Origin of the sequence: Alkalihalobacillus sp. CinArs1 (assembly GCF_947387515.1) — a bacterium.
Taxonomy (GTDB): Bacteria; Bacillota; Bacilli; order Bacillales; family Guptibacillaceae; genus Guptibacillus.
Map to the genome: position 1 here is coordinate 114693 of NZ_CANDOB010000001.1, position 56557 is coordinate 171249.

Genomic DNA, 56557 nt, shown 5'->3' on the forward strand with positions numbered 1-56557 from the left:
CAGCGATTAAGCCTGAGAGAACTTGATCTACGACTTCATCAAAGGTATTTACTGTCGACACTTGCTGATGTGGCAAGTGATTATGAATCACTTTTTCAAACTGCGCAGTCAGACGATGATGTTCGTCTGTATACATCAATTCACGCATGATTTCTACTATGATAGATGTATCACAAAGTCCTGTACAGTAGTAAAAGTACACTTCTTTGTTTAATATTCTTATTTTCCGAACGCCTACGTCGAAACTCTTCCCAATACCAATCGACTTTTCCATGAACTTTTCATTTTCTTTTATCTTTTTAAAGATTTTTTGTTTATCCTTCGTTGTTGAACTCATCTATTCCACTCCTCTCTAGAAGAATTTGGACCGCTTTCCTCGTAATCGGTGACCCTTTTGACGGATCATCATAACCTGACATCTTACCAATATCACCGACTCCCACAACGATTGGAAGGTCCAATTTATCAAGGATAGATACCGTGTCTCCATCGATCCTCCCGATTTCCATATCAGGAAGCCCGTTTTTATCGACGCCAAAATGGGTAAGCTCCCCAAACCGGTCGATGGAAACATCCACTTTCGTCCATTCAGAAAAATGGGTTCTCGATGCCACAGCGATCGCTCCTAAAACCTCGATATTCGCATCAGAAGCTACATACTGCATCGCAAGTTCGCCGTACCCTTCACCTTGGTAGCCACTGTCATCAAACATGACAAACACTGGATCATGAGGGGTTTCAGAAATGAGTGATACGATTTCGTATCCAGCAAGCGGGGTAGGGTTACCAGCCGATTGACTGATACATCTTCCGCCAAGTTCTGAGGCTACTGTTTCAATAGCCTGTTGCGCATATAGATCACCGTCAGTAACAAAAATAACCCTCCGCTTTGTATTCATATCTTCACCCCTTTGGTTTAAACAGTATGGCAACGATAAAACCGAATACGATCGCTGACGAAATACCAGCTGAAGTTAATTGAAAAATCCCCATCCCAATGCCGATAAAGCCGTGTTCTTCACCTTTTTGCATGGCTCCATGGAGCAAAGAATGACCAAAGCTTGTGATCGGAACGGTTGCTCCTGCCCCCGCAAATTCGATCAGCTTATCATAAATTCCAAATCCGTCTAATATCGCACCGGAGACGACGAAGGACGACATAACGTGTGCAGGTGTTAATTTAAAAATGTCTAATAAAAGTTGACCTATCACACAGATAGCTCCTCCTACAGCAAATGCAAGGAAATATTCCATTATTGACCACTTCCTATTCTTTCAAAAACTACAGCATGTGCAATGGCTGGCATGCTTTCTTTCTGTTGAACCATCACGGGACTATGAAGGCACCCTGTTGCAACGACTAAAATCTTGTTGTAGCGCCCTTTTTTCAATAGATCCATAAGATGCCCATACGTTACAACAGCAGAACACGCACATCCACTGCCTCCTGCAAACACTTCTTCTTGATCTGGGCGATAGACCATCAATCCACAGTCATTGTGGTTATTGGTGATGTCATATCCATCTTCTAACAGCAGGTCTCTGACGATTGGTGACCCGACAGCTGATAAGTCACCAGTAGCGATCAAATCGTATTCAGTCGGCTCAATATCAAGATCTTTAAAGTGTGTAGCGATCGTATCGGCTGCAGCAGGCGCCATCGCAGATCCCATATCGAATGGGTCTTTCACCCCCCAATCCACCACTCTTCCAACTGTCGCTGCAGTAATTCTGATATCAGAAGCATCAGTACTGATTAAAACGGCACCTGCACCTGTTACTGTCGCGGTTGCAGTTCCTGGCTTTTGGCCTCCATATTCAGTAGGGTACCGAAACTGCCTTTCAGCAGTCGCATTATGACTACTAACCCCAGCTACAGCAGATGTCGCAAAACCTCCCTCTACTAAAGAGGATGCTACTGCAAGGGATTCCATTGAGGTCGAGCATGCTCCGAATACACCTAGGAAGGGAATTTGTAGTGCCCTTGCAGAATAGGTCGCACTTACGATCTGATTTAAAAGATCTCCAGACACATAAATGTCTACATCTTCTTTAGAAAAACCTTTTTTGCTTAAACAGTTTGTAATCGAGTCTTCCAGAAGCTTTCTTTCGGCTAACTCCCAATTCTCCTCATTACAATGAAGATTGTCATAGGTCACATCGAAACATTCACCTAAAGGGCCTTCAGCCTCCTTAGGACCAACTGCTGTGCCAACAGATTGTACATATACGTTAGAGAACTTCCACGTTTGTTTTCCAATTTTCATTCGACTCTCTCCTTACTTACAACAACGCTCTGAAAATTAGCCGGACAATTCCTACCAAATAAGCTGCAACAACCCCGAAAACGATGACAGACCCAGCGAGCTTAAACATGTTCGTTGCGACCCCTAAAACGATCCCTTCACTTTTATGTTCGAGAGCAGCACTTGTGATCGAATTCGCAAAACCTGTTACAGGAACAGCTGAACCGGCACCCGCAAACTGTCCTATCTTATCGTATACACCAAAACCAGTAAGTAAAGCTGAGATAAGGATAAGCGTAGCAACCGTTGGGTTTCCTGCATTTTTTTCAGAAAAATCGAATACACTCATGTAGAAATTCTGAATCCCTTGACCAAATGCACAAATTGCGCCTCCCACCAAAAAAGCTTTTAATGAATTCCAAACATAAGGTGTTTTAGGATGATAATTCTTAATATTTTTCGAATATTGTTCCTGGTCGTGTAACGACATTTAAAACCCTCCATCTACAAAGACTGTCCAATGAAATAGTGAACCGAAGATCTTTCCTAATACGATAGCCATCAATAACAAAAGGATTTTATCGATAAATCCAATCCGTTTCGTAAGAATTGGAAGCACGTTTAGGACTTCTGTTAGAGCTGCCGCAAGCATTCCTATAAAAATCCCTGCGAGAAGCCCAACCGGCACCATGAGGATCTTAGGTAACCCTAAGATTGGATTTCTTAATGATAGCCAGCTCGCTGTGACAGCCCCAACGATGATTGCCCACTCATAGAACTTGATCAGATGCCTTGTTTTTGTTATTTGAGTTAAACGAGGGATAATCCCTAGAACAGATAAAAATGCAACTAAACCAGCTCCTACAGCAATTCCTTCAGCAAAACCGATGATCATTACCAAAATGATCTGTGCATTCATCATTCGTTCTTTCCATTGTCTTCATTTTCATGAACGATGACATATCGATCGAGGTCTTGTTGATAATTGAACATCTCTACTTCAAGTGGACTAGGTTCTTCATTAAATCTTTTCTTAAACAAGTGGTTAAAGAATAGGATCATTCCAATCCCAAGCCCGAATGAATACGGAATCTGGAGGAGAAGAGGTTTAGGATTATCAATCCCAGTAACGATTTTGTAAATTTGTTGGTGTACTTCACGCATACTTACGTCTTCATGAAAGTTCATAATTGCTAGTGCAGCCCCAATAAATAGGAGAAGCCAAATGAACACAAAATAGACAGGTGCTAATTTTTTCTTTGAGATTTGCACTTCGATAATGGTTTGTGTCGGTCCGATAATTTGCACTTCAAGAGAGTTTGTACGTTGAATCGCTCTTATCACTTTCATCACATCGATTACAACGAGATTCTTATCTTCTTTCCTAATGCGATGAATGATGGTGGTCTCAAGTTTTCTACATATCTCGTCTTCTCCAATCAGCTGAGCGATATCACCGATCGTCAGATGTGCTCCGGGCCTCACTCTAATCTTTTGTTTCAATCGAAGGTAAATCATATCAGCTGTCACAGCTCTCCACCTCCTTATTCGAGAGGTACCTTATATAGGTAATAGTATGTTTCTGGTATATCGCTCTCATTCGAACTGCACCCATGTTCCATTAATTCCCTCGTAGAAAAACATGGTTCAAATTAAGAAAATATCCAACAAAAAAACAGCTGAACTATTTGTTCAGCTGCTCTTTTATTTCCTTTAATATTTTCTTTTCAAGCCTTGAGACCTGTACTTGGGAAATCCCTAACCGTTCAGCTACTTCTGATTGTGTTTGATCTTTGTAATACCTCAGATATACGATTAACCTTTCCCTTGAATCTAACTGCTGTAGAGCATCTTGTAAGGCAATCTTATCGAACCACGATGTATCTGAATGATCTGCAATTTGATCCAATAGCGTAATTGGATCACCGTCATTTTCGTAAACCGTTTCATGGATCGAACTCGGTGCCCGAACAGCTTCCTGAGCCATTACCACTTCTTCTGGAGTGACGTCGATAAGCTCAGCAATTTCATTGATGGTTGGTGTTCGACCTAACGTTTTTGACAACTCATCTCTTGCTTTACGCACTTTGTTTCCTGTTTCTTTAAGAGATCTGCTAACCTTTACCGTACCGTCATCTCGAATAAAGCGCTGGATTTCTCCGATAATCATTGGGACAGCGTAAGTGGAGAATTTAACATCATAACTTAAATCGAACTTGTCAACGGATTTTAACAGACCAATACACCCTATTTGGAATAAATCGTCGGCTTCATAGCCTCTATTAAGAAAGCGTTGTACCACAGACCAAACAAGTCTCATGTTTTTTTGTACAATTTGATCTCTTGCTTGCTGATCGCCATTTTGGCTCTGTTTGATTAATTCCTTGACTTCTTCATGCTTAAGCTGAGTATGTTTACCTTTTTTTACCTCCACGTCCATACGCAGGTCCCCTTAATTACATAACGCTTTATTTTTTGATAGGTACTTTACAACATGAATCGAAGTACCCTGGTTCTTAGCAGATTCAACCTTTACTTCATCCATAAAGTTCTCCATGATTGTAAAGCCCATCCCAGATCTTTCTAATTCTGGCTTCGTAGTAAACAGAGGTTGTCTAGCTTCATCCAAATCATCGATTCCGATTCCATTATCGCGAATAGTGAGGTGAACCGTATCATCGTTGAGCTCAACAGATATATAGACTTTTCCATCTCCATTCTGTTCGTACCCATGAATGATTGCATTTGTCACTGCTTCAGAGACAACTGTTTTAATTTCGGTTAGCTCATCGACTGTTGGGTCTAATTGCGCTATAAATGCTGCAACTGTAACTCGAGCAAAGGATTCATTCTGACTGAGAGCTGAAAATTCAATATCCATACGATTTCTCATTAAGCCACCCCCAGTGTCGCAAGAGCATGTTGCTCATCATCTTCGAGTCTCACGATCTTAAATAGACCTGACATCTCAAAAAGGCGTTTCACAGCTGGAGATATCGAGCATACAACCATCTCTCCACCAAAGCTTTTCACCTTGTTGTACCGGCCAAGAATCACACCAAGCCCAGAGCTATCCATAAATGACAGACCTTCCAAACTTAGAACGATATGCTCGATTTTTCTCTCCTCAAGAAGTTGATCGACTCTCTCCCGTAACTCTTCAGCGGTATGGTGATCTAGTTCGCCTTCTAAACGTATTAATAAAACTGGATGCTTAACTTCAAGGTTAATCGTAAGACTCACAACGCACTCCTCCTCATGGTTTGCTTGTGAGTTTTTTCTCTGTTTATTACCTTAATTCCTTCTTCGTGACAAAACTAGTGATTGTTCGATGAAAGGGTTGCTTACTTGACACCATCTGACGCTTTGGCGAATTGCCCTACCGTCCTCTTCATCAACTGCCACCATGATGCTTGATCGATCGATTGTGATGACAATACAGGAGACGTTGCTGTTACTTTGCCATCTACTTTAACAGTAAGAACACCTACAGGATCACCCTCTTTAATCGGGGTCTGAAGGTTTTCATTCATTTTGATCGAGGTCGTTATCTTCTCGTCTTTACTGCCTTTTTTCATGAGCACAGATACTTGCTCAGAAGTTACAACTTCCATCGTTGCTCGGTCACCTTTGTTAATTTCGACTTCTTTTACCACGTGATTTCTATCGAATAATTTGTTTGTCGTATATTGAGAGAAAGCATAATCGAATAGCTTCGTTACCTCAGCATTCCGCTTTTTGGGTGATGGTGCGCCCATTACAACTGCTACTACTCTCATATCATCTCGTTTCGCAGTAGCGGTTAGACAATATTTTGCTTCATTCGTAAAACCAGTCTTAAGCCCGTCTACACCTTGGTAAAATTTCACTAATTTATTCGTATTCACTAACCAGAATTTTTTATCAGTATCTTCTCTTAAGTAATCTTCGTACTTTCCTGTGTATTTCGTAATCAAGTCATATTTTAATAATTCTCTCGCCATCATAGCCATATCATGTGAAGTTGAATAGTGATCCTTCGCTGGAAGGCCCGTAGGATTCACGAAGTTCGTATCTTTTAGACCCATTTCTTTTGCTTTATCATTCATCATTTGAACAAAAGCTTTTTCTGAACCAGCAATCGCCTCTGCCATCGCAACCGATGCATCATTACCTGAAGCAATCGCGATACCCTTCAGCATATCGTCGGCCGTCATCTCTTCCCCTGCTTCTAGGAAGATTTGAGATCCTCCCATTGATGCTGCGTATTCACTCGTGCGGATTTTGTCATCAAGCTTCACTTTTCCACTTTCGATCGCTTCCATAATCAAAACCATCGTCATGATCTTTGTCATACTTGCTGGAGGAAGCTTTTTATCACTGTCTTTTTCATATAAAACTGCCCCTGTATCTCGTTCAATGAGTATTGCAGACGATGATTCTTCTACAATATCTGATTTTATTTCATTAGCGCTTGCAAATGTTGGAACGAATGTTGCTACTACGAGTAGCATGGCGAGTAAAGCTGCCGAAACTTTCATCTGGATCCCTCCATTCTTAGTAATAGAAGGATGCCCATCTTATTGGTAAAGTATACCTTTCTTTCATTACGATTGAACGAGAACGGATACCAATAAAAAAAGCCCCCAAAATGGGGGCTTTCGTTTATATTTAGTTGATCACATCATAAATAAGCTTGTGTTTACCTGGAGATTCCTCAGAAAGTGTGTATGCTTCATTGATCTTTTTGATTGAATCTTGTGGATTCTCATCATCACTATGAAGTGTAACCAATGCTTCGCCTTTCTTCACGGCATCGCCTACTTTTTTGTTTAACGTGATCCCTACACCGTGATTGATCTGATCATCTTTCGTTGCTCTACCCGCTCCAAGGTACATAGCAGCAACACCGACTGATTCTGCATCGATCGCTGTTACGTAACCATCTTGTTCAGCTGCTACTTCAATATGATACTTCGATTGTGGAAGTTTAGAAAGATCGTCGATTACGCTTACGTCTCCACCTTGAGCAGAAACAAGAGAACGGAACGCTTCAAACGCTTTACCGTTTTCAAGGTTTTCTTCAAGCGTTTTATATGCGGAATCAAAGTCATTAAATACTCCTGCAAGAACAGTCATATGTGAAGCTAATTCTAATGATAATAGACGAAGGTCTTCTACTTTTTTACCTTGAAGAACTTCACAAGCTTCACGTACTTCGTTCGCATTTCCAACTTCAAACCCTAGAGGTTGGTTCATATCACTGATTACTGCAACAGTGTTACGTCCAAGATTATTTCCGATGTTCACCATTTCTCTTGCTAGAGCTTTAGAATCTTCTAGATCTTTCATGAAAGCTCCAGTGCCCGTCTTAACATCAAGAACAATGCTGTCAGCACCAGATGCTAATTTCTTACTCATGATTGAGCCAGCAATCAAAGGAATGGAGTCAACAGTAGCCGTAACATCTCTAAGAGCATATAGCTTCTTATCAGCCGGAGCTAGATTTCCTGTTTGACCAGCCACTGCAAGCTTGTGAGTGTTTACGTTGTTGATGAACTTCTCTTTCGTCATCTCAATGTTAAAGCCTTCGATCGATTCAAGCTTATCTAGAGTTCCACCCGTATGCCCTAGTCCACGACCAGACATTTTTGCAACAGGAACTCCAACAGAAGCAACAAGAGGTCCAACGATGAACGTTGTTTTATCGCCGACTCCACCTGTAGAATGCTTATCAACTTTGTGCCCTTCAATAGCAGATAGGTCGATCGTTTCTCCTGAATCAACCATCGCTTGCGTTAGCATTGCTGTTTCGTTTGATTCCATTCCGTTAAAGTAAACAGCCATCATAAGTGCAGAAGCTTGATAGTCGGGGATATCACCTGCTGTGTAGCCATTAATAAAAAATTCTATTTCTTCTTTAGTTAACGTTTTACCGTTACGTTTCTTTTGAATAACATCGACCATTCTCATGTGATGAATCTCCCTTCCTACGCCATCTTCTCTACAATATTTTTAACTAAAAGCAAGAAGTTTGCTTTTACTTTTTCAGTTGTTTCGATTACCTCACCATGGTGAAGTGGCTGATCAAGGATTCCTGCAGCCATGTTTGAGATACAAGATATTCCTAGTACTTCCATTCCAGCGTGTCTTGCAACGATTACTTCAGGAACCGTTGACATGCCGACTGCATCTCCACCAACTGTACGTAGCATACGTACTTCTGCTGGTGTTTCATATGTTGGACCCGTGTTCCCTACATACACACCAGACTGAAGCTTCATGCCAAGTTCTGTTGCAGTATCATGAGCAAGCTTTTGTAAGTCTTGGCTATATGCCGTAGACATATCAGGGAAGCGCGGACCAAACTCTTCGCTATTCGGGCCGATTAACGGGTTTGCGCCAAAGTTATTGATGTGATCTGAGATCACCATCAAATCACCAGGTTCAAACTCCTCATTAACGCCTCCAGCAGCGTTTGTTACGATGATTTTTTCGATGCCTAGCTCTTTCATTACTCGTACTGGGAACGTTACCTTATCCATCTCATACCCTTCATAGTAATGAAAGCGACCTTGCATCGCTGCTACGTTCTTGCCGTTAAGCTTTCCAAATACGAATTGACCTGCATGGCCTGACACTGTTGAGACAGGAAAGTTAGGAATATCACTATATGCGATTTTCACAGGGTTTTCGATTTCTTCTGCTAGTACGCCAAGTCCAGATCCTAAGATAAGACCTATTTCAGGCTTCACTTCTCCAGCGTTTTCTGTAATGTATGATGCTGCATCTTGAATTTCTTGTTTGATTACTGTCATTATCTGTTCCTCCTCTTATCTTTAAAGCTTCTCAAGAAAGCTTGTTCCGTACTTAGGCAAGTTTACCTCAAAATTATCCGCTACAGTAGCACCAATATCTGCAAATGTTTTGCGGATTCCAAGGTCTTCACCTTTTTCAATTCCTTTATGATAAGCAAGCAACGGCACATACTCACGAGTGTGATCCGTTCCATGATGTACTGGGTCGTTACCATGGTCTGCAGTAATTAGGAGGAGATCATCCTCTTGCATACCTTCTAAGAATTCACTCAGACGTGCATCGTATTCCTCAAGGGCTTCTCCGTACCCTTGTGGATCTCTTCTGTGTCCAAAGAGTGCGTCGAAATCAACAAGATTCAGGAAGCTCAACCCTTCGAATTCCATTTTTTGGGTATCGATAAGCTTGTCCATACCATCCATGTTCGATTTCGTTCTTAGAGATTCTGTGACACCTTCTTCATCATAGATGTCGGAAATTTTCCCGATAGCGATGACATCTTTTCCATTATCCTGAAGCTCGTTCATCACGGTATGGCCGAATGGTTTTAAAGCGTAGTCGTGACGATTGGAAGTGCGTTTGAATTCGCCTTCTTTACCAACAAATGGTCGAGCGATAACTCTTCCTACCATGTACTCTTCTGCTTTCGTCATCTCTCTTGCGATTTCACAAATATGATATAGCTCATCGAGTGGTACTACTTCTTCATGAGCTGCAATTTGCAGTACGGAATCTGCAGATGTATAGACGATCAAAGCACCTGTTTCCACATGTTCTTGACCGAGCTCTTTAATGATCTCTGTTCCAGAAGCTGGCTTGTTACCGATGATTTTTCGACCTGTTCTTTCTTCTAATTCATTCAATAGCTTATCAGGAAATCCATCAGGGAATGTACGGAAAGGCTGTTCGATATGAAGGCCCATTATTTCCCAATGGCCAGTCATCGTATCTTTCCCATTTGATGCTTCCTGCATTTTTGTGAAGTGCGCCATCGGTTTCTCCACTTTGGAAATGCCTTTGACTTCTCTAATGTTACCGAGACCTAACTTTTCCATGTTTGGCATCTTTAGTCCACCCATGTGTTCAGCAATATGTCCAAGCGTATCTGCACCTTTATCATTAAATTGCTCAGCATCAGGAGCTTCACCGATACCAACAGAGTCCATTACTACTAAAAATACTCGTTTAAATTTATTTGACATTCCTAGTCCTCCTTGTATGAATAACACTCATATTTTACTATTCCCTTCAGAAAATATAAAAACACACTTATGTACAATCGGTCCAATAAAACAAAAAAGAAACCTGGTCAACGACCAGATTGATCTCTGGAAAAGCGAATTAAGCTCTTGGGTGGTATGTTGAGTAAATATCTTTCAACCTGGCCTTCGTTACATGTGTGTATATCTGTGTTGTCGAAATATCAGCATGACCTAACAATTCCTGAACCGCTCTTAAATCTGCTCCGTTTTCAAGTAGATGTGTAGCGAAAGAATGCCTTAGTGTATGCGGAGTAAGAGGCTTTACAATATTCGAATGCAGCGCAAGCTTTTTGAGGATTTTCCAGAATCCTTGCCTAGAAAGTCTCTCACCATGATGATTTAGGAAAAGCGCATCTGATTTTTTTCGTTTTAATAGCGCACTTCTTCCCTCATCTAAATAGAGCTGCAATGCATCACGTGCCATCTTACCTAAAGGAACGATCCTCTCCTTATTGCCTTTGCCTATCGTGCGTATAAATCCCATCGTTAAGTGGATATCCTCCAAGTTTAAATCCACTAACTCAGAAACACGAAGTCCTGTAGCGTAGAGTACTTCAAGCATCGCACGGTCCCGTTTACCGAACGGAGTTGAATGATCAGGTGCTTCAAGCAGCTGTTCGACTTCTGATGTAGAAAGGATTTTCGGTAATTTTCTTTCAGCTTTCGGCGTTTCAATATGTACGGAAGGATCTTGATCGGTCTCTTTTTCTCTTAAGAGAAATTGATGAAAGGATCGTATCGAAGCAATGTTACGCGCTATGGTCGTTGAGGCTCTACCGTTATCCTTTAATTCGTATAAGTAATTGACGATGTGCACACGCCTTACATCCTGCAATGAAGTAAGTGATTCTTGTTCTGTTAAGTGCTTTATATATTGAGCCAGATCTCGCCTATAAGCATCGAGAGTATTTTTTGATAGGCTCCGCTCAACGATTAAATAATGTAAAAAATCCTGTACCTGGTCCTCCATAAGCGAAAACTCCCTTATTCACCAGTTTGGAAAAACAAACCGAGCCTCTCAAGGAAAATCTGCTGAGGTACTGACTCCATCTGCACCACTTTGACTGCCTTTCCCTCTGGCTCATCATACCGGTGGTAATTTTGATACTCTTGATTTACCCAGAGAATTCCAAAGTAAAACAGCAGCGTGCAGCCTGTGAATAACAAGAATACCTTCATAGTATCTAAAACAAGCAATAGACCCCTAACCATCATATGCACCTCCATCTCTAGTAAAAGATATGCCAGATAAGGAGATTTTTATACATAGCATGTTTGATAAGGGGCTCTTTTGCGTTCATTATAATTGTTAGGAACGATTCGCTGTTTCCTCTTCAGGCTGCTCAGCTTGTTCTTGGCTTTGACAGCGGTAGCAAATCCCATGAAATGTTAAACGATGATCTTTGATTTTAAAGTTCCAATCTTTCTCGACAACTTCTTCTACGTCTCCAAGTAGATCTTCTTGTATTTCGTCTACTGCTCCACACTCAATACATACGAGGTGATGATGAAAATGGGCAGCGCCTTCTTGTCTTAGATCAAATCTGGATACGCCATCACCGAAATTAATTTTGTCAACGATTTTCAATTCCGCTAGTAACTCTAGCGTTCTGTATACTGTAGCCAGTCCAATTTCTGGAGACTTTTCTTTAACGAGAAGGTAAACGTCTTCAGCACTCAAATGATCTTCCTCATTCTCAAGAAGTACTCTAACGGTTGCTTCACGTTGAGGTGTCAGCTTATAGCTTTGAGAATGAAGCTGTTTCTTAATTCGATCGATTCTGCTTTCCATATCCCTTATTCCCTCCCTCGATCGATGCCAATTTCATTATAAGCAGTAGAAAAAAAGGTGTCAAACTAAAATAATTATCAATAGCACTTTATAATCATTATTATATAATAATTACTGAATATCAACTACAGCTTTAATTAATGAAGGGGATAAGTAAGCTTCAAACCATGATGCTAGAAAAAGCACGCACAGGGAACCAAGAACTAATAAAGAAAACCGAATGAATGGGGGAAAGATCAACTCTGTTTTCCGTTTCATGAACAGCTGTCTAACAAGTCGAAGAGAAAATGTTAGAGAAGCTGTTCCGATCACGATAAATACAGGAACTGCCAATACATTCTGAGGAAAAACAGATACAAACGCCAATAAAAAACCTTTCCAACTCATTTGATTCACTAGAAAGCCTACTGTGAAACCGACTACGATCCCCTTTAAAAACAACATTACTAAAATAATCGGTAGACCGATCACTGTCAATCCTAGTAGCCACATCAATCCGATATATTTCACATAATGTGTAAAGCTTTGCTGAAACATCTCTGAGGAAGTCGCAAACTGTCCCTCTGACACTTGTCCAAAAAATCGGCTTAAATAGAGAGCGAGGTCTTCTTTTTGGGTTAGACTTAAGCTGTTAACAATGACTGCCCCGAAAACGATCCCCATGAGAAATAACACAGCGATGAATGTATAAATCGAAAGATGGTCAGTAATATGTGACGAAATGATCTGCTTCAACTGTCGACTCCGATTCATAAGAACTCCCCCTCCAAACTGCTCTTGGTAAAGTCTATGAATCGAATACTAGGCGTATGACAGTTGCTAGATTGTCACTCTTCTGTTCTTACTTTGCCGTATTTTCCTCCCCCACCTTTTTCGATCGTGAGTTCTCCGTTTCTTGCAAGGTTAATAAGTCTCGCTATCTTAGAAGACACTACTGTCGCAAGTTCCTTTTCCTTAGCTCGGTGTAAAATATTCATTTCATTTCCGAAATGATCTAACAGTCGACTTAACGTCTTTGGTCCGATACCAGGTATATATTCAAGAGGAACATGATGGATATATTCTGGCCTCATGGGCTTAGTAGTTGTAGAACGTAATTCTTTAATTCGATTCGAGACACCCTTGATCAATTTCGTGCCCTTACAGGTTTGACATTCTCTCCCGTGAACGCTTGTTTCACACTTTGCACAAACTGTTTCGAAATACTTACCTAGTTCAGGGTCTAACCCATAGTTTCTAACAATGTGTCTCTCGTCCACGTTCATTAATGCTTTCTTCCATTCCTGAAAACTAGGAGTTTTCACCTTCAATTGCTGATACTCTCGTGCGATTTTTGGCGTCGAATGGGCATCAGAATTCGTAAGAAATGGTAAAGCATGGAGTTCTGCTATCTCATCTGCCATCATTGTGTTCGATGATAATCCCAATTCTACAGCATCGATTAAACTGATATCGAACACTTCTTTTAACGAGTATGAAACGCCTCTACCAAACAAACTTTTAAAAGGAGTAAAAATATGAGCGGGGATAAACAATCCGCCGAGTTCTTTAACTTTACGCTGCAACGTTTGTGCATCTTCATAAATTCGTTGCGAGCTCAAATGAATATTAGTCATCCGGCCTATCAACCACTCTGAAAAATGTTTCATAGTAATCAAATCAGGCAAATAAACTAATACGTGAATAGGACCTTTGCAATTTTCGTCATAGATCTCGATCTCACTACCTAGAATTAACGTAAGATCTCCAAACCTAATACCACCGTCATCCAATTCATAACCATTCCCTACTCTGACCTCATTTTCTAAATCAGCGATCACTTCAGGAACATGACAATCAATTATACCGATCATGTCCAATCCTTTACGATTTGAAGCTTCATCTAAGATCGAAGAAAGTGTTAGAGAGTCAGATGCAGTGATTTTCACCGGTTTATAAGAAGAAGTTCTTCCAATATGTATGTGAAAATCTGCATAACAATCAATCATAGCGCAACGTCACCTTTGGTTCATTTTCAAATAAAGCAAAGCATAAGCCGTTTTTGCATCATGCACTTCTTTTGTGTTGACCATTTCTTCTAATTCATCTAACGATAGATAAAGGACATCAAGGAACTCATCTTCATCGGCAGACTGTTCTCCCTTTTTCACTAGCCCCTCTGCAACATAAAGATGAACTAATTCGTTCGCAAATCCAGGGGAAGTATAAAATGATATTACTTCTTTTAACGATTGACATGTATAGCCCGTTTCTTCTTCAAGCTCTCTAACAGCAGTAATTTCAGGCTCTTCTCCAACTTCTAATTTTCCTGCTGGAATTTCAACGATCGATTTGCCTAGCGCCTTCCTATATTGCCTTACAGCAAGAATTTTATTATCAGGCGTTATTGCGATAACTGCAACAGCTCCAGGATGGTCGATGAGTTCTCGCTTACTCTTCTTTCCGTTCGGGAGTTCTACATCTTCAACTCTTAAATTAATTATTCGACCCTCATAGAGTGTTTCTGAACGAAGGGTCTTTTCATATAGATGATCCATGTCCTCTCATCTCCTGGTTCTAAGATTTCTATCCGATACATAAAGTCTATCACAACAGACAGATAATAGGGGCAGATCAGATGATTATGTATCGATCAAGTAGGAGGGTAAACGAGTGAAAATTTATATACAATCTAACGGAGTTACAATGGTAGGGAAACCGAAGCAGATCCAATTAATGATCAAGCACTATATGAAACACTACGACACGATTGAAGAGTGGATCCAAGCACCTCCATCAAAATCAAAATCACATTTAAAATTGATTCAATAAAAAGCTGCCCGATATGGGGCAGCTTCTTTAGTGGTTGTTTGAAATAAATAGCCATTGCGTCTAACGAGTTTATCAATCCCTTATTTCTGTATGAAAGATGGTTTTCATCTGTTCGAGAAAAACGTCATGATGATCTGTGAATGTGGCCATCGCACGTTTGTGTGCAACGGTTTTGAAGCCTCTTGCATAAGCGCCATAAGCGGTAAGAAAATCACATATGTCTGTACAAACACCTGTTAAATGAACAGTTTCTACTCCTTTTGACCGCAATAGCTCTTCGAGGTTCGTGTTGTAGAAAGCATCATATTCTGGCTTTGGTACATACTCTACACAACTATGGTCTTGATGCTCCTCATACCAGTCTTGGAGCTCTCCATACAATTCTTGTCCCCAAGATCCTATAACATTATGGACGGGCCATAAATCAAAATGTGAATCTTGTTCATGATGTGCGTCCATACAGATGATCACTTCATTCCCTTCTGCTATAAACGAGCTAGCAATCGAGAGGATATGAGGTACGATTTCTTGACCCTTTAATCCTACTGTTAAATTCCCTTTGTCGTGAATAAAATCATTACTCATATCGATTATTAACAGAGCTTCTTTCCCCATCAAAACGCCTCCTCAACCATTAACTATACCAGTCGATTTGACAAGTGACAAGACACTCATATCATTAGCGTTAAGTGCTCTTGTCACGATACACTAGTAGTAGTTATTTTAATGGGAGGTAGGTATAAGATGAAGAAGAATCAATTAGGCAAATCCAACCTTCAAGTGAGTGAAATCGGATTCGGCACGATGTCTATCGGCACGGATCGCGAAAAAGGGATCTCACTCATTCGTGAAGCGATTGATAACGGCGTTAACTTTATTGATACTGCCGATCTTTATGATTTTGGGTTGAACGAAGAAATTGTTGGGGAAGCACTTCAAGGCAGAAGAGAATCCGTCATCCTCTCGACAAAAGGTGGAAATCACTGGGAGGAAGGAAAAGAAGGTTGGTATTGGGACCCTTCAAAAGAACATATCAAAAATGCATGTAAGCAAAGTTTAAAACGGTTGAAGACCGACTATATCGATCTTTACCAACTGCATGGTGGTACGATTGACGACCCGATTGATGAGACGATCGAGGCTTTTGAAGAATTAAAACAAGAAGGTCTCATCCGTGAATATGGAATCTCGAGTATTCGCCCGAATGTGATTCGAGAGTATGTTAATCGCTCATCTATTGCATCCGTCATGATGCAGTACAGCATTCTTGATCGCCGCCCTGAAGAAGAAATACTAGATTTGCTACACAAAAATAACATCAGTGTGATTGCAAGAGGACCACTCGCTAAAGGCATGCTAACAGACCGATTCGAACATAAAGTAAAAGATGACGGATTTCTAACGCATTCTAAAGATGACGTACTTGAAATAGCGAGAAAACTATCCGATATGCAAGGAAACGAACGGAATATGACGCAAACTGCTTTACGATATACCCTTGCTCACCCAGCAGTAGCAACTGCAATACCTGGAGCAAGTAAGAGCGAACAGCTGCTTTCTAACCTCACAGCGCAAAATGCGCCTGAATTAACCCAAAATGAGATTAACGAGATACGATCGATCTCAACAGCCAATACTTATGATAAGCACCGGTAAGTAAAAACGCAGTCTCACGGAGACTGCGTTTCTCTATTAATATGCGTCCATTATGACGTCTTTCACAATAATTTCTGGCTCAGTAGAGGCTTTAATTTCATCAACAGTATATCCTTCAGCAACTTCCCTGAGGACCAACCCTTCATCGGCTACATCGAATACAGCTCGGTCTGTGATGATTCGATTGACCACACCTTTCCCAGTTAAAGGTAATGAACATTCATTTAGTATTTTCGGATCACCGCTCTTATTAACGTGATCCATGATCACGACGATACGTTTAGCACCATGTACTAAATCCATTGCACCGCCCATACCTTTAATCATCTTACCTGGAATCATCCAATTCGCAAGGTCACCATTCTTCGAAACTTCCATACCTCCAAGAATTGCAACATCTATATGACCTCCACGAATCATAGCGAACGATTCAGCACTATCAAAGTAAGCTGCTCCTTGCATCGCTGTTACCGTTTCCTTACCAGCGTTGATCAAGTCTGGATCCACTTCACCTTCCGATGGATAAGGTCCAATACCTAGAAGACCGTTTTCGGATTGAAGTACGATCTTTTTGCCATCAGGGATATGGTTCGCAACCATCGTTGGCATTCCGATTCCTAGATTCACATAAAAGCCATCGCTGATTTCTTTTTCTGCACGTCTCGCAATTTTCTCTCTAACTGCTGCTTTATCCACTTTTGTCATAGTTAGCCTCCTTACCTAGTCGTTAGTCTTTCGATTCTCTTTTCTTGTTCACCAACAATCACTTTTTGAACATAGATACTAGGGGTATGAATTTGATCAGGCTCAAGCGCTCCGTTTTCAACGAGCTCTTCAACTTCTGCAATCGTCACTTCACCTGCTGCTGCAATCATAGGGTTAAAGTTTCTAGCCGTTTTGTTGTAGATAAGGTTTCCCATCAAGTCTGCTTTGGCAGCTCGAACGAGTGAAAAGTCTGCTTTAATCGCAGGTTCAAGCAAGTATTCCTTTCCATCAAAACTCCTTACCTCTTTTCCTTCAGCAATCGGAGTGCCTACTCCTGCTGGTGTATAGAATGCTGGAATACCGGCTCCTCCAGCACGAATTCGTTCAGCTAGTGTACCTTGAGGAATCAATTCTACTTCTAATTCACCTGATAGAACTTGCCTTTCAAACTCTTTGTTTTCACCTACGTAGGAACCTACCATCTTCTTAATCTGCTTATTCTTCAACAAAAGACCAAGACCCCAGTCGTCTACACCACAATTGTTTGATATGACGGTCAGATCTTTCACACCTTTGTCTCGGATAGCCATAATTAAATTTTCAGGAATACCAACAAGACCAAATCCACCTACTAAGAGCGTTGCACCATCTTGAATATCCTTCACTGCTTCGTCGAATGAGTTAAGTATCGGTTTCATATCGAATATGCCTCCTTCATTTTTACGGTCGTTCTACAATTGTCGCTACTCCTTGTCCGCCTCCAATACAGAGGGTAGCAAGTCCATAGCGATTGTTTCTTCGCTTCATTTCGTGAAGTAGTGTTACGAAGACCCTCGTTCCACTTGCTCCGATTGGGTGTCCAAGTGCAATCGCACCACCATTTACATTAAGAATCTCACGATTAAAGTCTAAATCTCTTCCGACAGCGAGCGACTGTGCAGCAAATGCCTCGTTTGCTTCTACTAAGTCCATATCGCTCATGGATAGATTTGCTTTCTCAAGAACTTTCTTCGTTGCAGGAACAGGACCAAGTCCCATTACACTAGGGTCTACTCCACCACTCGCATTCGCTTTTATAATCGCCAGATATTCAACACCTAGTTCTTCTGCTTTCTTACGACTCATCAAAACAACAGCTGCTGCTCCATCATTTATTCCTGAGGCATTACCTGCTGTTACGCGTCCGTCTTTTCTAAAAGCTGGTTTTAATTTCCCAAGCTTTTCAGCAGTTGTGCCCGGTTTTACATATTCATCTGTATCAAAGACTACTGGATCACCTTTTCGCTTTGGAATCGAAACGGGTATGATCTCGTCTGTAAAACGTCCTGCTTCAATTGCAGCCTGTGCTTTTTGCTGACTTTGAGCTGCGAATTCATCCATTTCTTCTCGGCTGAGGTTGTAATGGTCACATAAATTTTCTGCTGTTACACCCATGTGGTAATCATTGAACGCACACCATAGGCCATCATGAACCATGCTGTCGATCATCTTTTGATCACCCATTCTTAAGCCGTCCCTAGCTCCATTCAAGAGATAAGGTGCCTGGCTCATGTTTTCCATTCCACCAGCAACGACGATGTCCTGTTCACCAAGCATGATCGATTGCGCACCAAGGTGAACAGTTTTCAAGCCTGAGCCGCACACTTTATTAATTGTCATCGCAGGAGTAGTGACTGGAATCTCAGCTTTTATAGCTGCTTGTCTAGCTGGATTTTGACCTAGCCCTGCTTGAAGTACATTTCCCATGATGACTTCTTGTATTTGATCAGGCGTTATGCCGGCTCGTCGTATCGATTCTTGAATCGCTAGTGCCCCAAGCTCTGGTGCTGAAACACTCTTTAGGGCACCATTAAAAGATCCGATTGGCGTTCTGACAGCGCTTACAATTACTACATCTTGATTCATGTCATTTTCCTCCTTAAAGTGACTCTCTTCTACATAATTCTTAATTTAATCAGAAAACTCCTTCAAACAAAAAGAATTCCCATTATTCTAACGATTTCCTTGCAACTGTCTATAAGCTCTGTTTTAATAAAAAAGATAACGCTTACAAATAAAGGGGCTGATCTTGATGATACCAAATCAAGCTACGATAATCGAAGTAGGTCCAAGAGATGGACTTCAAAATGAAGCAAATTACGTTCCTACAGAAAATAAAATATCATTCATAAAAGCATTGAAAGATTCGGGCGTGCGTGAGATGGAGCTTACTTCTTTTGTTTCCCCAAAATGGGTTCCACAAATGAAAGATGCAAAAGAAATTGTCAACTCATGTCTAGATGAGTCAAGAAATTTTGTGCTTGCCCCAAATAGAAAAGGAATTGAACGAGTAAAAGAAACTTCTGTTTCAGCCGTTGCGCTGTTCGCAGGTGTAAGTAATTCATTCAATAAAAAGAACAGCAACAAAGAGACGATTCAATTATTAGAAGAATTGGTTGCGTTAGTAGATGAACTAAAGCGTGACGGTTTCTTTGTTCGAGCCTGTATCTCAACAGCTTTCTACTGCCCGTATGAGGGAAAGATGACCTTAAAGGATACGTTAGGTGTTTGTAGAACATTCGTTGAAGCAGGGGTCGACGAGCTTAGTGTAGCAGATACGATTGGCATGGCAACCCCAGAGGAGTCCTACAACCTCTTTCATACACTAAAAAGTGAATTTCCAAACACTCTTTTAACAGCACATTTTCATGATACGAGAGGAATGGCGCTTGCAAACATTTACGCTTGCCTTACTGCAGGCATATCAAGGTTTGACACGTCAGCAGGCGGGCTAGGCGGGTGTCCTTTTGCGAAAGGAGCAACGGGTAATGTCGCAACAGAGAGTGTCGTTTATATGCTAGAACGAATGGGGGTCGAAACTGGTATCGACTTAGAAAAACTTATGAAAGCGATCGATGAAATCGAACCGCACCTCTCTCGTTCCATTCACACACCATACCGCTCTCTCCATCAAAAAGAAGCGTCTGCTGAACTAAACTAACATATTACGATTTTGGTAAATTAAAAAGGAGCACTTTTTTGTGCTCCTTTTATCCTTTGAAAATCGTAAGGATCGTGCTATAGATTAAAGCTAAAATAATTCCTCCAATGAATGAAATCCGATCCATTTTCTTTTCTTTAATAAAATTTGAGATTCCTTTCACAATCATATAAACAACAAAAAACATAAGAAAATACATAAAAAATGACACGTTACATGCCTCCTAAATTATGAAATACGATTGATGTATCGCATTCTTGGGTTCAATATCTCATTGTCGCTTTTAAGCATGAAACAATGGTATTTTGGTAAATAGTCCAGCTTCATGTTTTCATCAAAAAACACCTTATATTGTTTCTGCACAAGAACAGGTCTGAAATTCGTTTCTAGCTCTAGATCATAATCCCCAACCTCTGAATCTAATACTAGCTGTGTTACACCGTTGACGACACATCCACAATCCTCAATATCATAGTTCAATTTAAGAAAACCGTTTTGTTCTTTTTCTAGTCTTTCAATCGCTCTATCTGTAAAATGTAAATTCATCTTTTCACTCCTTTTCTCCTCACAATCGCAAGGCAAAAATTAACCTCACGAAACTCACTTAATACGCTTGGCTTAAGATATATCGCTTAACTAAATTGTTCAAGCCTCAATTTAGCTACTAAGCTTTCACTTTTATTATAAACGCGAACGCCATGAAATTGCACATCCTGTGATGAAGTGAACCTAAGAAAGCAGGCTTCGGTTTATTTGTAAGTTTCAACAAACTTCCGATCGATTTTATTTTTTAACTTCCATGAAAGATGGTGGTGAAAACTTAAGTTACTATATAATAATAGACCTTCACGGTTTCCCGTGGAAAGGATAGAGAGATAACTTTGCTTCGGTTGAAAACGGGTTCCGTCTTCTCCTTTTATAAAGGATTTAATGTTATCCCAAAGCACTTTTGACTGCCTAACAGCGATGACTCCTGACTTTGGAAGTTTCGGAAACCCTTTTATTGAAGCGCAATCTCCCGCAGCAAAAATAGCAGGGTATTCCCTTACTTGTAGTGTATCTTCGACTAGCAAATAACCTTGAGGATCAACTGGCAATTTTGACGTTTGAAAAATGCCAGGCGCTTTAGGACCCGTCAACCATAATAGTTCATCATAAGCGATTTGCTTACCTCCAGCAGTGATAACATGGGAGGAAGTAACGTTCGATACTTTTTCATGTTCATATACTCTTAACCCTTTTTCCTTTGCAATCTCTTGAATCTTAGACGTTGCCTTTTCAGTTTCTCCTGCTAAAAGCGTAGATTGGGTTACTAACGTTACTGGAGCATCTTCTGAACGTCTTTTTGCATGTAAAGAGAGCGCCATTTCGATTCCTGCTGCACCTCCACCTACAACAACCGGCTCATCTGCGTCCCACAACTTACTTACTACTTCTTCAATTCGATAAGTAGGTTTAATTCGTAACGCATGTTGCCTTACACCAGGCACATCGATCCCACCCGTGTAGGATCCGATATCAATTGATAACACATCGTAAGGAACGATATCACCCTTTTCAGTCAGCACCACTTTCGCTTCTGCATCGATCGACAATGCTGCGCCTTTAATAAAAGTGACATTTGCTTTTTTAGCGAGGGTCGGTATGTGAATACGAATCTTTTCGAATTCATATAACCCCTCCATAAATCCTGAAAACATTCCTGAATAATATTGGTGCTCAGACGGTGAAATGACTGATACCTCGGCATCTATTGCTTCTTCTTGTAGTTTTTTTATCACATAAAGGTGAGCATGACCTCCACCGATCAATAATAACTTCTTTTTCAATCAAATCATCCTTTTCTCTTACCGAACCCACTTAATGTACTTTTCAGCAACCTTTGGAATGACACCATCGAAGAGTTTTTCACGCCAATATAAATCTGAAGCTTGATTCAGAATTGCTCCTTTGGTCGGGTACGGATGTATAACCGTCGATAGATCTCCTAGCTTATGTCCATGTTCTTTTGCAAACACGATTTCCTGCATCCAGCTCGAAGCATCTTCGCCTACGGCATGGGCCCCTAACACTTTCCCTTTCGAATCAGTGATTACCTTCACTAGACCGTCTTTCTTACGTTCTGCAATAAAACGGTCGACATCGCTAATATCAACTTTAAATATACGCACATCCTCACCGTGTTTTTCTCTTGCCTCGCTCTCAGTTAAACCAAGATGAAAGATTTCAGGATCAGTGTACGTCACCCATGGTACATTATCATACTTCACTTTTCTTCTTAAACCGAACACAGCATTTTGTACGATCAATTTCCCTTCCATTCCGGCTCCATGCGTGAATGGAAAAGCTCCATTGACGTCACCGATCGCATAAATATGAGACTTCGATGTTTGAAGCTGCTCATTTACTGTAATGTAGCCTTTGTTGGATTCCACACCAGCCGCTTCAAGGTTTAACTTGTCGGTATTAGGCTTTCGTCCCGTCGACATCATAATCTCATGAACGACGAGTTCTTCTTCTTTGCCATCAACTTTATATGTGACAACTTTTCTTCCTTCACGTGTGAATACTCCTGTTACCTCTGCATTATAGATAAAGGACAGTTCTTTTTCTAGAATCTCTCGAGCTACTGGAATAATGTCACTATCTTCTTTTTTTAAGATAGTATCTGACGTTTCGATAACAGTAACATTCGATCCAAACCTTGCTAATGATTGAGCAAGTTCGAGACCAACGACTCCCCCACCTATAAATACAATACTCTCAGGTAGGTGATCTAAATTGAAGATGGATTCATTCGTTAAGAAAGAGACGTTATCTACTCCTTCAAGAGGAGGAACGTTCGGGCTGGACCCTGTTGAAATGACGATCCGCTTACCTGAAATGGAGGTTTGTCCATCGATCGACACAGTATGTTCATCGACAAAAGATCCTTTTCCCCGATAGATTGTTACGCCTAGTTCCTCAAAACGTTCATCGCTATCTACTTCTTGTATTTCTTCGATCGCTTCATGAACGCGTTCGATCGCGCGTTGGAATCGAACCTCTCCATTTACTGTTAAGCCAAATTCTTTAGCACCTTTATAGACAGCATGAACCTCTTTTGCTGCAGTAATAAAGGCTTTTGAAGGAACGCATCCAAAATGCAAACAATCTCCGCCAAGTCCTGGCTGGTCATCAATCAACGCTACACTCGCGCCCATGTTAGCGGCACCTGCTGCAGCAGTTAACCCTCCTGAACCTCCTCCTATTACGATCAGATCATATTTTTCCAATCTAAACACCTCTCTATCCGAGTATTCTTTTTGCTTCAGTAAGTCTTTGTATGCTTGTAAATAGTTCGATTGCTAAGAACAATAGAGTAAGTAGCGTTAAGTACCCAGGAAAGAGAATCATAGCAGTAAACAATAAAAAACCTTCTGTCCGTTCAGCTGCACCTGCTTGGTAATAAAATGATTTGATTCCTTGTTTTTCTGAAACAGCTCCTACCGTTAAGAAAATCGTCATTGCGAATATGATCGAGGTACTCAATAATAACAATGCCCACATCGATTCAGGGAATGCAAAGGCAAGTCCTAAAATCACACTTATCTCTACAACTCGATCAAAACTTACGTCTAATACTGTTCCAAATGCTGAGGGCTTCGTTTTCCTTGCCATCGTCCCATCCACAGCATCTAAATATCCAGAAACCCATAATACAATGATCGCTAGAACAGGATGATCTAGATAAATAAACAACCCGGATGTGACCCCGATAATAAACGATATGATCGTTACCTGGTTCGCACTAAGACCTATCTTAAGTAACCAGCCTGCGGTTCTATCCATAACAGGCTGTACATATTTCCTGCCATGAGTATCGAGCACAGTACACCATCCTTCGATTAAATTTCTTCTTCTAATTCTGATCCGAATGCCTTTTTACGTATATACAACGTGATTAATAGGAGAACCAATAAAATAACCGATACAATTGCAACCGATTTGATATTGTTTGATAAAAAACTCGCACCTAAAAAGTTCAGAACAAGCGCACCAGGAAGCATACCTACTAACGTTGCAAAATAATATTTCTTCTTATCAACATTAGAAACACCGCACACGTAACTGACGAGGTCAAAATGCAGAAAGGGGACCAACCTTAATAGCAACACGTATGCGAATCCTTGCTCTGAGAGCCCTTTTTCTAATTTCTCTCCTCGCTTGCGCAAAGCTTCTGGTAGAGCCTTGAAGCCTAGTTTTCGAGCAGCAAGAAAGAAAAGAAGTGCTCCAGTCGATCCCCCTACTACAGCTAAGAGCGTTCCAATATACGGACCAAAAACCAAGCCACCCGCTATAGAAAGTACCGATGTTGGAAATAAAATGAACGGCCTGCCTATACAAGCTATAAGGAAGATCACAGGCGCATAAAGTCCAAAAGACGAAATCCACGAACGAATTTGGGAAGGGCGCAGGTTGAACACATTCTCATTAAGCAAGTAAATGCCTATCACAAGACATATCACAACGATCCCTTTTACTAGCGCTCTCATCGTCATGGGGTATTGCTCCATTCACGTCCGTTTCGATCATACGGGTATACGTGCGCTGCTTTTAACACAACATCTTGACCAGGTTCTAATTTGTCTTCAGAAGGAACGAGAATGGTTCCACCCTCCCAAGATACACGGTAACAAACTGAATTGTTCTTCACTGTAAGCGCGGTTACCTTTCCAGGAATAGAAACCAGCTCCTGATCATTTTGAACTCTATTATGTGGATCTATAGCAGTTATATGATGTTGAGGTACAAATCCTTTTTCTAAAGGAAGACCTTCCCCTATGATTCTTGCACTTTCTGTAGAGGAAGGGTACGTTACAACATCATAAGGAGTCCCCTGTTGTATCAATCGACCCTCATTCATGACCGCAAGCATGTCTGCCAACTCGATTGCTTCATCCCTGTCGTGCGTAATAAATAAAGATGTAATGTTTTCCTCCCGTAATATTTCCTTTACTTCACCCCTTAAAGATTCTCGAAGCGAAGCGTCTAAAGAACTGAATGGTTCGTCAAGTAATAGTAAATCTGGCTTTAACACAAGTGCTCTTGCTAGAGAAACCCGCTGCTTCTGGCCACCAGAAAGTTCATGCGGATAGGCATCCTTCCAAGGTGAAAGCTTAACCTTTTGTATCATGTCTAGTGCTTCTGAGATCCGCTCTTTTTTAGGAACCTTTTTCCTTTTCAATCCATACGTGATGTTCTCGAGCACGGATAGATGGGGAAATAATAAGGAATCTTGGAACATCAGAACGATCGAACGTTTTTCAGGTTTGGTTTTTGTCACCGACTTTCCATTGAGCATAATATCTCCACTGTCGATCGACTCAAGTCCTGCTAGGCAGCGTAGTAACGTTGATTTTCCACACCCTGAAGGTCCAACAATCGTTGCATGTTCTCCCTTTTTCAGAGAAAAAGATACACCTTTTAAGATCGGCTCTCCCGAATAGTTTTTGGTTAACTGGTTACATTGAATAAGGTCATTCATACCTATAAACTTCCTTTCAAATTCGATTGACTACCCGAATGACCGCTCTTAATGCTATTTCTGCAACTCCTACAAATAGGAGTGGAAGTAAAGCAAATAATAATGAGAATCCAGCGATAACTGCTTCATTGGAGCTTGAAAAATAAGGATAGTATAGCAAAGGCAGTGTTGTTACAACCCCTCCACCGATAATTGCTGTTAGGGCATATTGCCCAAGAGATATCACAAATGTTAATAGCATTAAGCTTCTAATGCTTGGAATCAGTAAAGGTAGAGAAACTGTAAAAAAACGTGCGACTGCCCCTGAACCGAGCACTGCCGCTTGTTCAATCAAGCCTTTTCCAAGTCGTTCATACCCTGCCCTCATGATACGAATCGAGTACGGCAAGGTTGGTATTAAATGAACGAGTAAGACCCCGCTTAGACGATCTGCCAATCCAAACTGAATCAAGGTATACTGTAAGCCCATTGCTAATAAGATGCCTGGAATCAAAATAGGTGACAATAAGAATGCCTCGATAAGGAACTTTCCTTTAAACGAATACATCGCTAATGCTCTTGCTGCCGGCATCGCTATGATTAAATTTAACAGTACTACCATTATTCCCAGTTTTAACGTTGTAATGAGAGAATCTACCAGTGCAGGATCACTAAAAATAACCTCCCACCCATCAAGGCCAAGTTCTCTTGGGAACAGAATCGGCCACTTCCAATCAGAAGCAAAACTTTTTACTACGATCGTAATGAGAGGAAGAATGAACAACATCATAAAAACAAACAACGTGATAAGAACGATCACCTTTCTTCTCTTCCCTGAAATAATTTCATTTAACCTCATCGCACTCTCCCTTTAATTAAGCGTAGCCTATGCTTTTGTATAAGTTTGAATGAGATTCCCGCTAAGAGGAGTGAAACGCCCCCAGGTATGATCATTGCTGCAAAAGCTAAAGGACGATTGCTCCAATCTCCGCTATAGAACCAATCGAATGCATGAACAGGCAACATTTCAGGCCTTGTTACTCCTAACAAATAGGGAACCTCAAAAGCAGTCGAAACAAAAGCGATCAAAATGATGGCAACTTCTAATAATATCGGGAGAAGCCATGGCCATTCAACAGTTTTAAACTCATCCCATTTGCTCCCCCCTAACGTTCTAACCACCTCTGAATAACGATGATCGATTTCGTAATAAACTGGGAGAAGCATCAGAATAACAAACGGAACTTCTTTCCAGACATATGTGAGGATGATTCCCACTCCTCGTGTATCCTGGACGAGTATCGGAAACATCGATCTGTCGTTTATTAATCCAATTTGAAAAAGCAAGGAAGAAAGTAATCCGCTCTGTGAAAGAAATAGGAAAACGAGATATCCTGCTACAAAGTGAGGAATCAAGATTGGAATCCATACGAGTCCCTTTACAAAAGAGTGCTGAAATAAACGATACAGTATTCTAGTCAGCACAAGGCCAATAACTAGCGAGAGAATGGTAGAGATGAGGGTAATCCAAAATGTAAACTTTAAGGATCTTAAAAAGGAATCGCTTCTAAAAAGTTCCTCGTAAAACTCAAACGTCCACTTTCCCCCTATTGTTTGCATACTTTGAATTACAGCAGACCACATCCCATAACCTACTAGGAATAAGACGATGATCACTGCAGGCGTTAAGTAAAACCATGCTTTATGCTTATTCTTCAAAAACCTTGTTTCCCCAATCATTCGTAATCCACTCCGTATAACCTGTATCTAAATCTGGAAGCTTGTACGTATTCAACCTTTCGGAAGAAATTACACTTTCACCGCGATTTAGTGAGTCAACTTTATTCTTTTCTTCTTCCTCGAGCTTATCATAGTTTAGTACCATCCCTTCTCCCCACATCTTTGGATCCATCTTAGCAATTTGAGCTTCAGGAGACTCTAAGAAGTTAATGACCGTCATCGCTCCGGAGGGGTTAGGGCTATTAAATGGGATGCTTAAATAATGATTGTTAGAAATAGAGCCAGGTGATTCAAGAACAAACGATTTTGTGCTTTTAGGAAACGTACCATCTTTAATTAAACTTTCCGCTCTCGCTTCATTGAAACCCATCGTCATCCAGACTTCCCCTTGGCTGTACAACGTATCTAACTTCGTCAATGACTCAGGATACGTTTCGCCATTTCGCCATAGGTTTGGTTTAATTTCATTTAGGTATGACCACACATACTCTCCGTTCTTCTCAACTAAATCTTGATCAAACTCTTTTGCCATCGTATCAACACGATCTGGCGCACTAGCTACCAACAGATGCTTTACAAACGTGTTCCCAGTGAAATCAGAAACGTTAGGATAAGTGAATTTCCCTGGGTTCTCAGAAATCCAAGCTTTCAATTCATCCAACGTTTTAGGTGGTGTATCAATTTTATTCGAGTCATAGTTAAATACAAATTGAACGCTCCCCCATGGTGCTTCTAAACCATCTACTTTCGTTCCTTGATCAAAAGCTGCTGATGGATCATCATTTCCGATATATTTCTTGAAGTTAGGCAATTTATTTGTAAAAGAGCCTAGAAGCAAATTAGCGTTTTTTGCATTCTTAAAATTTGCACCGTTGATCCAAATAATATCGATCGTTCCTTTATTCTTACCTGCTTTCTTTTCTGTTAATAGCTTTTGCATGAACTCTTCTGTATTCATCGGTTGTCTGTTCAATGTAATATTATGTTTCTCTTTTAGCTCAGGAGCAGCCCAATCATCGATGTAACGATTGATCCCTTCATCTCCTCCCCACATGAACAGATTAACTTCTGTTCCTTCTGCATCTTTTTCAATTTCCGTCCAATCTTTTGAAAGTACTTCTTCGTTACCAGCCTCGCCTTCTGTACTATTGCCACAAGCTGTCAACATAATCAAACCGGCTATAAAGATAAATAATTTCCATTTCATTCTAAAACCTCCATTTCGTGAAAGTGCGCGCACAAGTTTACCATAATTATTTTATGTTTATAAAAATAAACTCCTATCTTAATTATATCTTGTTCAAACAAATTTTGTTGTAATACACCTTACAGAGTATGTTTTTAGATAAAAAAACAGCAATAGCGCGTGGGCTATTGCTGTTCGATGAAGATTATTAGCTGTATTAGCTATCTTTTTGCAATTTTCTTCTAACCACTACACCTGTCGCTGCCATCGTAGCTAGAACAGCTGCCAATATCCACTCGATCGGCATCTGCTGTTCAGCAGTACCTCCCATACCTGTTTTTGGCATGTCCGTTGGCATACTCATTGCAAACTTGTCTGGGAACTGGTCAGTAAACGCTCCTGAAAGTCCTTTAGCAGGCTTGTACATATGAGCATAAGCTTCTCTTACAGAATCATAAGCAGCATCATAATCTTCGTTTGTGTAGCTATCAAATGCTCCGACTAATTGGTTCACGTGCATTTGGAGACCTTCAGCTAATGCATCCGACTTGAGACGGCCTTCTGTCGCTGTTTCTAAGAAGCTAGAGAAGTCAGCACGGTAGTTATCTAGAGCCTCTAATGCTTTTTCCTTCGCTGCTTCGTCTTCCGCACCTGTTGCTTGTACATATTCTACGAAGTTACCGATATGACCAGACCACATTTCATTAAACTTCATGCCAGCCTCTTCACCGTAAACTGATGAAATTGCTGCAGTGAGAGCTTCTGTATTTTTATTTAGAGCTTGCGCTGACGCTTCAAAGTCGTCTGAACCATCGATACCGTTCTGCATCGTCATCATTGCCAAACCAGCATGCTCTGAAAGCAGGTGACCAAGAGTTGCACGGAGGTCTGAGGCAGGTGTTACGGCTTTAGTCTCATCGAACTTCTCAGGGAATTGATCGGTAATCGCACTTGAGAAACCTTTTGCTACTCCATGCATGTGAGCAATCGCTTCACGTTCTTGTGCATAAGCTTTCTCGTAATCTCCTGCAACATAGCTATCGAATGAACCGATTAGCTGGTCGATGTGCATCTGAAGACCTTTTGTTAAAGATTCTGCTTCTAGACGTTCACCAGTTGCTGTTTCAAGGAATTTTGAAAACTCTTCTTTATAACCTTCAAGATTGTTAAGCGCTTCTTGCTTTGCTTCTTCATCTTCACTTCCTGTTGCTTTAACATAATCTACGAAGAATCCGATGTGGTCACTCCAGATTTGGTTGAACTGATTACCAGCTTCTTCACCGTATACTGAAGAAATTGCTCCCGTTAGCGCTTCTGTATTTTCGCTAAGTGCTCCAGCTGATGCTTCGAAATCATCCGCACCTTCTGCTCCTTTTCTCATCGTTTCAACTGCAAGGTATGCGTGCTCACTAAGTAGATGTCCTAGTGTAGCTCTAAGATCTGCTGCCGGCGTTTCAACTGTAGGCTTGTCCGCATGGTTACCGTGATCATCTGCAAATGCGCCTGTCGGCATCAATAGAGAAAAACTTAGTGGGACGATCATGAGTCCTTTCTTCCAGTCGATTACTCTTTTCTTCAAATTATTTTCCGTATTCATGTTACATCCACTCCCCTTAAATTTTTATACATCTAGCTAACGGAATGGATTAGAAGTTGGATCATCTTTTTTATTATTTTTTTAAAAATACTCGTGATAATCCTCTAGAACCCTTGATAATAATGGATTTAGAACGGTTATAGAATTTGGGGTAATTAGTCGTAAAATAAAAAAGACCCCTTATGCTACTCAAGCAAAGGGGCCTTTCAGTTCTGATTATTTGTAGACCATAATGGTTTGCATTTCTTTGAATCCAATATCTTTATAGATATATTTCGCAAAATTAGATGAGTATACATTTAAACGTATTTCCTCAAAACCTTGTTCTTTAAGATCACGAATACTTGCTTGTACTAATTTTTTTGAATAGCCTTTTCCTCGAAACTCTGGAAATACAAATACATCATAGATGAATCCGTGTTTGATACCCGTAAAGTAATCCGTGTTTTCTCCAATCAATACCCAACCCGCGATTTGATCGCCATCTCGATATACAAGATGATATCCCCCGCGTTCAAGGATTGAAGTAACGATTTCGATCGCTTTGTCTTCTTTTATAATTCCAGGGTTTGTCGTCCCCTCATTTACCGACTGAATTGAATTCGATAAGATGTATTCTTTTTCTTCGGCACTTGCACGTTCAATCAACTATGTCCCCTCCTTGCAGTTCTTTTATGGTATTTCTTTATAATGAAGCTTTGTTCCTGCTAGTTTATCTAATTGGGTAACTTTACCTCACTGCCTTACCTTTGCATAGATTGATGTGTCCCTCAATTGTTCTCCATCTATCGAAACGTCTTCATTCTGTAAAATTCCTTCTAGTGAAAATCCTAGTCGCTCTATGATTCTCATACTACGATTATTTTTCGTGTCACACCTTACTTCCACTCTTCTCGCATGTAATTCCTTGAACGCAAATTCTGTTATTGCTCGAACAGCTTCAGTCATATATCCATTACCAGAATGTCGAGTGTCAATCCAATACCCTACTTCAAATTTTCTAACGTTCCAATCAATTCTATGTAAGCCGGATGACCCTATAAAATCCCCAGTATCTTTATGATAGATGTGTAACCTTAAATCTTCTCTTTTAAGAAAGGCGGCATGAGCTTCTCTTACGTTTTCTTCTACCTCTTCCTTAGATTGGTCGTTTTTCGCAAAGGGCATCCATAGCTTTAATTCAGCTCTTGATGCTTGAATCGATTCATGCACGACAAGACCATCTCCAGGGAGAGGACATCGTATATACAACCGTTCAGTATGAATCTCGCGAGGAAAATCTATTAAAATCGGTTTCATTTAGCAGCCTCCAAAACGTTATAAATGTCAGAATTATATCACTAAACCAAATGATTTGTCATTTATAGCCCAGCAACACTTTCACTCTGATCTCTTCTTTAAATTTGCCTTCTGAATGAATACTTAATAACTCACGTTTTACTTCAGCTTCAAAATCATCAACATTACTTCCCAGGTAGCTCTTCAATCCGTATGAAGTGGAATAATGATGACCTAATAACGTTTCGATTGTCCAATAATGCTCATAAGGTTCACATTCTACTTTTTCTATAGAAAATGGAGACTTCTCAATCACTTCTTCATGACTTAATGTAGGATGGGAATATGTACCGCTACCTGCTCGACGCTCCTCGCCATACCACTTCTTAGCAACCTTAGAGAATGCAATCTGCCAATCCTCTAAAACGTTATCTGGTTGATAATCGTCAATAACCGCTATTCCACCAGCTTTCTGGATTGTAGGATAAAGCTTTTCTAAAAAATGCGAACGATTCAGCCAGTGAAAAGACTTCCCAATTGTTACTAACTTAAATGATTCATGATGTTGAAGGTTAATAAATTTTTCTACATCTGCTAACTTCCACTCGATATTCGAAATTTTTAATAGGTTTGCCATTTTACTTGCTTCCTGTAACATTCCTTTATCAACATCTACACCTACGATATGTTTTGACCAATCTGCTAACCTGATCGCAAGCTGACCTGGTCCACAACCTACATCCAACACTCGATCTTGAGACGACAGATGAAAACGGTCCACTACTAACCGAATGACTTCGGAAGGATAACGTAGCCTATACGCTGCATAAAATGGTGCCGCACCTTTAAATAGATCTGTGTAAATTTGAAACTCCTCCCAGAATCCCTTTTTGAAAGACGGTTTCTCTTATATACTTAAACAATACCATACTAGAAAGGAAAGAATCTCATGGATCTATCCGTATTACTATCATTCTTATTTGCTGCGGTAGTATTAACCCTCATGCCTGGCCCTGACAACTTGTTCGTGCTTGCTCAGAGCATTTCTCAGGATAAGCGGGCTGGTATCGCTACTTCTCTCGGATTATGCTCAGGACTTGTTGTACATATAAGTGCTGCCGCAATTGGAATATCTGCAATTCTGTACCAATCATCACTTGCCTTTTCAATCGTAAAATATTTGGGAGCAGCTTACTTACTATACCTTGCATTTCAAGCATTTCGCGAAAGGAAGCAATCTACACTCCTAAAAAACCAACGAGACCAATCTTATATGGCTCTTTATCGAAAAGGGATTATTATGAATATACTTAACCCTAAGGTTTCTTTATTTTTCCTAGCTCTTCTTCCTCAGTTTGTTAATCAACATTCTGGATATGCTTCTTTACAAATGGTGTTGTTAGGAATGATATTTATCGTCCAAGCTTTTCTTATCTTCACCTCAATCAGCTTGTTCGCTAGCAGTATCAAAGGACTTCTCCTAAAAAATTCAGCGGTCCTTGGGAAAATAAATGTAATCAAAGGTGTCTTGCTTGGGATTATCGGTATCCAGATCGCATTTAGCAGCAAGTAACATTTTCTGTTTAAGAAGTGCACATGACTAAAGCTCATAATGTCGAGTAAAGCCACGCGAATCCAATTCGTGTGGCTTTTTGAGTGCGCTGTTTCAAATAAATGGGTATTGGGTAATGGAGATTGTTAGTCACTTATATAGAGAGGAGAGCCTTCATGAGAAGTTTATACATTATCGGAACCGCTTTCTTTCTGTCAGGTTGTTCTTCCATCGCTGTATTAAATCCAAAAGGAACAGCGGGCGAAAAGCAATTGGACCTTCTCTTATTAAGTCTTTTACTGATGAGTATCGTACTAGCAGTTGTTTTTACTCTTTTTGTGAGATTTTTAGTAAAGTACCGCGAAAAGCCTGGACAGGAAGATGACTTCCCAACTCAAAAAGCTGGCAATAAAAAGCTCGAAATAAGTTGGATCGTCATCCCTTTTATTATCATCATCGTTCTTGCTGTACCTACTTTTGCAACAACTTATCAGCTTGATGAGCCTTTTAACAATGACCAAGATCCTTTAACGATTAAAGTGACAGGAGAACAGTTTCAGTGGTCGTTTTACTATCCTGAATATAACATTACCTCAAGAGACGAATTACGCATCCCTGTAGATCGCCCCATTACATTCAAGCTCTCATCAAAAGATGTTATCCATTCATTTTGGATTCCGCAACTAGGCGGAAAAAGGGATGCTCTTCCTGGAAAGGAAAACACTTTACGGATGACCGCCATCGAAACAGGTACATATAGCGGGAAGTGTGCTGAACTCTGTGGAGCGGAGCATGCTTTGATGACGTTTGATACGATCGTTTTAGACAAAGATGACTTTTCAACTTGGATAGAGAAAATGAAGGACGGTGAGAACAACTGATGAATAGCATCTATCATTATTTTCGTACATTACCATCAGACATCATTTTAGCTGACATATCTTTTGTGATCATCATCATCGCAACGACCTTCTTACTTACGAGATACCATAAATGGAAGTGGCTCTGGAGTTGGATCACGTCAACAGATCATAAGAAGATTGGCATCATGTATTTGGTTGTATCTTTCTTATTTTTTCTTAGAGCAGGGTTAGAAGCTTTATTGATCCGAATGCAACTTGCTTTTCCTGAAAATGAATTCTGGGTATTTCAAGGAGAACGATTCAACCAACTTACAAGTACACACGGAACAGTCATGATCTTTCTTGTTGCTACGCCGCTATTAATCGGATTGATGAATGTGATCGTACCATTGCAAATCGGTGCAAGAGACGTTGCTTTTCCATTCATGAACTCATTGAGCCTCTGGCTGTTTATTTCAGGGGGAATCTTAATAAACGTCAGCTTTATAGCTGGAGGTTCACCAAATGCTGGCTGGACTACATACGCTCCTCTATCACTCAACGAATTTACCCCGGGACCTTCGAACAGCTATTATCCGATCGGACTACAAGTCGCAGGACTCGGAACAATTATGGGTGCGATCAACTTTATCGTAACGATTATAAAAATGAGGGCACCTGGGATGAAGTTTATGAGGATGCCGCTATCAACTTGGTCGATGCTCATTACTTCGGTACTCATCGTGTATGCATTTTCCGCTCTTGCGGTAGCTTTGCTGTTATTAACGTTCGAACGACTTTTCGGAACAATCATCTTATCAGGATCTGAAGGAAATCCACTGATCTGGCAACATTTGTTCTGGATATTCGGTCACCCTGAAGTGTATATCATCGCACTACCTGCTTTTGGGATATTCTCAGATGTTATCAGTACTTTTTCGAAGAAGAAATTATTCGGGTATACTTCAATGGTGTTTGCAATCATTTTGATCGGATTCTTAGGGTTTATGGTTTGGGTCCACCACATGTTTACAGTTGGACTAAATGCAAATATCAACGTTTTCTTCGCCTTGACCACAATGTTGATCGCGATCCCTACTGGTATCAAAATCTTCAATTGGTTGTTTACGATGCGTGGTGGACGAATAAGATTCGATACCCCTATGCTTTATGCTCTCGGCTTTATCGTAACGTTCGTAATGGGCGGAGTTACTGGCGTCATGCTTGGCTCAGTTCCAGCAGATTATCAATATCATGACAGCTATTTTGTTGTTGCACATCTACACTATGTCATTATAGGCGCAACGATTTTCGGAGTGCTTTCAGGGGTTTATTATTGGTGGCCAAAGATGTTCGGTAAGATGTTAAACGAAAAACTTGGTAAATGGAATTTTTGGACGTTTGTGATCGGATTTCATTTCACTTTCTTTCCGATGCATATTTTAGGATTGATGGGGATGCCGAGACGAGTCTTTACATATCCAGAAGGAGAAGGACTTGGTTGGCTTAATTTTGTGAGTACATGCGGTGCATTTTTAATGGGAATAGGCGTATTGTTTTTTATGCTAAACATCTATCTCACGACTCGGTACGGAAAATTTGTTCAGCAACACGACCCATGGATGAAGCGAGGACGAACGTTAGAGTGGACGGTTCCTAGTCCTCCCCCACCCTATAACTTCGCACGAGTTCCAGTCGTAACTTCCGGTGAGCCGTTATGGACTGCCTATGAAGCACAGAAACACAACATCGATTTCGAAGGCGATTATGATGAGATCCACATGCCTTCTTCAAGTTCATTGCCGTTCTTTATGGGAATGGCATTTCTAATCGCTTCCTTTGGCTTTGTTTTCGAAATTTGGTCTGTAGCAATTCTAGGTATGGCTGGTGTCTTCACTACTATGACAATTCGGTCTTTCCAGAATAAGAATGGCTATTTCATACCGAAAAACAAAGTGATCTATAACGACAAGGGAGTGGGTTACTAATGCCATCTCTAGCTGAAAAAAACCTATTTAGCGACCACCATGCGCAAATGAATATTTTAGCTTTCTGGTTTTTGATCGGTGCAGAGGTAGTGGTATTTGGTTGCTTATTCGGTATTTATGTATCAGTACAGGAGTTAACCAACAACGGACCAGGAGCAAAGGAACTCTTCAACCTTTCTGAGATTATCGTAAGTACGATCGTGCTGTTGTCTAGTAGCTTTACATGTGCACTAGGTGTTTATACGTTAAAACTTGGTAAAAAAACGATGACCTTAGTTTGGTTTCTTCTTACAATCAGTTTGGGATTAGGATTCGTCATTCTTGAAGGAATTGAATTTATGGCTTATGTCGCGGAAGGCGCAACGATTAGTAGTAGTCCTTTCCTCGGTGCTTTTTATATGCTTTTAGGTACTCATGGAGCACATGTCCTCTTTGGGATCGTATGGATCTTTATGTTGCTCATTCAATTGATGATGTATGGGATCACTAAAGAAACTGCACCAAAGCTGTTTATTGCTAGCTTATACTGGCACTTTATAGATGTAGTCTGGGTCTTTATCTTTACAGTAGTCTATCTACTCGGAAAGGTGTGAGTGAAATGAAGAAAGAGAACGACCACCTTATAAAAATTTCGGTTATGTTCGTTACGATGATTCTTCTAACGCTTATTGCTTTCTACATCGTATACAGTGAATGGATCTCTAATGAATTTCTACCATATGTACTTATCTTCTTAGCGATGATTCAAGTGGTCATTCAATTGATCTTATTTATGGATATTAAAGAAAAGGAGGGAAGGTATCGAATTACATCTGTTGCGGCAGGTGGGTTCATCGCAGTTCTAACGATTTTCTTTCTAGCTATATTATAAAAAGAACCAGGGGTGAAGTCCCCTGGTTCTCCTATTTTTCTCGCATACCGAAACTCTTACTTAGTAACAATAAAGACTCGTTAATCTTCCAAACATAATAGAGATCATTGATTCGACCTTTGAGTTCTTTATTATCTTTCCCCGCATCCAACTTTTCTACTTTGTCACGAATCGAATCCAAACTATACATGACGGTTTTCGTATTCCCGTGTATGCCCTTCGATAACGCTTCGATATTGTAATTGATAATATGATAAGTTTTCTTTAGCTCTTCTTCCAACTCCGGTACAGAGAGTATCGCTCTGTTTCGATTTGAAGAAGCAAGGAGGTGCTTAGCGTAGTAATTTATTGCAGTAACAACTGTAATCCACTGCTCAATGTTTGATTTCTGCATAATGGATACTTTATTTCTTAAGGGCTTCGCATCGTTAAGAACATTCTGGTATTTCTCATCTAACTCAAACGCCATGTTAATAAACTGGTGATGGGAGTTCGTTTCCGTATAAGAATGGAGGTAATCCGATACATACGTTCGCAACTTCACAAAGAATTCAGTTGCTGCGACAGCTACTTTTTCTTTTGTTTTTCTAGGATAGATTATAGCTGCGGCAAGGGAACCGATCGCCGCACCAACTAACGTATCGATAACACGCGACATAATAAGTTCACTCGTTATCCCACCCATTATGAAGTCATACATAATTGCAATGAGCGTAGTCATCCAGAACATCATGATTCCATATGATATAGGCATCAAATAAAAGGCAAGAAACACACAGCAAAACAATGTGATCAACTCAAATACCGGTTGTCCAGATAAGGAAAGCGCAATTCCAAATCCTGCTATAGCCCCAAAAATTGTACCGATGGATCTCTCGGTTGCTTTCTGAAACGTCATACCAACCGTATCTGTTCCTAACAATACGATAAAGGTTGATAAAAGCACCCAGTATTGATGTGTAGGCGATAAGAAATAGCCGACTACAATCGCCACACTACCAGCCACGATTGCTTGTAACGCTTTATTCTTTGCTAGCCTAGCATCTTCTGATGTGTTGTCAGCTACCTCATCTGCCTGAACTTCCTTAACTGATTCCAGATTTACATCCCTTCGCTTCCCTAATTGCCTGGAGCTCTCTACTAAGTGATTCGATATCGCTTCGATTCTCCTAATTAACCAAAGCCAGTCCTTATCGACCTCATGATTTTTTTGCATGGCTTTTATCATTGAACTAAGTTCGCTAATAACCGATTCAGTTTTTTTAAGATTACCAACCACGTCATGAGTACGCAGTACTTCGGCATCACGTATCGATTCTACAACTTTGTACAACAGTACTCTTATGTTCGTATGTTGTAATACGTGTAGATCCTTTAAACGGTCTACAACATAATATAGAGACTGAATTAACATCTCTGCATCAAATATATAGAACCTCAATTGCTCAGCATCGATACCAGGCCAAATTTCCTCAGGCTCTGTGTTATTAAGAGAGCTTGAAATGACTTGAGAATAAGAATTGATCTTTTTAATATCTTTTCGAAGCTGAGAAGGTACAGACTGATTAGTAGTAGGGTTTGCAATCGCCTCTAACACCAGATCAAGGGTCATATTCGTTTGAGTGTGAAATGAGCGGACGCTATTAATCAACTCAACTTTCGGTCGGTTTTTAATGAGATAAAACCGATATACATATGAATAGCCTCCTCCAATGATGATACCAAGAAGATACCACCCAATATCTTCTATCTTCAATTGTAGTAAAGTAGAAAAATATGTTGATAAAAATGCAACGGTGAACATCGCGAAATACCGGAACCCAAATTGCTGTAAATAATATGCTAGAAAAATGACGATTAAAAATAAGAAATCTATCGCAAATGGAATAACGCTTAAGGATGTGCTCACCGTTAACGCAACTGCACTTGAAACAACTAAAATCAGCGTAGAGAATTTCTGCTTTTTCTCTGTATCATCATTCACTAAAAATAATGTCAGTAAGCTAACGACTCCAGCTAATATAGAAGCAGGAAATGAAGCACCTAATGTAAAGGCAAAGATGAGCATAGTGAGTGACGAAGACAGAACGCTAATCGTAATACGTAAAGCCTGGTGTAATCTCGATCTTCCTGGATCTGCAGGAGTTACACGAATAAGTGAATGAAGAAGCGACCTATGCATTGTTTTTTTCATAATTCTATCTTAGCTAAATTAACTTGTATGTTCCACACGTCGATTCGCTCCCCTTCTTTAGCACTTCCGGTGTTGTTTTTCTAATGAAATAAAAAGCCTTTGAAGACTATTATCTTCAAAGGCTGAATAGCTATTAAACAGTTTTCGGATCTTTTGGTGCTTTTGTCTTCTTCTCTGTACTACGTTGTTTTCTAGGTACTTCCGCACTGAAAGACTTAATCATTCCCCAACATGTAAACAATAGAATGATCGTTAGTGGGAACGCACTCACGATGATAGCAGTCTGCATGCTTTGTAGACCACCTGTAATCATCAGAACAACTGCAGATGCAGCCAACACAAAGCCCCAGCTGAACTTAACGAAGTTCGGTGGGTTTAAGCTACCGTTTGTTGTTTGCATACCGAGAACAAATGTAGCAGAGTCAGCTGATGTAATAAAGAAAGTAGAGATTAATAACAGAGTCACGACCGTTAGGATACCTCCAAGAGGAACCTGCTCATAGAGATAAAACAATGCTGTTTCAAGTCCCTGTCCTGCAATATCTGTACCTTGGTTAAAGTCGAAGAAAATAGCTGAACCGCCAAACACTCCGAACCAGAATGCACAAACAACTGTAGGTACTACGGTAACAGCAATCATAAACTCTCTGATCGTTCTCCCCCTAGAAACTCGGGCGATAAACGTTCCTACGAACGGAGACCAAGCGATCCACCAAGCCCAATAGAAAATTGTCCAACCTTGAACCCATGACTCATTTTCTGGATTCATAGGTGCAAGACGCATCCCCATTCCAAAAATGTTTTGTACATATTCACCAAAAGTAGTTACGAATAGATCCAGAATGAATTTCGTTGGACCTAGGAAGATAAATAGTCCAAGTAAAAGAACAGCAAGAATCATGTTCGTGTTACTTAAATATTTGATTCCTTTTTTGATTCCTGTTCCAGCGGAAATTGTAAACAGCACTGTGATGACAGCGATGATGATCAACTGCACCGTGAAGTTGTTAGGTATATCCGTGAGGTAAGCTAAGCCACCATTAATCTGCTGAGCACCAAGACCAAGGGATGCTGCAACACCAAAGATCGTTGCAAATACTGCAATGATATCGATAGTGATCCCAATCGGCCCTTTCACACGATCTCCAAGCAACGGATATAGCGTTGCACTGATAAGACCTGGTGCCCCTTTTCTAAATTTATAGTAAGCAAGAGCAAGAGCAATAGTAGCGTAGATTGCCCACGCATGAAATCCCCAGTGAAGATATGTATATCTTAAAGACTGGTGAGCTGCATCAACAGTTCCACCTTCTCCTCCAAGTGGGGGTGTAGAAAAGTGAGACATTGGTTCTGATACTCCAAAGAATAAAAGTCCAATTCCCATTCCTGCACTAAACAGCATTGCGAACCAAGTTAACCTGTTATACTCTGGCTTATCTGAGTCTTTACCTAGCTTAATGTTACCGAATCTACTAAAAATCAAATAAATGGCAAAAATCAGGAAAAATGTTGCTGCTAATTGATAGAACCATCCAAACTGATTTAAAAAGAAACTTTTCGATGTGGTCATAACCTGGTCAAGATTCCCAGGCATAATCACGCCCCATCCTACGAAGACGATCGCGATTGCGATGCCTATCCAGAATACTTTTGTTACTTTATCCATTCCATCCACTCCTCATTTTATTATGTAGCTAACTTATATATCTAGTAAATAGTAACCACATAGTTACTAATCATAATAAATTTTCTGGAATTATTCAAATCGGTTTTCATGTTTAGTACAATATACCCCGTTCTTATCGACTAGAAACCACTGCTCCCACTCCTGAAATTAACCAAAAATAAAAGCAGGGAACTCATAAAGTAGCCCTGCTTTTATCATCACTTTTACAAATCTGAACTCATGACGATTTCACCTTTAGGAGTTTTACTCTTCGCATTCGGTTCTAGGGTGATTGCCACTGTGGTCCAATCATGATCTCCTTCGTAATTAATTTCGAAGGAAACGGCACCTTTTCCATTTTCACCGGGGACAAATGAACCTGCTCTATAAGGCTTTTCACCTTCTAATAACCAAACTTGATACACCTGATCTTCCTCTACACCTTCAAGGTCATCTGCTTGAACGACTAGATTGGTTTTGCCATTGTCAGATACTAAAGCTGCCGCTCCTTTAGATGTCGAAGCTCCCGAAGGTTCTAACTGTACTGCTTTTAACAATGACGATACTTCTGTTTCAGAGGTTGCTCCTTCATCTGTGATATACGTATAAGCATTTCCAGCTAGCGATAGAAATAATGCAGCTGCTAGTGCTGGAGCTAACCATTTGGGAGATCGTTTGGTCTCATTCATATGAGTTACATTGGATCTCGTTTCTTCTGTGTCTACTTCCTCCACATCATCTGACGCACTTTCAAATACATTTTGAAGCACCCGTTCTTTCATTCCTGAAGGAGGCTCTTCTGGTGTTGAGAGATAAGGAAGGTCACTCGTTAAGTCTTCCAGCTCTTGCAACTCCTCTCTACAGTCTGAGCAAGATTCAAGGTGAGCCTCGAACGTTTTCTTTTCTTCATCGGTTAACGTTCCATTGAAATAGTCAAGTAGCTGATCACAATTGTTTTTCATCTGAGACCCCTCCTTTCTCTGCCAGATTAGTTTTAAGATGTTTGAGTGCGAGTCGAATCCGGCCTTTTACTGTACCGAGTGGGAGGTCAAATTCTTGGGAAATTTTTTTATGCGTCATTCCTTTAAAATAAAACATCTCGATAATCCTTTTTTGTTCCTCTTTCAATTTAGAAACGGCGGCTCTTAGTACGACGCCTCTTTCTTTCCACTCGACTTGGTCTTCTACAGAAGCTTCATCACTATGAAGAGCATCTCGCTCATCTAGTTCAAAATCTGGCTCTCTCGATTGTTTACGAAGATGATCGATAGCAGTATGACGCGTCATTGTCAATATCCAGGAAGAGAACTTCCCCTTTTCTTCACTATATTGAGCTCGACCTTTCCAGAGTTTTATGAACACTTCTTGTAGTACTTCTTCTGACAGCCCTCCGTCCTTTACGATGCGATAAGAAAATGAATACAGTAATTTTTCATACCGATCATAAAGGATTTCTAAGGCTTCCTTGTCCTTTGCCTGCACCCTCTCGTAAAGGGCAGCATCGCTCAATTCTCTCATACCATTCTCCTTTATTCTCACAAGTGATCTCCACCAGAAGAGTAGAATGTCTACATCTAGCTAACGTCTACCTCTCCTATTTGGATGTGTTTTTCAATGAAAATATATGGTTTTAACGAAAGAGAGCCCTTAATTAAACAGGACGCACTCTACGAAAAGCGACTGACATCGTCAGTCTAATAAGCTTCTTGTTTTCTGTCGTTTAGTATATCATACTGTTTTCACTGATACCGCAATCGACCTTAGCACTCATGGAATGCCTGCAGAACTTTTCACACACCTTTTGTTCATGTATGATTAAGAGTGATTAGAATAGAAGAGGTGACATCAATGGCTCAAAAAGTAGCATTAATTACTGGCGGTACGCGAGGAATTGGAAAAGCAATCGCTAGGAAATTCGCATCTGAAGGATACAACCTTGTTTTGAACTTCATGCGTAAAAAACGCGATGCAGAAGAAACAAAAAATGAACTTGAAAATGAATATGGCATCTCCGTACATATCGTTAAAGCAAACGTCGGTGAAGTGGCACAGATCACAACACTTTTTGAAGAAGCGGAAAACAAGTTTGGCAGGCTAGATGTTTTTGTAAACAATGCTGCATCCGGCGTTCTACGACCTATTATGGAAATCGAAGAAAGTCATTGGGATTGGACTCAGAATATCAACGCGAAAGCGTATTTGTTCGCCGCTCAAGAAGCCGCAAAAATTATGGAAAAGAATGGCGGAGGTGCTATCGTAGCCCTTTCTAGCCTAGGATCTATTCGCGCTCTTCCAAATTATGTAGCGGTTGGTGTCTCAAAAGCATCCGTAGAAGCAATCACACGCTATCTTGCGGTCGAACTATCTTCAAAAGGAATCGTTGTTAACGCAGTTTCAGGTGGAGCTGTTGATACAGACGCACTGAAGCATTTTCCAAATCGAGAAGAATTGCTCGAATCTGCTAAAAAGCGAAACCCCGCAGGACGACTCGTTGAACCAACAGATATGGCAGATACAACTTACTTCTTAACAACACCAGCAGCCAAGATGATCCGTGGTCAAACGATCATCGTCGATGGAGGACTGTCACTTTTAGGAGAATAACGCAGACGCTGCAATTATCCTATTTGATACAAAATAAGAGACAGCAACCTTGCTGTCATTAGACTGTTGAGAAAGCTTTAAAGCTCCCTGCTTATAGTGAGATTTCCGCTTTAGGATGCTCGCATTTCTCAGAGAATCGTTCGGAAAGTTTCATATGGGATGAATGTTTTCTAGTAGGAGGGACCAGAACATTCTAGTTTTCACAACAAGTTAAAGACAGCAACCTTGCTGTCTTTTTTCTTACATAAAATCAAAAAAGTATCTGATCACATGGAGGTAGACTGGTGAGGTATAAGCCAAGCTATCTACACGACTTAGGTAGCTTTTATTATGATCATACTGTACTCCCCCATCTCCAAGAAGCAAATCACGCTTTAACACCGATATAGTCAAACTCCCTAATCCACCGGCAACACTGATTAAGATGCCTGATAATATGCCAAAAGTTGAGACGAATGGCGTTAAGTAAGAATACGTAAAGAAGGCTGTTCCTGCCGTTATTAGTAGCGCACCTAGCACACCTTCAACGGTAATGTATGGGTTTGAAGAGGGTACGATCTTTCTTTTACCCACATATGCCGAAATTAAAAATTGGGCGACATCGTTCACCTGAGTAAGCAGAACAAGAAAGAGGACTAAATTCGCTCCATACGTCGGACTTGCGACCTGGAAATAAGCAAGATGACTCAAACCGAACACCATCAGCATCAACCCCCATTGTGTTGAGCTAACAGATCTTAAAAAGCCTAAAGTACCTTTTCCTATTATTCTAGGTAAAGGGAGGAGCAGAAAGACATAAACAGGTATAAAAACAATAAACATACCGTACCACTCGATAAATATCCAATAGAATTGTATGGGTATCACGAGATACGCCCATAGGAAGATTCTTCGATCCGCCCTTCTCGTCTTCATCATGGAAAAGTACTCCTTTAATGCAAAGAAGCATAAAAACATCAATGAGAGTAAAGATACGATTGGATTGAATAAGGTCGCGAAGCAAAACACTCCAAACATACCCCACCACGTTTTAATCCGGACTGACAATATAGAATAATCCTTGTATGGATACTTTCTTTTAATAACTAGGAATAGCGAGTGTGTTATGGTAAGAATTACTAGTATAATAGATAAGGTCCAAATTGTGTTTTGCAGGGAAAACCACCCTTTCTGTAACACGCAAATTATATGTTGATCGGGGGACAGTATGGATCATACAGTCTATATCCTTTTATCTGATACGGGAACGTTATTTACTAAATCTATAAAAAGATACACCAAAGCTCCTTATAATCACGCTTCTTTAGCGTTTGATATCGAACTGAGAGATATGTATAGCTTTGGTCGCAAAAATCCTAACAATCCTCTACATGGAGGCTTTGTAAAAGAGGATGTGTTGACAGGTACTTACAGCAAATATCCCGAGACGACGTGCGTCATCTACGGTCTACAAGTAACGGAAAGAGAGGTTACTAAAATGAAGCGCGTGCTGGAGATTTTCATTAGAAATAAACAAAAGTTTCTATATAATATTCTTGGAGTACTTGGTGTATCGATTAACGAACCAGTCGAGTTCAGTAACTCCTATTTCTGTTCTCAATTTGTTGCTGAAGTGTTAGAACGCTCGGGCATAACCCTTTGGGATAAACTCCCCGCCTTAATCACTCCAGAAGATTTCAGAACGTGTGACAAATTGAACCTGGTATATGAAGGCAAGCTCACTGAATATCCACCGATTAAAGAACGAAAAACTCGTCCCTAATCGATTGTTACCGTGCATTTCTTATGTATAGAAAACCCGAACGCGAATAGAAGATTCGGTTCGGGTTCGTCACTCTATGAAGTGAACGTTTCCTGTAAAGCTGGAACGATTTGTTTCTTTCTAGAAACGACACCTTCGAGAACTGCTAGTCTGTTGATCAGTTCTACATCAAATGCTTTCTCAACGTTTTCAGCATCCTTACCTAGTGCTAAGACGGTTGAGTTGTTGTTTAAGATGTCCGTTACAACAAGTACGAATAGATCAAGGTTTTTCTCTTCTATTGTCTTATTGATTTCTTCTTCAACAGTATCCTGACGAGATAGTACATCAAGCGGATCTACAACGTTGACCTGAGCAACCTCAACTTTAGATGATCCCATACCAAATTCCTTGGCATCTAGGCTGATTAGCTCAGACGGAGTCTTGCTACTCATATCTGCTCCTGCTTTCAGCATTTCAAGTCCGTATGTTTCTGCGTCCACACCTGCGATCTCTGCTAATTCACGTGCGGCTGCAGTATCTTCTTCTGTACACGTCGGAGATTTAAAAAGTAACGAATCAGAAATGATTGCGGACAACATCAAGCCAGCTATCGGCTTATCGATCTGTACGTTATTTTCTTTATAAAGCTTCTTTAGAATCGTAGCTGTACAGCCTACAGGCTCAGCTCTATAGTAAACAGGATCAGCTGTTTCAAAGTTTGCGATTCGATGATGGTCGATGACTTCAAGAACGCGTACCTTTTCAATATCCTCTACACTTTGCTGGCGTTCGTTATGGTCAACGAGGATGACATGATTCGTTTCGTTCGCAACCGTTTGGACCATTCTTGGTGCTTCAACATTGAATTTATCTAATGCATATTGTGTTTCAGCATTAACAGCTCCAAGGCGAACAGGTTCAACATCCTTGCCGAGCTTTCTCTTCAAATCTGCATAAACGAGCGCAGATGTAATCGTGTCTGTATCTGGGTTTTTATGTCCAAAAATCAATACTTTTTCCATTGTTCGACTCCTTTAATAAGAGAATTTATGTACACATTACATATTGTAAAGATGTAGACTCCTAAACTCAACATCAATTTCATATTTAGAATACCTTGATTAGACTACCATTAAACATACTTCAATAAAAGCAATCATCCTTTCTATCTTTTTTATCTCACCGTCCTCAAAAAAAGACTGTCGATAGATCTCGACAGTCTGTTCCTTATAAGCTTCTCGTTTATAAACTTTGCAACGCCTCTTTAATAGAAGTATCTCCAGATGTTAAATCAAACGCACGTTTCTTTAAGTTTGGGTTCGTTAATGCCTCAACAACTACTCGCGCAACGTCTTCACGAGGCACAGATCCTCGTTCAAGTTGTTCTCCAACCGCTACATTGCCAGTTCCATTTTCATTCAGAAGCCCACCCGGTCTTACAATCGTATAAGATAAGGAACTTGCTTCTAACGCTTTGTCTGCATAATGCTTTGCTGCATAATATGGGAGAAGAGCGTCGTTCCAGTTTTCACGATTATTAGCTTGGAACGCACTTACCATCACGTAGCGTTCGATACCGTTTCGCTCTGCAGCTTCAACCGATTTGACAGCTCCGTCCAGGTCTACTAACAGCGTTTTATCAGCACCTGTTTTTCCGCCAGATCCCGCAGTAAAAATGACCGCATCCGTTCCACTCATCGCTTTTTCGATTTCATCAACTGAATCTTCTAAGCTCGCTACGACTGCTTCTACACCTTTATCCGCTAGAGTTTCCGCCTGTTCTTCTTTACGAACCATCGCTTTCACCGTGTGTTCTTCACTACTATGAAGTAAATCCACAACTTTTTGACCGATTTGACCATTAGCTCCGATAACTAGTACGTGCATTGTGATGCTCCTTTCACGTTTAATATGGACATTATTCCATATTTATGAATGAGCTTCAATTAACCTGCTTTTCTATTTGATAGAGAAGAAATACTCGAATCTTTCCCTTTCATCGAAACGACAGAACTAACGAGAGCGAGAATGATGAACATCCCTCCAACCGTCGCATTCATTTCAACTGTGCCCTTCTCGATCACGAAAGCACCGACAGTTGAGCCAAGTGCGATACCTAGATGCAATGCAGAGTTATTTAAACTTTGCTGTATATCAGATGATTCTGGCGCAATTTCAATCAAATAACTTTGTTGTGCTGGCGTAATCCCCCAGCTAAGCATGCTCCACACGACCATTACGACTAGGAATAAAGGAAAGGCAAACGTTGTATATGGAATAAGGAACATCGAAACTCCAAAAACAACGATAATAGAGATTATAGTTGGCTTTGTTCCGAATCGATCAGAAGCGACACCACCTAATCCCCCTCCTGCTACAGCAGCGACTCCAAAGATCAAATATACAATGCTCACCCATGTTCCTGATAACCCGAGTGAGGATTTCAAAAACGGAGTTAAATATCCATAAAGTGTAAGGTGTCCTGTTAAAAATAGAAATGAGGTCAACTGTGCTGAAAAGACCTTGCTATTCTTTAGCGTCAGCAATTGCTTTCTCATCGGAATCGCGGGCTTCGGTTGAATACTCTCCATGAAAAAGTGAACGCCTGCAATTGACAAAATCGTTAATACGATGATGAGTACAAATGGTGCCTTCCAACCGAAAGCATTTCCTAGCATAAGACCTATCGGTACTCCAAGAACAAGTGACGCACTTATTCCCATAAACACGACGCCGATCGCGCGAGCTCGGTATTTACTTTCTACGATGTTTGATGCGATCGTGACGCAAAGCACAACGAGAAGTGATCCACTAGCTGCTGATATCACCCTCGCCGCCATTAGAACTGCGAAAGTATTGCTGAGAACGGCCAAAGCATTCCCAAGCAAAAATACGATTAGCGAGAGTATCGTAAGTTTCTTTCGCTCTACTTTTGCTGTCAAGGATAATAAAATGGGTGCAGCGAGTGCAAATACGATTGAAAATACGCTGATCAATAGACCTGTCTTCCCTAGACTAGCACCTAAATCTTCCGCTACAAGATCAAGAATACCTCCGATAATCAGTTCTACCATCCCGACAACGAACGAAACGATTGTCAGTAAATATACTTTTTTATTCATTATAATCCGCCTTTTCTCATTAAGTTACCACTAAAAGGGTAACTCCCATTCAACAAAAAGGCAATAGTTAATTTCAGGAACGTTAGTTGTTATGCTAAGATGTAGGAAAGTGCGAAAAGCAAGGAGAGCATAGTGATGTTGCAGCAGTTTGGATTCACACAGTATGAAAGTCAAATTTATGAAGCGTTGATTACGACAGAGGAAGCGCTTGACGCATCTGCGATCGTAAAACAATCTGGCGTCCCTCGCTCGAAAGTATATGAAGTCCTTTATAAAATGGGGGAAAAAGGAATGGTTTTGGAATCTACAGTCGAAAAAAAGAGATTATATAGACCACTTCCGCTAAACTCAGCCATCGAAAAATTACAACGTGATTTTAATCGAAATATCGACCAATTAAAATCGTATGAAGCTAGGAAAAAACCTTTGGATGACCGCGTTTGGAGTCTTAAAGATAACCAATCGATCGACTCACTTGTAGCTGACCTTCTGAAACAGGCAACCTCTTCCATCGTCTATTCTGGTTGGTCAGACGATCTCTCACAGCACATTTCAACTATTGAAGAAAAGCAAATGAATGGAATTTCAGTTGAACTTCATTCGATCGGGGAGCTCGATACAAAAATAGATACGATCACAACTTTGATACCTGATGTTCAACATGAAGCGCTGCAGCGAAGCCGCATCCTCATTGTTGATAATAAGGAACTCGTATTTGCTGGTTACGAAGAAACAGGCTGGCAAGCGATTCATACGAGCTCTCGTCCCCTAGTGACGTTCTTTACTGAGTTCTTCTATCATGATGTAGCTTTGACTGAAATCACTCGCAAATTCGGAGCATTAATGATGGAGGATGAGGATATTAAAAACGTCCTGTTAAAATTACGATACTGAGGAAATGAAAAAAAAAAGCATGCCGCACCAGGCATGCTTTTCTCTCCTTCATCACTCTATGCTTTTACTTCTAGTGTCTTCTCTATTTCTTCTCTTAAAATAGCCATTCCCTCTGGACTCAATATGATGTTTCCATTGCCAAAGTACTTATTCTCATTTAAGACTTCTCCAGTAATCATACACGCCATCTCCGGTTGGTACTTTTTTAAAACAATTCGATCTTCACTCGTAAAGATCTCCATTGGGTCTTTCACCTGGATATCAAGTGTGCGGCGCAGTTCTTTTGGAATGACGATACGGCCCAGTTCATCAATTTTTCTAACGACACCTGTGCTCTTCATGCTTATCACTCCTTCTTTTTAGCGAACGAAAACGTTCTTTATTTAATTTTAATAGTTTACTTGTCTACTAGCAAGCAAAAATGCTAATTTTTTTATAATTTTCCAAAATTATTCTAATTGCTTCTAACTATTGATACCCGCTTAGATCAAAAAAAAAACCGCCCGGTTAAACCGGACGGAAAAAAGGGGGAATTTTTAAGCTAGTTTAAAGTTACCCCCTTATAATCAAAACTAAACCACTTTTTTAAAATTAATTTTTTCCGATTGAAAACCCCTCAAACAAGCGCCCTCCATACGGTGACATCTGATCATCTACGAACTTGATCACATCGCCCTTTCTTCCGATTTTGAAATAATTATCAAAAACCTCTTCAAATTCACTAGCTAGCTCACTATCAAATTGTTTGAGCGCTCTCATAATCCATTTCGAAGAACCTGTCCAGTGGTTATTCATTCTAAGGATAAACTCATGCAGCTGCTCTAAGAGTGCTAGAGCGCAGCACAATTCTTCTCCCCTCTCTGTTGCACCAATAAAATCTTCTAGCACATCTGTCAAAAAATATCGCTTCAAACGAATTGTATCTTCATCCCAACTTTTAGGCCCCGCCTCTAAAATTCGCTTCGCTTCTTCTTTTAATTCTTTACAGCTTCCTTCATCAATCAGAATGATTCCTTCTGCAACCATTCGAGGCATCGAAGGTTTACCACGCTCACAGTCGCTATTATAAAAGGATTGATAGGTATTAAAATTATGTACGTATAATTCTACCGGCCACTTTTTGTAATATAAGTTTTCCCTGTAAGAATTCGTAACCGATGGATCGAAAACAACAAGATCAAGATCTGACGTTTTCGTACCTTCTCCTCTAACAATACTTCCAGCTAAAAGTGCTACATTACAGTGAGGAAAGTGACTCTTTACAAGTTCCTTCGCATCACGTTTGGCAAGCTCTAATCGTTTCATGGTCTTCCCCTCGGCTTTTTATTTTATTTTACATTGAGAAGACGAAGAACCATACCTTCCACATTGATTAACATTTTGATACACTCTTATAGTACAAGATGAAGAAGAGTTGAATACACGTTTGGTCGTAAGCACAGACTTACTATACAAATGTTATTAACAGGAGGCACTATGCTAACTTTTGAAGAAAAGCTACACATTATAGAATCTACTTTCCCTGAATTAACGCGTAAAGATGTATCGATGGGAAGAGTTAACTTTCATTTTGAAGAAAGTGTTATGGATAAAAAGAACGTCGTCTATCATCTGCACCCGAATGGGAACGGATTTGTCTATGGCGAGCTACTTGAAGAGTACCCAGTAGACGATAGAGGAATGGTGAACATTCGTGACTTCTCAAGTAATGATCTTCGAAAAATAATCGGAGAAGCGATTCACTCTCTTTCTGTTTTGCCAGGAGAAGATATTGAAGAAGAAATCTGGATGAACGAAGAAGATCAAACGCTGCACCTCGCGTATGAGCCTGAGCTAGAGCTTTGGAATGTGTATGCCGGTGACATGCTTGATGGCACTTTCCCTTCTTATAACGAAGCGATCCAGTACCTTGATGAAGAAGGCTTCATCCGTCAATAAAAATACCCCCAGCAACCTTTTGTTGCTGGGGGTATTTTCTATCTGAAGCGATTCCGATAAAATAACATTAACGATAGTATAACAAGAAGGAATGAGTGTTCTAGCGTATGAGGCGTTTTTCTCTTGAATTAGCAGGGATTGCAGGTTGATGTGAAGAAGCGAATGTTAATCGTACTTTTGCTCTTCGGTGTTTTAACCATACTTGTTCACAGGCTTGATTTGTTGTCAATTTTGTTTTAGAAAACAGGATTACATAGAGGCTTTTGTCTCGAATCAACACAAATCTTTTATTCTCCACAATGCGCCCCCTTAAATTACCAATCGGGGCGAATAATGTAAGTTGATAAGATAAAATGTTATAATATTCTTACTACTACATCCACCTTATTCTCAACACCCGTATCAATAAGAGATCAAAGATTAAGCTCAAAATCGATTCAGGGGGTATTAGATGAGAAAAATACAACAAACGACAATTAATTCTGTTGTAAAATACGGACAAACAAAACTACCAAAGTCCGCCAATACAGAATGTCCAGAGTGCGGAAACACCGCTTCTTTTCATTTGAAATTCGATTACCAGATCAACCAAACGGTCTTTTCAACCTTTTCAAGATGTTCGGTATGTAAAGAATCCATACTCTTTGTATTGATTAAAACGTCTACAAGCGATCAAGGTGAAGAAGTAGAGCTCTTTGTTCACCAAACTTCTTTCACTAGAGAACCTCTTGGTAGATTGGTTGGCACTGCGAGGCTGCCAGATGACCTCGAGCGGGTCTATCGTTCAGCAGTTAACGTACATAATATGAAAGACTGGACTGCTACAGCCGTTATGGCAAACCGCGTTTTAGAGAGCATCACTAGAAGCTTTTTAGCTGAAAACGAACTTTCTCAACCTCTATCAAAACAGCTCGAAAGCCTGGCCAAACAAGTTGATCTTGAAGAGCCAATCGTACGGCTCGGGCAGCTGTTAGGAAAAGGAAGTAACCTCCACAACCTTTTATGCCTTGAAAATTCTGCAAGTGAAGAAACTGCTAATTTAATTATTGATTTATTGGACTCATTGATTGAATTTCTTTATATATTGCCTCAAAAAATTGTAAACCTACAAAAGCAGATCGAAGAATAAACAAAACCAGGCCGTCATTTTGACAGGCCTGGTTGTTTCGTTATTCTACTGCTTCTTCTTTTCGAAATGAAGGATAATTGATGGTAATTGCCACAATACCAGCGACCGCTGTAAGAATTGGATAGATTGAATATGGTATGAGTGCTAAAGGCGAGATCGAAGCTAGTCCAGCCGCTGCTAACAACTGTGCGCCGTATGGCAGCATGCCCTGAACACTTCCAGAAAATATATCAAGAATACTTGCGGACTTTCGAGCATCAACTTGATACTCTTCTGAGATGTTCTTCGCGAGTGGTCCACCCATTATGATTGATATCGTGTTATTTGCCGTTGATAAGTCTAAAACCGTAGCGAGCCCAGCGATACCAAACTCGGCCCCTCTTCTCGATCTCACTCGATGAAGAATTTTATCGAGAACGTACTGAACGCCTCCATTATATCGGATAACCTCGATCATCCCACCAATAATCAATGCGATCATGGCGAGATCTTCCATCCCTTTAATGCCATCCGTTACCGTAGAAACGAGCCCACTTAAACCAAACGTCCCGTTAAATAAGCCCACAGCACCTGCGAACAATGTCCCACTAACGAGTACGATCAGTACATTCACGCCTGCAATCGCTGCGATCAATACGCCAAGGTATGGGAGTACTGTGATAAAATCAAATGATTTACCTCCACTTACTGTCGCGCTTTCCCCTACCGTTAAGAATCCATATATAATGGCAGTAATAATTGCAGCCGGTAAAACGATGAAAAAGTTCACTTTGAACTTATCTTTCATTTTCGTGTTTTGCGTCCGAACAGCTGCAATCGTCGTATCCGAAATCATCGAGAGGTTATCTCCAAACATCGCTCCTCCGATGACCGCTGACAATGTCAAAGCTACAGGAATCCCTGATTGCTCTGCAATTCCAATTCCAATCGGAGCCAATGCTACGATCGTTCCCATCGACGTCCCCATCGATATCGAAATAAAGCATCCGATTAAAAATAAACCAACAACGAGAAGGCTTGCTGGTAATATCGAGATGCCGAGATTCACAATCGAATCTACTGCACCTATCTTCTTGGCTGTTTCAGCGAATGCTCCCGCTAATAAAAAAACAAGAATCATTAAGATGATATTGGAGTTCCCTGCTCCTCTACAAAACACCTCGACCTTTGTCATGAAGCTTTCTTTCCTATTCATCGCAAGTGCAACGCCTGCAGCGATCAGTGAAGCAAGCACAACAGGCATGCTATAAAAATCTTTTGTTACAACTGCCGTTCCAATAAAAAGTAAAATAAATATACCGAGTGGAAGCAGCGCAAAGCCGTTCCCTTTTATGTCTTTGTCCATGATGTTTCTCCTTGTTCGTAAAGTTTGTAGCAATCAAAAAAGCCCACTTCAAGAGAAGAGGGCTTTCACTCTTATCTCTCAAGATCTCTCTTGCTGGAAGCAGCACCTTTCTGACATATCAGAGGTTGCTGAAGCTTCTCAGGGCCAGTTCCCTCCACTTCTCTTGATAAGAACTATTCGATTTAGTGTTATGAAGTTTATCACGCATTATTCTTTTTCGTCAAGAAAAAAGTCGAATCGTGTCGCTCTTCGACTTATGCCTGAATAAATTTCTGAATGTCTCTTAAAATCGAACGAGGCTGCTCTTCCGGAAGAAGGTGACCCGTCTTTTCGTATACGATCAGCTCTGAATTCGGCAGATCTTCTGCCAACCGTTTTCCAATTTGAAGCGGTACAACTCGATCATGCTCCCCCCATATCAGTAAACTCGGCGTATGAATTCTTCTCAATTCTTCTTGTGATAAATCCCCTTCACGATCTCGAATCATTCGTACGAGAGAACGGAAAATCCCTTCATGAAAGAAAGGCTGAACATACCCATCCACCATCTCTTCATCGATTAAATTCGGATCGTAAACGCAGTTCACCAAATTCCCTTTTGCTCCTTTTCGCGAAAGCCAGCGCTTTAAATACATTGAGAAAAAGGGCAAATAAGAGGAATACACTAAACTCTGCCTCGCTTTTTCAAGGTAGCCTGAACTACTGAGCAAAATGTTTTTCTTAACTAGGTCTTCATCGATACTTGCGGCTCTTAATGCCACTTGCCCTCCCATCGAATGACCGATCATAACGGTTTCGTCAATACTTAGCCGCTCGAGTAGTTCGATCACGACTTCCGCAAAGTTTTGATAAGAATGAACAAACCGACTCGATTTTTCACTTCTTCCAAACGGCGGGAGATCAACGGCTACAATCGTGTAATGCTTTGAAAGCAAGGGAATCAACCGTCGATAACTAAAAGTCGAAGATAAAAACCCATGCAGTAATGTTAGTACAGGACGGTCGGACGTCACTTCGTTCTCATGATATTCATAGTGAATATCGATTCCTTTTATGTTTTCCTTATAATGTTTGAGACTCTCTACAGATAGCATCTGACAGTTCACTCCGTATACTAGTTTGTACGTATTTTACCCCTTTTCGCTGAGGAAAAACGTCTTCAGTTGTGGGGAGTGTTACCATCTTAGTCGCCTTCACCGATATGCACGAGGCTTGCAAACGGAATGTTCTGCCTCTTCTCATCTAGGTCAACAATTCGCAATTCTTTATTGAGCTGGTCGATATAATGAACATATCCTGTCAACACATTCTTCGTACCGTTCTTGAAGTAGTGAAATGTAAGCGGCTGGTGAAAGGCCATCGCTTCGCAAATGGTGTCGTTCATCTCCTCCATCTTCTGCTCATCAAGCTCAGGCTGTTCTCTTCTCCGATCTTCTTCTTTCCATTCTCTTAACTCTTTAACATGCTCTGGTAACATCATCGATGTCCATTTGATATTTCCTCGGTCACGAATCATCTTATCAACCCCTTTCTATGCTTTGTGACCTCCGACAAGCTTACTTCGATGCAATGCTGTACCGGCTTTCGTATAGGAAACAGCGCGAAGCAGAGAATCGGATCCGTATTTCTCCCGTATCGAATCCATTACGTATCCAAGGTCTCGTTGCTTCGGCCGTTTCATATTGAAAAGGTCGAGCTGCACTTCCTCGTCATCACAAATATTTGAAAGAGCGATTGAAATTTTCCGAACCGTTTGCCCTCTATAAAATTCCTGAAAAAGCTGCAAGCACACGTTATAGATTTCAAGTGTGATGGAAGTGGGGCTATCGATGCTTTTCGACCTGTGAAAACCACCGCCTCCTTCGTCTTTACTATAGCCGATCCCGAGGCTGATCGTACGCCCCGCTTTCCCGGCTCTCCTCGCACGCCTCGCTACTTCTTCACTCATTTCCAAAATAACGTGTTTGATTTCTTTTTGTTCGTGATAATCCCGCAGTAGAATCTGACTTTTACCAAAGCTAATCTGTCCCTGCATAATCGGAGCTCCAATGTCGGAAAGGTCTACTCCCCATGCATGGTGATAGAGCTGATTACCCATCACTCCGAATTTTTGTTCAAGAAGATGTAGCGGGTATTTTGCGAGCTGCTCAACATTCATAATTCCCATCCGATTTAAAGTGTGCTCGAGACGCGGACCGATCCCCCACATCTTACTTAGAGGCGAAATGGACCAGAGCTTCTCAGGAATATCCTCATACGTCCATTCAGCAACGCCATACTTCTTGGCCTCTAAATCCAGACAAAGCTTCGCCATCAGCATATTAGGACCTATACCGATCGCACATGGTAAACCGAACGTTTCACTGATTTCTTTCCTGATTTTATTAGCCGTCTCAAAGCGTCCTCCCCAAAGACGCTCAGTCCCGTCGATTTGAAGAAAAGATTCATCCACGCTGTACGTATGGATACACTCTTTTGGAACATACCGATGAAATAACCTTGTGATCTCCATCGATTGCTTCAAATAGGATGACATTCTTGCATTCACGATATGAATACGGGGATCATCAGGAATTTCAAAAAGCCTGTTTCCTGTTCGGATATTAAAATCTTTTTTTAGTGCAGGCGAGGCCGCTAAAACAACACTACCCTGACGCTCCGTATCTCCCACGACAGCAAGATGACACGTTAAGGGATCGAGCCCCATCTCGACCGCAGAACAGCTCGCATAAAAACTTTTCATATCAACACACAAAATGGTTTTCTTTTTTAACGTTGAATAATCCACCTTCACCACTCCTTTCAAATAATCGAAAACAAGAACACTAGTTCTGTATATCTATACCCGTATTTTACCCGAATATACGTTCGTATATCAATAAGTACTTTCTTCCAACCAAAAGATGTAGAGGTGACCAACCCAAGAGAATTAGCGATTTCTTCCGATTCGCATCATCCCTGCCTAACATCAAGGACTGATACATTAGTCCTAAAAGCTTCATTGCCTAGGTCTATAGATTCACAACCAATTAACTTAAAGTAGGTAATAATTATCAAAATTATCTAATTTATTTGAATATTTAGTTTTATATGCTATGGTTTTCTCATCTGATA

The 56557-nt window shown here is 40.6% G+C and carries 66 protein-coding genes and 1 riboswitch (1 of these 67 running past the window's edge); of the genes, 13 read left to right on the forward strand and 53 right to left on the reverse strand.

The annotated features are described in order from the left end of the window. The 20 genes from PFZ69_RS00670 to PFZ69_RS00765 form a co-directional block, all read right to left on the reverse strand. Positions 1-337 carry the 5' end (the start) of a spore germination protein gene (locus PFZ69_RS00670; protein ID WP_270179119.1) on the reverse strand. 1157 nt of this gene lie to the left of the window's left edge, so only the first 337 of its 1494 coding nucleotides appear in the window; it begins with the start codon at positions 335-337; its stop codon lies off the left edge, out of view. Further along, positions 315-899, reverse strand: coding sequence for a stage V sporulation protein AE (locus tag PFZ69_RS00675; protein WP_270179120.1), 585 nt, complete (start codon positions 897-899; stop codon positions 315-317). The genes PFZ69_RS00670 and PFZ69_RS00675 overlap by 23 nt, the downstream gene beginning before the upstream one ends. Before the next feature lie 4 nt (positions 900-903). Next, positions 904-1254: a stage V sporulation protein AE gene (gene spoVAE / locus PFZ69_RS00680; RefSeq protein WP_270179121.1), complete on the reverse strand. Its 351-nt coding sequence runs from the start codon at positions 1252-1254 to the stop codon at positions 904-906. Then, positions 1254-2267 carry a stage V sporulation protein AD gene (gene spoVAD, locus PFZ69_RS00685; RefSeq protein WP_270179122.1) on the reverse strand — a complete coding sequence of 338 codons (1014 nt, stop codon included), beginning with the start codon at positions 2265-2267 and terminating at the stop codon, positions 1254-1256. Before spoVAD ends, spoVAE begins: the two co-directional genes overlap by 1 nt. Positions 2268-2283: 16 nt before the next feature. Next, positions 2284-2736, reverse strand: a complete 453-nt coding sequence (gene spoVAC, locus PFZ69_RS00690; RefSeq protein WP_270179123.1) for a stage V sporulation protein AC — start codon at positions 2734-2736, stop codon at positions 2284-2286. Continuing rightward, complete coding sequence (locus PFZ69_RS00695) at positions 2737-3165, reverse strand: stage V sporulation protein AB (RefSeq protein ID WP_270180577.1); 429 nt, start codon at positions 3163-3165, stop codon at positions 2737-2739. It lies immediately after the preceding gene. After that, on the reverse strand, positions 3165-3764 hold the full coding sequence (locus PFZ69_RS00700; protein ID WP_270180578.1) for a stage V sporulation protein AA: 600 nt from the start codon (positions 3762-3764) through the stop codon (positions 3165-3167). Before PFZ69_RS00700 ends, PFZ69_RS00695 begins: the two co-directional genes overlap by 1 nt. A gap of 166 nt (positions 3765-3930) precedes the next feature. Next, the gene (gene sigF, locus PFZ69_RS00705; RefSeq protein WP_270179124.1) at positions 3931-4686 is read right to left on the reverse strand and encodes an RNA polymerase sporulation sigma factor SigF; all 756 of its coding nucleotides are present in this window, start codon (positions 4684-4686) and stop codon (positions 3931-3933) included. Positions 4687-4698: 12 nt separating this feature from the next. Further along, positions 4699-5139, reverse strand: a complete 441-nt coding sequence (gene spoIIAB, locus PFZ69_RS00710; RefSeq protein ID WP_270179125.1) for an anti-sigma F factor — start codon at positions 5137-5139, stop codon at positions 4699-4701. Further along, complete coding sequence (spoIIAA, locus tag PFZ69_RS00715) at positions 5139-5489, reverse strand: anti-sigma F factor antagonist (RefSeq protein ID WP_270179126.1); 351 nt, start codon at positions 5487-5489, stop codon at positions 5139-5141. The genes spoIIAB and spoIIAA overlap by 1 nt, the downstream gene beginning before the upstream one ends. Positions 5490-5590: 101 nt before the next feature. Then, positions 5591-6766 (reverse strand): D-alanyl-D-alanine carboxypeptidase family protein, encoded by a 1176-nt coding sequence (locus tag PFZ69_RS00720; protein WP_270179127.1) that lies wholly within the window; start codon positions 6764-6766, stop codon positions 5591-5593. 130 nt (positions 6767-6896) lie between these two features. Further along, the gene (locus PFZ69_RS00725) at positions 6897-8198 is read right to left on the reverse strand and encodes a pyrimidine-nucleoside phosphorylase (RefSeq protein WP_270179128.1); all 1302 of its coding nucleotides are present in this window, start codon (positions 8196-8198) and stop codon (positions 6897-6899) included. A gap of 17 nt (positions 8199-8215) precedes the next feature. Continuing rightward, on the reverse strand, positions 8216-9043 hold the full coding sequence (locus PFZ69_RS00730) for a purine-nucleoside phosphorylase (protein ID WP_270179129.1): 828 nt from the start codon (positions 9041-9043) through the stop codon (positions 8216-8218). Between the two features lie 21 nt (positions 9044-9064). Continuing rightward, a complete protein-coding gene (gene deoB, locus PFZ69_RS00735; RefSeq protein WP_270179130.1) occupies positions 9065-10243 on the reverse strand; it encodes a phosphopentomutase in 1179 nt (392 codons plus the stop codon). A 139-nt stretch (positions 10244-10382) separates the two neighbouring features. Then, entirely contained in the window at positions 10383-11273 is an 891-nt protein-coding gene (gene xerD / locus PFZ69_RS00740; protein WP_270179131.1) for a site-specific tyrosine recombinase XerD, read from the reverse strand. Positions 11274-11287: 14 nt separating this feature from the next. Then, on the reverse strand, positions 11288-11515 hold the full coding sequence (locus PFZ69_RS00745; protein ID WP_270180579.1) for a YqzK family protein: 228 nt from the start codon (positions 11513-11515) through the stop codon (positions 11288-11290). 97 nt (positions 11516-11612) lie between these two features. Beyond that, on the reverse strand, positions 11613-12095 hold the full coding sequence (gene fur, locus PFZ69_RS00750; RefSeq protein WP_270179132.1) for a ferric iron uptake transcriptional regulator: 483 nt from the start codon (positions 12093-12095) through the stop codon (positions 11613-11615). 111 nt (positions 12096-12206) lie between these two features. Beyond that, on the reverse strand, positions 12207-12848 hold the full coding sequence (gene spoIIM, locus PFZ69_RS00755; protein ID WP_270179133.1) for a stage II sporulation protein M: 642 nt from the start codon (positions 12846-12848) through the stop codon (positions 12207-12209). A 74-nt stretch (positions 12849-12922) separates the two neighbouring features. After that, a complete protein-coding gene (locus tag PFZ69_RS00760) occupies positions 12923-14083 on the reverse strand; it encodes an endonuclease Q family protein (RefSeq protein ID WP_270179134.1) in 1161 nt (386 codons plus the stop codon). Positions 14084-14092: 9 nt separating this feature from the next. After that, positions 14093-14632 (reverse strand): NUDIX hydrolase, encoded by a 540-nt coding sequence (locus PFZ69_RS00765; RefSeq protein ID WP_270179135.1) that lies wholly within the window; start codon positions 14630-14632, stop codon positions 14093-14095. A gap of 115 nt (positions 14633-14747) precedes the next feature. Here PFZ69_RS00765 and mciZ point away from each other — a divergent pair, with 115 nt between their 5' ends. Beyond that, positions 14748-14906: a Z-ring formation inhibitor MciZ gene (gene mciZ, locus PFZ69_RS00770; protein ID WP_270179136.1), complete on the forward strand. Its 159-nt coding sequence runs from the start codon at positions 14748-14750 to the stop codon at positions 14904-14906. 72 nt (positions 14907-14978) lie between these two features. On the opposite strand, the gene PFZ69_RS00775 is transcribed toward mciZ, so the two are convergent. Next, the gene (locus tag PFZ69_RS00775; RefSeq protein ID WP_270179137.1) at positions 14979-15521 is read right to left on the reverse strand and encodes a cysteine hydrolase family protein; all 543 of its coding nucleotides are present in this window, start codon (positions 15519-15521) and stop codon (positions 14979-14981) included. Between the two features lie 129 nt (positions 15522-15650). On the opposite strand from PFZ69_RS00775, the gene PFZ69_RS00780 reads away from it, so the two are divergent. Continuing rightward, the gene (locus tag PFZ69_RS00780; protein ID WP_270179138.1) at positions 15651-16562 is read left to right on the forward strand and encodes an aldo/keto reductase; all 912 of its coding nucleotides are present in this window, start codon (positions 15651-15653) and stop codon (positions 16560-16562) included. 36 nt (positions 16563-16598) lie between these two features. Here PFZ69_RS00780 and PFZ69_RS00785 read toward each other — a convergent pair whose 3' ends face one another. The 3 genes from PFZ69_RS00785 to PFZ69_RS00795 are packed head-to-tail and all read right to left on the reverse strand — an operon-like array spanning position 16599 to position 19172. Beyond that, complete coding sequence (locus PFZ69_RS00785) at positions 16599-17267, reverse strand: CoA transferase subunit B (RefSeq protein ID WP_270179139.1); 669 nt, start codon at positions 17265-17267, stop codon at positions 16599-16601. Positions 17268-17278: 11 nt separating this feature from the next. Continuing rightward, a complete protein-coding gene (locus PFZ69_RS00790; protein ID WP_270179140.1) occupies positions 17279-17965 on the reverse strand; it encodes a CoA transferase subunit A in 687 nt (228 codons plus the stop codon). Positions 17966-17987: 22 nt separating this feature from the next. Further along, complete coding sequence (locus PFZ69_RS00795; protein WP_270179141.1) at positions 17988-19172, reverse strand: acetyl-CoA C-acetyltransferase; 1185 nt, start codon at positions 19170-19172, stop codon at positions 17988-17990. Positions 19173-19329: 157 nt separating this feature from the next. Here PFZ69_RS00795 and PFZ69_RS00800 point away from each other — a divergent pair, with 157 nt between their 5' ends. Next, a complete protein-coding gene (locus PFZ69_RS00800) occupies positions 19330-20247 on the forward strand; it encodes a hydroxymethylglutaryl-CoA lyase (protein ID WP_442865117.1) in 918 nt (305 codons plus the stop codon). Between the two features lie 49 nt (positions 20248-20296). On the opposite strand, the gene PFZ69_RS00805 is transcribed toward PFZ69_RS00800, so the two are convergent. The 14 genes from PFZ69_RS00805 to PFZ69_RS00870 all read right to left on the reverse strand — a co-directional run bounded on the left by PFZ69_RS00805 (position 20297) and on the right by PFZ69_RS00870 (position 32419). Next, on the reverse strand, positions 20297-20458 hold the full coding sequence (locus PFZ69_RS00805) for a hypothetical protein (protein WP_270179143.1): 162 nt from the start codon (positions 20456-20458) through the stop codon (positions 20297-20299). A 17-nt stretch (positions 20459-20475) separates the two neighbouring features. Further along, positions 20476-20793 carry an iron-sulfur cluster biosynthesis family protein gene (locus PFZ69_RS00810; RefSeq protein WP_270179144.1) on the reverse strand — a complete coding sequence of 106 codons (318 nt, stop codon included), beginning with the start codon at positions 20791-20793 and terminating at the stop codon, positions 20476-20478. Positions 20794-20996: 203 nt separating this feature from the next. Further along, positions 20997-22076, reverse strand: coding sequence for an FAD-dependent oxidoreductase (locus PFZ69_RS00815; protein WP_270179145.1), 1080 nt, complete (start codon positions 22074-22076; stop codon positions 20997-20999). Between the two features lie 18 nt (positions 22077-22094). Next, positions 22095-23522, reverse strand: a complete 1428-nt coding sequence (locus PFZ69_RS00820) for a dihydrolipoyl dehydrogenase family protein (RefSeq protein ID WP_270179146.1) — start codon at positions 23520-23522, stop codon at positions 22095-22097. Positions 23523-23535: 13 nt separating this feature from the next. After that, the gene (locus tag PFZ69_RS00825; RefSeq protein WP_270179147.1) at positions 23536-24117 is read right to left on the reverse strand and encodes a CDP-alcohol phosphatidyltransferase family protein; all 582 of its coding nucleotides are present in this window, start codon (positions 24115-24117) and stop codon (positions 23536-23538) included. Positions 24118-24134: 17 nt separating this feature from the next. Then, positions 24135-24788, reverse strand: a complete 654-nt coding sequence (locus tag PFZ69_RS00830) for a TVP38/TMEM64 family protein (RefSeq protein WP_270179148.1) — start codon at positions 24786-24788, stop codon at positions 24135-24137. Beyond that, complete coding sequence (locus PFZ69_RS00835) at positions 24785-25774, reverse strand: ABC transporter ATP-binding protein (protein ID WP_270179149.1); 990 nt, start codon at positions 25772-25774, stop codon at positions 24785-24787. The genes PFZ69_RS00830 and PFZ69_RS00835 overlap by 4 nt, the downstream gene beginning before the upstream one ends. 16 nt (positions 25775-25790) lie before the next feature. Further along, positions 25791-26612 (reverse strand): ABC transporter permease, encoded by an 822-nt coding sequence (locus PFZ69_RS00840; protein WP_270179150.1) that lies wholly within the window; start codon positions 26610-26612, stop codon positions 25791-25793. Further along, positions 26609-27472, reverse strand: a complete 864-nt coding sequence (locus PFZ69_RS00845; protein WP_270179151.1) for an ABC transporter permease — start codon at positions 27470-27472, stop codon at positions 26609-26611. The genes PFZ69_RS00840 and PFZ69_RS00845 overlap by 4 nt, the downstream gene beginning before the upstream one ends. Beyond that, positions 27462-28700 (reverse strand): ABC transporter substrate-binding protein, encoded by a 1239-nt coding sequence (locus tag PFZ69_RS00850; RefSeq protein WP_270179152.1) that lies wholly within the window; start codon positions 28698-28700, stop codon positions 27462-27464. The genes PFZ69_RS00845 and PFZ69_RS00850 overlap by 11 nt, the downstream gene beginning before the upstream one ends. A gap of 196 nt (positions 28701-28896) precedes the next feature. Then, complete coding sequence (locus PFZ69_RS00855) at positions 28897-30243, reverse strand: copper amine oxidase (protein WP_270180580.1); 1347 nt, start codon at positions 30241-30243, stop codon at positions 28897-28899. Between the two features lie 249 nt (positions 30244-30492). Beyond that, the gene (locus tag PFZ69_RS00860; RefSeq protein ID WP_270179153.1) at positions 30493-30924 is read right to left on the reverse strand and encodes a GNAT family N-acetyltransferase; all 432 of its coding nucleotides are present in this window, start codon (positions 30922-30924) and stop codon (positions 30493-30495) included. Positions 30925-31011: 87 nt separating this feature from the next. After that, complete coding sequence (locus PFZ69_RS00865; RefSeq protein WP_270179154.1) at positions 31012-31575, reverse strand: GNAT family N-acetyltransferase; 564 nt, start codon at positions 31573-31575, stop codon at positions 31012-31014. A 58-nt stretch (positions 31576-31633) separates the two neighbouring features. Further along, positions 31634-32419 carry a class I SAM-dependent methyltransferase gene (locus PFZ69_RS00870; protein WP_270180581.1) on the reverse strand — a complete coding sequence of 262 codons (786 nt, stop codon included), beginning with the start codon at positions 32417-32419 and terminating at the stop codon, positions 31634-31636. An 84-nt stretch (positions 32420-32503) separates the two neighbouring features. Here PFZ69_RS00870 and PFZ69_RS00875 point away from each other — a divergent pair, with 84 nt between their 5' ends. The 5 genes from PFZ69_RS00875 (at position 32504) to PFZ69_RS00895 (ending at position 36807) form a co-directional block, all read left to right on the forward strand. Further along, positions 32504-33127 carry a LysE family translocator gene (locus tag PFZ69_RS00875; protein ID WP_270179155.1) on the forward strand — a complete coding sequence of 208 codons (624 nt, stop codon included), beginning with the start codon at positions 32504-32506 and terminating at the stop codon, positions 33125-33127. A 155-nt stretch (positions 33128-33282) separates the two neighbouring features. Then, on the forward strand, positions 33283-33987 hold the full coding sequence (gene coxB, locus PFZ69_RS00880) for a cytochrome c oxidase subunit II (RefSeq protein ID WP_270179156.1): 705 nt from the start codon (positions 33283-33285) through the stop codon (positions 33985-33987). Beyond that, positions 33987-35936: a cytochrome c oxidase subunit I gene (ctaD, locus tag PFZ69_RS00885; protein WP_270179157.1), complete on the forward strand. Its 1950-nt coding sequence runs from the start codon at positions 33987-33989 to the stop codon at positions 35934-35936. The genes coxB and ctaD overlap by 1 nt, the downstream gene beginning before the upstream one ends. Next, positions 35936-36529 (forward strand): cytochrome c oxidase subunit 3, encoded by a 594-nt coding sequence (locus tag PFZ69_RS00890; protein WP_270179158.1) that lies wholly within the window; start codon positions 35936-35938, stop codon positions 36527-36529. Before ctaD ends, PFZ69_RS00890 begins: the two co-directional genes overlap by 1 nt. A 5-nt stretch (positions 36530-36534) precedes the next feature. Then, a complete protein-coding gene (locus tag PFZ69_RS00895; RefSeq protein ID WP_270179159.1) occupies positions 36535-36807 on the forward strand; it encodes a cytochrome C oxidase subunit IV family protein in 273 nt (90 codons plus the stop codon). A gap of 31 nt (positions 36808-36838) precedes the next feature. Here the strand turns inward: PFZ69_RS00895 and PFZ69_RS00900 are convergent, their stop codons facing one another. The 4 genes from PFZ69_RS00900 to PFZ69_RS00915 all read right to left on the reverse strand — a co-directional run bounded on the left by PFZ69_RS00900 (position 36839) and on the right by PFZ69_RS00915 (position 42185). Next, positions 36839-39001, reverse strand: coding sequence for an FUSC family protein (locus PFZ69_RS00900; RefSeq protein WP_270179160.1), 2163 nt, complete (start codon positions 38999-39001; stop codon positions 36839-36841). 133 nt (positions 39002-39134) lie between these two features. Beyond that, a complete protein-coding gene (locus PFZ69_RS00905; protein ID WP_270179161.1) occupies positions 39135-40667 on the reverse strand; it encodes a glycine betaine uptake BCCT transporter in 1533 nt (510 codons plus the stop codon). Positions 40668-40891: 224 nt separating this feature from the next. Beyond that, positions 40892-41629 carry an anti-sigma factor domain-containing protein gene (locus PFZ69_RS00910; protein WP_270179162.1) on the reverse strand — a complete coding sequence of 246 codons (738 nt, stop codon included), beginning with the start codon at positions 41627-41629 and terminating at the stop codon, positions 40892-40894. Beyond that, positions 41613-42185, reverse strand: a complete 573-nt coding sequence (locus tag PFZ69_RS00915) for an RNA polymerase sigma factor (protein ID WP_270179163.1) — start codon at positions 42183-42185, stop codon at positions 41613-41615. Before PFZ69_RS00915 ends, PFZ69_RS00910 begins: the two co-directional genes overlap by 17 nt. Before the next feature lie 330 nt (positions 42186-42515). Here PFZ69_RS00915 and fabL point away from each other — a divergent pair, with 330 nt between their 5' ends. Further along, the gene (gene fabL, locus PFZ69_RS00920) at positions 42516-43271 is read left to right on the forward strand and encodes an enoyl-[acyl-carrier-protein] reductase FabL (protein WP_270179164.1); all 756 of its coding nucleotides are present in this window, start codon (positions 42516-42518) and stop codon (positions 43269-43271) included. A gap of 240 nt (positions 43272-43511) precedes the next feature. Here the strand turns inward: fabL and PFZ69_RS00925 are convergent, their stop codons facing one another. After that, positions 43512-44426: a phosphatidate cytidylyltransferase gene (locus PFZ69_RS00925; protein ID WP_270180582.1), complete on the reverse strand. Its 915-nt coding sequence runs from the start codon at positions 44424-44426 to the stop codon at positions 43512-43514. A gap of 52 nt (positions 44427-44478) precedes the next feature. Between PFZ69_RS00925 and PFZ69_RS00930 the strand changes: the two genes are divergently transcribed. Next, entirely contained in the window at positions 44479-45033 is a 555-nt protein-coding gene (locus PFZ69_RS00930; RefSeq protein WP_270179165.1) for a hypothetical protein, read from the forward strand. Between the two features lie 74 nt (positions 45034-45107). Here PFZ69_RS00930 and PFZ69_RS00935 read toward each other — a convergent pair whose 3' ends face one another. The 3 genes from PFZ69_RS00935 to PFZ69_RS00945 form a co-directional block, all read right to left on the reverse strand. Then, positions 45108-46037, reverse strand: a complete 930-nt coding sequence (locus PFZ69_RS00935) for a manganese-dependent inorganic pyrophosphatase (protein ID WP_270179166.1) — start codon at positions 46035-46037, stop codon at positions 45108-45110. 220 nt (positions 46038-46257) lie between these two features. Then, complete coding sequence (locus PFZ69_RS00940; protein ID WP_270179167.1) at positions 46258-46902, reverse strand: SDR family oxidoreductase; 645 nt, start codon at positions 46900-46902, stop codon at positions 46258-46260. 59 nt (positions 46903-46961) lie between these two features. Next, a complete protein-coding gene (locus tag PFZ69_RS00945) occupies positions 46962-48137 on the reverse strand; it encodes an MFS transporter (protein WP_270179168.1) in 1176 nt (391 codons plus the stop codon). A 135-nt stretch (positions 48138-48272) separates the two neighbouring features. Here PFZ69_RS00945 and PFZ69_RS00950 point away from each other — a divergent pair, with 135 nt between their 5' ends. Next, on the forward strand, positions 48273-49031 hold the full coding sequence (locus PFZ69_RS00950; protein WP_270179169.1) for a TrmB family transcriptional regulator: 759 nt from the start codon (positions 48273-48275) through the stop codon (positions 49029-49031). 56 nt (positions 49032-49087) lie between these two features. Here PFZ69_RS00950 and PFZ69_RS00955 read toward each other — a convergent pair whose 3' ends face one another. After that, positions 49088-49372: an AbrB/MazE/SpoVT family DNA-binding domain-containing protein gene (locus PFZ69_RS00955; RefSeq protein ID WP_270179170.1), complete on the reverse strand. Its 285-nt coding sequence runs from the start codon at positions 49370-49372 to the stop codon at positions 49088-49090. A gap of 250 nt (positions 49373-49622) precedes the next feature. Next, positions 49623-50336, reverse strand: a complete 714-nt coding sequence (locus PFZ69_RS00960; RefSeq protein WP_270179171.1) for a nucleotidyltransferase domain-containing protein — start codon at positions 50334-50336, stop codon at positions 49623-49625. A gap of 171 nt (positions 50337-50507) precedes the next feature. On the opposite strand from PFZ69_RS00960, the gene PFZ69_RS00965 reads away from it, so the two are divergent. Next, positions 50508-50969, forward strand: a complete 462-nt coding sequence (locus PFZ69_RS00965) for a hypothetical protein (protein WP_270179172.1) — start codon at positions 50508-50510, stop codon at positions 50967-50969. A gap of 100 nt (positions 50970-51069) precedes the next feature. Here the strand turns inward: PFZ69_RS00965 and PFZ69_RS00970 are convergent, their stop codons facing one another. Further along, complete coding sequence (locus PFZ69_RS00970) at positions 51070-51267, reverse strand: hypothetical protein (protein WP_270179173.1); 198 nt, start codon at positions 51265-51267, stop codon at positions 51070-51072. 153 nt (positions 51268-51420) lie between these two features. On the opposite strand from PFZ69_RS00970, the gene PFZ69_RS00975 reads away from it, so the two are divergent. Further along, the gene (locus PFZ69_RS00975) at positions 51421-52098 is read left to right on the forward strand and encodes a hypothetical protein (protein ID WP_270179174.1); all 678 of its coding nucleotides are present in this window, start codon (positions 51421-51423) and stop codon (positions 52096-52098) included. 40 nt (positions 52099-52138) lie between these two features. Here PFZ69_RS00975 and PFZ69_RS00980 read toward each other — a convergent pair whose 3' ends face one another. From PFZ69_RS00980 to PFZ69_RS00995, 4 genes are all read right to left on the reverse strand, one after another. Continuing rightward, positions 52139-53443 carry a Na+/H+ antiporter NhaC family protein gene (locus PFZ69_RS00980; protein ID WP_270179175.1) on the reverse strand — a complete coding sequence of 435 codons (1305 nt, stop codon included), beginning with the start codon at positions 53441-53443 and terminating at the stop codon, positions 52139-52141. Between the two features lie 68 nt (positions 53444-53511). Further along, a riboswitch (SAM riboswitch) is annotated at positions 53512-53616 on the reverse strand. A gap of 81 nt (positions 53617-53697) precedes the next feature. Further along, positions 53698-54537 (reverse strand): alpha/beta fold hydrolase, encoded by an 840-nt coding sequence (locus PFZ69_RS00985; protein ID WP_270179176.1) that lies wholly within the window; start codon positions 54535-54537, stop codon positions 53698-53700. Positions 54538-54626: 89 nt separating this feature from the next. Further along, the gene (locus tag PFZ69_RS00990) at positions 54627-54959 is read right to left on the reverse strand and encodes a YolD-like family protein (RefSeq protein WP_270179177.1); all 333 of its coding nucleotides are present in this window, start codon (positions 54957-54959) and stop codon (positions 54627-54629) included. A gap of 15 nt (positions 54960-54974) precedes the next feature. Further along, positions 54975-56186, reverse strand: a complete 1212-nt coding sequence (locus PFZ69_RS00995; protein WP_270180583.1) for a Y-family DNA polymerase — start codon at positions 56184-56186, stop codon at positions 54975-54977. Positions 56187-56557 lie beyond the last annotated feature (371 nt).

What these genes read in the sequence shown, in the direction of transcription:
- PFZ69_RS00700 (WP_270180578.1), bottom strand. Translation starts at nt 3,764, where the DNA reads ATGATTTACCTTCGATTGAAACAAAAGATTAGAGTGAGGCCCGGAGCA.
- PFZ69_RS00785 (WP_270179139.1), bottom strand. Translation starts at nt 17,267, where the DNA reads ATGACAAAAGTGGATAAAGCAGCAGTTAGAGAGAAAATTGCGAGACGT.
- PFZ69_RS00745 (WP_270180579.1), bottom strand. Translation starts at nt 11,515, where the DNA reads ATGGTTAGGGGTCTATTGCTTGTTTTAGATACTATGAAGGTATTCTTG.
- xerD (WP_270179131.1), bottom strand. Translation starts at nt 11,273, where the DNA reads ATGGAGGACCAGGTACAGGATTTTTTACATTATTTAATCGTTGAGCGG.
- PFZ69_RS00900 (WP_270179160.1), bottom strand. Translation starts at nt 39,001, where the DNA reads ATGAAAAAAACAATGCATAGGTCGCTTCTTCATTCACTTATTCGTGTA.
- spoVAE (WP_270179121.1), bottom strand. Translation starts at nt 1,254, where the DNA reads ATGGAATATTTCCTTGCATTTGCTGTAGGAGGAGCTATCTGTGTGATA.
- PFZ69_RS00905 (WP_270179161.1), bottom strand. Translation starts at nt 40,667, where the DNA reads ATGGATAAAGTAACAAAAGTATTCTGGATAGGCATCGCAATCGCGATC.
- PFZ69_RS00725 (WP_270179128.1), bottom strand. Translation starts at nt 8,198, where the DNA reads ATGAGAATGGTCGATGTTATTCAAAAGAAACGTAACGGTAAAACGTTA.
- PFZ69_RS00830 (WP_270179148.1), bottom strand. Translation starts at nt 24,788, where the DNA reads ATGACGATGAGAGCGCTAGTAAAAGGGATCGTTGTGATATGTCTTGTG.
- PFZ69_RS00985 (WP_270179176.1), bottom strand. Translation starts at nt 54,537, where the DNA reads ATGCTATCTGTAGAGAGTCTCAAACATTATAAGGAAAACATAAAAGGA.
- PFZ69_RS00780 (WP_270179138.1), top strand. Translation starts at nt 15,651, where the DNA reads ATGAAGAAGAATCAATTAGGCAAATCCAACCTTCAAGTGAGTGAAATC.
- sigF (WP_270179124.1), bottom strand. Translation starts at nt 4,686, where the DNA reads ATGGACGTGGAGGTAAAAAAAGGTAAACATACTCAGCTTAAGCATGAA.
- PFZ69_RS00895 (WP_270179159.1), top strand. Translation starts at nt 36,535, where the DNA reads ATGAAGAAAGAGAACGACCACCTTATAAAAATTTCGGTTATGTTCGTT.
- PFZ69_RS00850 (WP_270179152.1), bottom strand. Translation starts at nt 28,700, where the DNA reads ATGAAATGGAAATTATTTATCTTTATAGCCGGTTTGATTATGTTGACA.
- PFZ69_RS00695 (WP_270180577.1), bottom strand. Translation starts at nt 3,165, where the DNA reads ATGAATGCACAGATCATTTTGGTAATGATCATCGGTTTTGCTGAAGGA.
- PFZ69_RS00910 (WP_270179162.1), bottom strand. Translation starts at nt 41,629, where the DNA reads ATGAAAAACAATTGTGATCAGCTACTTGACTATTTCAATGGAACGTTA.
- PFZ69_RS00940 (WP_270179167.1), bottom strand. Translation starts at nt 46,902, where the DNA reads ATGCACGTACTAGTTATCGGAGCTAATGGTCAAATCGGTCAAAAAGTT.
- PFZ69_RS00730 (WP_270179129.1), bottom strand. Translation starts at nt 9,043, where the DNA reads ATGACAGTAATCAAACAAGAAATTCAAGATGCAGCATCATACATTACA.
- spoIIAB (WP_270179125.1), bottom strand. Translation starts at nt 5,139, where the DNA reads ATGAGAAATCGTATGGATATTGAATTTTCAGCTCTCAGTCAGAATGAA.
- PFZ69_RS00955 (WP_270179170.1), bottom strand. Translation starts at nt 49,372, where the DNA reads ATGAAGAGCACAGGTGTCGTTAGAAAAATTGATGAACTGGGCCGTATC.
- spoVAD (WP_270179122.1), bottom strand. Translation starts at nt 2,267, where the DNA reads ATGAAAATTGGAAAACAAACGTGGAAGTTCTCTAACGTATATGTACAA.
- PFZ69_RS00790 (WP_270179140.1), bottom strand. Translation starts at nt 17,965, where the DNA reads ATGAAACCGATACTTAACTCATTCGACGAAGCAGTGAAGGATATTCAA.
- PFZ69_RS00795 (WP_270179141.1), bottom strand. Translation starts at nt 19,172, where the DNA reads ATGAATCAAGATGTAGTAATTGTAAGCGCTGTCAGAACGCCAATCGGA.
- PFZ69_RS00915 (WP_270179163.1), bottom strand. Translation starts at nt 42,185, where the DNA reads ATGAGAGAATTGAGCGATGCTGCCCTTTACGAGAGGGTGCAGGCAAAG.
- PFZ69_RS00840 (WP_270179150.1), bottom strand. Translation starts at nt 26,612, where the DNA reads ATGAGGTTAAATGAAATTATTTCAGGGAAGAGAAGAAAGGTGATCGTT.
- PFZ69_RS00960 (WP_270179171.1), bottom strand. Translation starts at nt 50,336, where the DNA reads ATGAAACGATTAGAGCTTGCCAAACGTGATGCGAAGGAACTTGTAAAG.
- PFZ69_RS00810 (WP_270179144.1), bottom strand. Translation starts at nt 20,793, where the DNA reads ATGAATTTACATTTTACAGATAGAGCGATTGAAAGACTAGAAAAAGAA.
- PFZ69_RS00890 (WP_270179158.1), top strand. Translation starts at nt 35,936, where the DNA reads ATGCCATCTCTAGCTGAAAAAAACCTATTTAGCGACCACCATGCGCAA.
- spoVAC (WP_270179123.1), bottom strand. Translation starts at nt 2,736, where the DNA reads ATGTCGTTACACGACCAGGAACAATATTCGAAAAATATTAAGAATTAT.
- coxB (WP_270179156.1), top strand. Translation starts at nt 33,283, where the DNA reads ATGAGAAGTTTATACATTATCGGAACCGCTTTCTTTCTGTCAGGTTGT.
- PFZ69_RS00950 (WP_270179169.1), top strand. Translation starts at nt 48,273, where the DNA reads ATGTTGCAGCAGTTTGGATTCACACAGTATGAAAGTCAAATTTATGAA.
- PFZ69_RS00675 (WP_270179120.1), bottom strand. Translation starts at nt 899, where the DNA reads ATGAATACAAAGCGGAGGGTTATTTTTGTTACTGACGGTGATCTATAT.
- PFZ69_RS00765 (WP_270179135.1), bottom strand. Translation starts at nt 14,632, where the DNA reads ATGGATCATCTATATGAAAAGACCCTTCGTTCAGAAACACTCTATGAG.
- fabL (WP_270179164.1), top strand. Translation starts at nt 42,516, where the DNA reads ATGGCTCAAAAAGTAGCATTAATTACTGGCGGTACGCGAGGAATTGGA.
- PFZ69_RS00965 (WP_270179172.1), top strand. Translation starts at nt 50,508, where the DNA reads ATGCTAACTTTTGAAGAAAAGCTACACATTATAGAATCTACTTTCCCT.
- ctaD (WP_270179157.1), top strand. Translation starts at nt 33,987, where the DNA reads ATGAATAGCATCTATCATTATTTTCGTACATTACCATCAGACATCATT.
- PFZ69_RS00875 (WP_270179155.1), top strand. Translation starts at nt 32,504, where the DNA reads ATGGATCTATCCGTATTACTATCATTCTTATTTGCTGCGGTAGTATTA.
- PFZ69_RS00980 (WP_270179175.1), bottom strand. Translation starts at nt 53,443, where the DNA reads ATGGACAAAGACATAAAAGGGAACGGCTTTGCGCTGCTTCCACTCGGT.
- PFZ69_RS00995 (WP_270180583.1), bottom strand. Translation starts at nt 56,186, where the DNA reads ATGAAAAGTTTTTATGCGAGCTGTTCTGCGGTCGAGATGGGGCTCGAT.
- fur (WP_270179132.1), bottom strand. Translation starts at nt 12,095, where the DNA reads ATGGAAAGCAGAATCGATCGAATTAAGAAACAGCTTCATTCTCAAAGC.
- PFZ69_RS00975 (WP_270179174.1), top strand. Translation starts at nt 51,421, where the DNA reads ATGAGAAAAATACAACAAACGACAATTAATTCTGTTGTAAAATACGGA.
- deoB (WP_270179130.1), bottom strand. Translation starts at nt 10,243, where the DNA reads ATGTCAAATAAATTTAAACGAGTATTTTTAGTAGTAATGGACTCTGTT.
- PFZ69_RS00930 (WP_270179165.1), top strand. Translation starts at nt 44,479, where the DNA reads ATGGATCATACAGTCTATATCCTTTTATCTGATACGGGAACGTTATTT.
- PFZ69_RS00945 (WP_270179168.1), bottom strand. Translation starts at nt 48,137, where the DNA reads ATGAATAAAAAAGTATATTTACTGACAATCGTTTCGTTCGTTGTCGGG.
- spoIIM (WP_270179133.1), bottom strand. Translation starts at nt 12,848, where the DNA reads ATGAATCGGAGTCGACAGTTGAAGCAGATCATTTCGTCACATATTACT.
- PFZ69_RS00775 (WP_270179137.1), bottom strand. Translation starts at nt 15,521, where the DNA reads ATGGGGAAAGAAGCTCTGTTAATAATCGATATGAGTAATGATTTTATT.
- PFZ69_RS00720 (WP_270179127.1), bottom strand. Translation starts at nt 6,766, where the DNA reads ATGAAAGTTTCGGCAGCTTTACTCGCCATGCTACTCGTAGTAGCAACA.
- PFZ69_RS00835 (WP_270179149.1), bottom strand. Translation starts at nt 25,774, where the DNA reads ATGAATGACCTTATTCAATGTAACCAGTTAACCAAAAACTATTCGGGA.
- PFZ69_RS00990 (WP_270179177.1), bottom strand. Translation starts at nt 54,959, where the DNA reads ATGATTCGTGACCGAGGAAATATCAAATGGACATCGATGATGTTACCA.
- PFZ69_RS00760 (WP_270179134.1), bottom strand. Translation starts at nt 14,083, where the DNA reads ATGATTGATTGTTATGCAGATTTTCACATACATATTGGAAGAACTTCT.
- PFZ69_RS00865 (WP_270179154.1), bottom strand. Translation starts at nt 31,575, where the DNA reads ATGAAACCGATTTTAATAGATTTTCCTCGCGAGATTCATACTGAACGG.
- PFZ69_RS00935 (WP_270179166.1), bottom strand. Translation starts at nt 46,037, where the DNA reads ATGGAAAAAGTATTGATTTTTGGACATAAAAACCCAGATACAGACACG.